This is a genomic window from Microbacterium sp. 18062, assembly GCF_902706225.1.
Classification (GTDB): Bacteria; Actinomycetota; Actinomycetes; order Actinomycetales; family Microbacteriaceae; genus Microbacterium.
In genome coordinates, this window is sequence record NZ_CACSKB010000019.1 from 1 (window position 1) to 57,262 (window position 57,262).

49 protein-coding genes and 1 riboswitch (1 of these 50 cut by a window edge) are annotated in these 57,262 nt (G+C 73.4%); of the genes, 18 read left to right on the forward strand and 31 right to left on the reverse strand.

Annotated elements, in window-relative coordinates:
- Positions 1-302: 302 nt before the first annotated feature.
- The 6 genes from GVL03_RS08840 to GVL03_RS08865 form a co-directional block, all read right to left on the reverse strand.
- Positions 303-926 carry a response regulator transcription factor gene (locus GVL03_RS08840; RefSeq protein WP_159500630.1) on the reverse strand — a complete coding sequence of 208 codons (624 nt, stop codon included), beginning with the start codon at positions 924-926 and terminating at the stop codon, positions 303-305.
- Complete coding sequence (locus tag GVL03_RS08845) at positions 923-2,110, reverse strand: sensor histidine kinase (protein ID WP_159500631.1); 1,188 nt, start codon at positions 2,108-2,110, stop codon at positions 923-925. Before GVL03_RS08845 ends, GVL03_RS08840 begins: the two co-directional genes overlap by 4 nt.
- Entirely contained in the window at positions 2,111-2,965 is an 855-nt protein-coding gene (locus GVL03_RS08850; RefSeq protein ID WP_159500632.1) for an ABC transporter permease, read from the reverse strand.
- The gene (locus GVL03_RS08855) at positions 2,962-3,903 is read right to left on the reverse strand and encodes an ABC transporter ATP-binding protein (RefSeq protein ID WP_159500633.1); all 942 of its coding nucleotides are present in this window, start codon (positions 3,901-3,903) and stop codon (positions 2,962-2,964) included. Before GVL03_RS08855 ends, GVL03_RS08850 begins: the two co-directional genes overlap by 4 nt.
- A gap of 216 nt (positions 3,904-4,119) precedes the next feature.
- The gene (gene rlmN / locus GVL03_RS08860) at positions 4,120-5,406 is read right to left on the reverse strand and encodes a 23S rRNA (adenine(2503)-C(2))-methyltransferase RlmN (protein WP_159500634.1); all 1,287 of its coding nucleotides are present in this window, start codon (positions 5,404-5,406) and stop codon (positions 4,120-4,122) included.
- 38 nt (positions 5,407-5,444) lie between these two features.
- Positions 5,445-6,920 carry a DUF4407 domain-containing protein gene (locus GVL03_RS08865; RefSeq protein ID WP_159500635.1) on the reverse strand — a complete coding sequence of 492 codons (1,476 nt, stop codon included), beginning with the start codon at positions 6,918-6,920 and terminating at the stop codon, positions 5,445-5,447.
- A gap of 152 nt (positions 6,921-7,072) precedes the next feature.
- Between GVL03_RS08865 and GVL03_RS08870 the strand changes: the two genes are divergently transcribed.
- From GVL03_RS08870 to GVL03_RS08890, 5 genes are all read left to right on the forward strand, one after another.
- A complete protein-coding gene (locus GVL03_RS08870) occupies positions 7,073-7,999 on the forward strand; it encodes a PRD domain-containing protein (protein WP_159500636.1) in 927 nt (308 codons plus the stop codon).
- Positions 8,000-8,182: 183 nt separating this feature from the next.
- A complete protein-coding gene (locus GVL03_RS08875; RefSeq protein WP_159500637.1) occupies positions 8,183-10,048 on the forward strand; it encodes a beta-glucoside-specific PTS transporter subunit IIABC in 1,866 nt (621 codons plus the stop codon).
- Positions 10,049-10,124: 76 nt separating this feature from the next.
- On the forward strand, positions 10,125-11,546 hold the full coding sequence (locus GVL03_RS08880) for a glycoside hydrolase family 1 protein (RefSeq protein WP_200847118.1): 1,422 nt from the start codon (positions 10,125-10,127) through the stop codon (positions 11,544-11,546).
- Between the two features lie 75 nt (positions 11,547-11,621).
- A complete protein-coding gene (locus GVL03_RS08885) occupies positions 11,622-12,461 on the forward strand; it encodes a Cof-type HAD-IIB family hydrolase (RefSeq protein ID WP_159500638.1) in 840 nt (279 codons plus the stop codon).
- Positions 12,462-12,648: 187 nt separating this feature from the next.
- Positions 12,649-13,116, forward strand: coding sequence for a GNAT family N-acetyltransferase (locus GVL03_RS08890; RefSeq protein WP_159500639.1), 468 nt, complete (start codon positions 12,649-12,651; stop codon positions 13,114-13,116).
- A gap of 57 nt (positions 13,117-13,173) precedes the next feature.
- Here the strand turns inward: GVL03_RS08890 and GVL03_RS08895 are convergent, their stop codons facing one another.
- From GVL03_RS08895 to GVL03_RS08920, 6 genes are all read right to left on the reverse strand, one after another.
- Entirely contained in the window at positions 13,174-14,025 is an 852-nt protein-coding gene (locus GVL03_RS08895; RefSeq protein ID WP_159500640.1) for an NAD(P)-dependent oxidoreductase, read from the reverse strand.
- A gap of 54 nt (positions 14,026-14,079) precedes the next feature.
- The gene (locus GVL03_RS08900; RefSeq protein ID WP_159500641.1) at positions 14,080-14,859 is read right to left on the reverse strand and encodes an enoyl-CoA hydratase/isomerase family protein; all 780 of its coding nucleotides are present in this window, start codon (positions 14,857-14,859) and stop codon (positions 14,080-14,082) included.
- A complete protein-coding gene (locus GVL03_RS08905) occupies positions 14,856-15,620 on the reverse strand; it encodes an SDR family NAD(P)-dependent oxidoreductase (protein ID WP_159500642.1) in 765 nt (254 codons plus the stop codon). The genes GVL03_RS08900 and GVL03_RS08905 overlap by 4 nt, the downstream gene beginning before the upstream one ends.
- Before the next feature lie 214 nt (positions 15,621-15,834).
- On the reverse strand, positions 15,835-16,623 hold the full coding sequence (locus GVL03_RS08910) for an energy-coupling factor transporter transmembrane protein EcfT (RefSeq protein WP_159500643.1): 789 nt from the start codon (positions 16,621-16,623) through the stop codon (positions 15,835-15,837).
- On the reverse strand, positions 16,620-18,071 hold the full coding sequence (locus GVL03_RS08915) for an ABC transporter ATP-binding protein (RefSeq protein WP_235038083.1): 1,452 nt from the start codon (positions 18,069-18,071) through the stop codon (positions 16,620-16,622). The genes GVL03_RS08910 and GVL03_RS08915 overlap by 4 nt, the downstream gene beginning before the upstream one ends.
- Positions 18,072-18,378: 307 nt before the next feature.
- Complete coding sequence (locus tag GVL03_RS08920; protein ID WP_159500644.1) at positions 18,379-19,011, reverse strand: ECF transporter S component; 633 nt, start codon at positions 19,009-19,011, stop codon at positions 18,379-18,381.
- Positions 19,004-19,114, reverse strand: a riboswitch (TPP riboswitch). It overlaps the preceding gene by 8 nt.
- Before the next feature lie 37 nt (positions 19,115-19,151).
- On the opposite strand from GVL03_RS08920, the gene GVL03_RS08925 reads away from it, so the two are divergent.
- The gene (locus GVL03_RS08925) at positions 19,152-21,050 is read left to right on the forward strand and encodes a D-alanyl-D-alanine carboxypeptidase (protein ID WP_235038084.1); all 1,899 of its coding nucleotides are present in this window, start codon (positions 19,152-19,154) and stop codon (positions 21,048-21,050) included.
- A gap of 199 nt (positions 21,051-21,249) precedes the next feature.
- On the opposite strand, the gene GVL03_RS08930 is transcribed toward GVL03_RS08925, so the two are convergent.
- From GVL03_RS08930 to GVL03_RS08955, 6 genes are all read right to left on the reverse strand, one after another.
- The gene (locus GVL03_RS08930; protein WP_159500645.1) at positions 21,250-21,627 is read right to left on the reverse strand and encodes a PPOX class F420-dependent oxidoreductase; all 378 of its coding nucleotides are present in this window, start codon (positions 21,625-21,627) and stop codon (positions 21,250-21,252) included.
- 50 nt (positions 21,628-21,677) lie between these two features.
- Positions 21,678-23,264, reverse strand: a complete 1,587-nt coding sequence (locus GVL03_RS08935) for an SLC13 family permease (RefSeq protein ID WP_159500646.1) — start codon at positions 23,262-23,264, stop codon at positions 21,678-21,680.
- Positions 23,265-23,397: 133 nt separating this feature from the next.
- Positions 23,398-24,330 (reverse strand): J domain-containing protein, encoded by a 933-nt coding sequence (locus GVL03_RS08940; RefSeq protein WP_159500647.1) that lies wholly within the window; start codon positions 24,328-24,330, stop codon positions 23,398-23,400.
- Between the two features lie 219 nt (positions 24,331-24,549).
- Complete coding sequence (locus tag GVL03_RS08945) at positions 24,550-25,071, reverse strand: hypothetical protein (protein ID WP_159500648.1); 522 nt, start codon at positions 25,069-25,071, stop codon at positions 24,550-24,552.
- Positions 25,068-25,910 (reverse strand): LssY C-terminal domain-containing protein, encoded by an 843-nt coding sequence (locus GVL03_RS08950; RefSeq protein ID WP_159500649.1) that lies wholly within the window; start codon positions 25,908-25,910, stop codon positions 25,068-25,070. Before GVL03_RS08950 ends, GVL03_RS08945 begins: the two co-directional genes overlap by 4 nt.
- Positions 25,911-25,913: 3 nt before the next feature.
- Positions 25,914-27,041 carry an enoyl-CoA hydratase/isomerase family protein gene (locus GVL03_RS08955; RefSeq protein WP_200847119.1) on the reverse strand — a complete coding sequence of 376 codons (1,128 nt, stop codon included), beginning with the start codon at positions 27,039-27,041 and terminating at the stop codon, positions 25,914-25,916.
- 129 nt (positions 27,042-27,170) lie between these two features.
- On the opposite strand from GVL03_RS08955, the gene GVL03_RS08960 reads away from it, so the two are divergent.
- Together GVL03_RS08960 and GVL03_RS08965 are read left to right on the forward strand one after the other, a co-directional pair.
- A complete protein-coding gene (locus GVL03_RS08960; protein ID WP_159500650.1) occupies positions 27,171-28,610 on the forward strand; it encodes an ATP-binding cassette domain-containing protein in 1,440 nt (479 codons plus the stop codon).
- Complete coding sequence (locus GVL03_RS08965) at positions 28,607-29,425, forward strand: ABC transporter permease (protein ID WP_159500651.1); 819 nt, start codon at positions 28,607-28,609, stop codon at positions 29,423-29,425. Before GVL03_RS08960 ends, GVL03_RS08965 begins: the two co-directional genes overlap by 4 nt.
- Before the next feature lie 183 nt (positions 29,426-29,608).
- Here the strand turns inward: GVL03_RS08965 and GVL03_RS08970 are convergent, their stop codons facing one another.
- On the reverse strand, positions 29,609-29,998 hold the full coding sequence (locus GVL03_RS08970; protein ID WP_159500652.1) for a hypothetical protein: 390 nt from the start codon (positions 29,996-29,998) through the stop codon (positions 29,609-29,611).
- A 124-nt stretch (positions 29,999-30,122) separates the two neighbouring features.
- On the opposite strand from GVL03_RS08970, the gene cofG reads away from it, so the two are divergent.
- From cofG to GVL03_RS08990, 4 genes are all read left to right on the forward strand, one after another.
- Positions 30,123-32,687 (forward strand): 7,8-didemethyl-8-hydroxy-5-deazariboflavin synthase CofG, encoded by a 2,565-nt coding sequence (gene cofG, locus GVL03_RS08975; RefSeq protein ID WP_306770324.1) that lies wholly within the window; start codon positions 30,123-30,125, stop codon positions 32,685-32,687.
- Positions 32,684-34,261 carry an NAD(P)/FAD-dependent oxidoreductase gene (locus tag GVL03_RS08980; protein WP_235038085.1) on the forward strand — a complete coding sequence of 526 codons (1,578 nt, stop codon included), beginning with the start codon at positions 32,684-32,686 and terminating at the stop codon, positions 34,259-34,261. Before cofG ends, GVL03_RS08980 begins: the two co-directional genes overlap by 4 nt.
- A complete protein-coding gene (gene fgd, locus GVL03_RS08985) occupies positions 34,258-35,295 on the forward strand; it encodes a glucose-6-phosphate dehydrogenase (coenzyme-F420) (RefSeq protein WP_159500653.1) in 1,038 nt (345 codons plus the stop codon). Before GVL03_RS08980 ends, fgd begins: the two co-directional genes overlap by 4 nt.
- An 86-nt stretch (positions 35,296-35,381) precedes the next feature.
- Entirely contained in the window at positions 35,382-36,146 is a 765-nt protein-coding gene (locus GVL03_RS08990) for an NTP transferase domain-containing protein (RefSeq protein WP_159500654.1), read from the forward strand.
- Positions 36,147-36,343: 197 nt separating this feature from the next.
- Here the strand turns inward: GVL03_RS08990 and GVL03_RS08995 are convergent, their stop codons facing one another.
- The 8 genes from GVL03_RS08995 to hemQ form a co-directional block, all read right to left on the reverse strand.
- A complete protein-coding gene (locus tag GVL03_RS08995) occupies positions 36,344-37,081 on the reverse strand; it encodes a TSUP family transporter (RefSeq protein ID WP_373683832.1) in 738 nt (245 codons plus the stop codon).
- A gap of 1 nt (position 37,082) precedes the next feature.
- On the reverse strand, positions 37,083-38,045 hold the full coding sequence (gene cofD / locus GVL03_RS09000) for a 2-phospho-L-lactate transferase (RefSeq protein WP_159500655.1): 963 nt from the start codon (positions 38,043-38,045) through the stop codon (positions 37,083-37,085).
- Between the two features lie 154 nt (positions 38,046-38,199).
- A complete protein-coding gene (locus GVL03_RS09005; RefSeq protein ID WP_159500656.1) occupies positions 38,200-41,412 on the reverse strand; it encodes a DEAD/DEAH box helicase in 3,213 nt (1,070 codons plus the stop codon).
- Between the two features lie 255 nt (positions 41,413-41,667).
- The gene (gene hemL / locus GVL03_RS09010; RefSeq protein ID WP_159500657.1) at positions 41,668-42,993 is read right to left on the reverse strand and encodes a glutamate-1-semialdehyde 2,1-aminomutase; all 1,326 of its coding nucleotides are present in this window, start codon (positions 42,991-42,993) and stop codon (positions 41,668-41,670) included.
- A 248-nt stretch (positions 42,994-43,241) separates the two neighbouring features.
- Entirely contained in the window at positions 43,242-44,213 is a 972-nt protein-coding gene (gene hemB / locus GVL03_RS09015) for a porphobilinogen synthase (RefSeq protein ID WP_159500658.1), read from the reverse strand.
- Positions 44,210-45,028: a uroporphyrinogen-III synthase gene (locus GVL03_RS09020; RefSeq protein WP_235038086.1), complete on the reverse strand. Its 819-nt coding sequence runs from the start codon at positions 45,026-45,028 to the stop codon at positions 44,210-44,212. The genes hemB and GVL03_RS09020 overlap by 4 nt, the downstream gene beginning before the upstream one ends.
- Positions 45,025-46,008 carry a hydroxymethylbilane synthase gene (gene hemC / locus GVL03_RS09025; RefSeq protein WP_159500659.1) on the reverse strand — a complete coding sequence of 328 codons (984 nt, stop codon included), beginning with the start codon at positions 46,006-46,008 and terminating at the stop codon, positions 45,025-45,027. Before hemC ends, GVL03_RS09020 begins: the two co-directional genes overlap by 4 nt.
- Positions 46,005-46,682 carry a hydrogen peroxide-dependent heme synthase gene (hemQ, locus tag GVL03_RS09030; RefSeq protein ID WP_159500660.1) on the reverse strand — a complete coding sequence of 226 codons (678 nt, stop codon included), beginning with the start codon at positions 46,680-46,682 and terminating at the stop codon, positions 46,005-46,007. The genes hemC and hemQ overlap by 4 nt, the downstream gene beginning before the upstream one ends.
- Before the next feature lie 209 nt (positions 46,683-46,891).
- Here hemQ and GVL03_RS09035 point away from each other — a divergent pair, with 209 nt between their 5' ends.
- From GVL03_RS09035 to GVL03_RS09060, 6 genes are read left to right on the forward strand one after another with little or no spacing between them, the layout of a single operon-like run.
- Positions 46,892-48,073, forward strand: coding sequence for a glycosyltransferase family protein (locus GVL03_RS09035; protein ID WP_159500661.1), 1,182 nt, complete (start codon positions 46,892-46,894; stop codon positions 48,071-48,073).
- On the forward strand, positions 48,063-49,343 hold the full coding sequence (locus GVL03_RS09040) for a glycosyltransferase (protein ID WP_159500662.1): 1,281 nt from the start codon (positions 48,063-48,065) through the stop codon (positions 49,341-49,343). Before GVL03_RS09035 ends, GVL03_RS09040 begins: the two co-directional genes overlap by 11 nt.
- Positions 49,343-50,482, forward strand: a complete 1,140-nt coding sequence (locus GVL03_RS09045) for a glycosyltransferase family 4 protein (RefSeq protein ID WP_159500663.1) — start codon at positions 49,343-49,345, stop codon at positions 50,480-50,482. Before GVL03_RS09040 ends, GVL03_RS09045 begins: the two co-directional genes overlap by 1 nt.
- Complete coding sequence (locus GVL03_RS09050; protein WP_159500664.1) at positions 50,479-52,305, forward strand: ABC transporter ATP-binding protein; 1,827 nt, start codon at positions 50,479-50,481, stop codon at positions 52,303-52,305. The genes GVL03_RS09045 and GVL03_RS09050 overlap by 4 nt, the downstream gene beginning before the upstream one ends.
- Positions 52,302-53,504 carry a phosphotransferase family protein gene (locus GVL03_RS09055; RefSeq protein WP_159500665.1) on the forward strand — a complete coding sequence of 401 codons (1,203 nt, stop codon included), beginning with the start codon at positions 52,302-52,304 and terminating at the stop codon, positions 53,502-53,504. Before GVL03_RS09050 ends, GVL03_RS09055 begins: the two co-directional genes overlap by 4 nt.
- On the forward strand, positions 53,501-54,607 hold the full coding sequence (locus tag GVL03_RS09060) for a phosphotransferase family protein (protein WP_159500666.1): 1,107 nt from the start codon (positions 53,501-53,503) through the stop codon (positions 54,605-54,607). The genes GVL03_RS09055 and GVL03_RS09060 overlap by 4 nt, the downstream gene beginning before the upstream one ends.
- A gap of 142 nt (positions 54,608-54,749) precedes the next feature.
- Here the strand turns inward: GVL03_RS09060 and GVL03_RS09065 are convergent, their stop codons facing one another.
- From GVL03_RS09065 to GVL03_RS09080, 4 genes are all read right to left on the reverse strand, one after another.
- Positions 54,750-55,022, reverse strand: coding sequence for a hypothetical protein (locus GVL03_RS09065; RefSeq protein ID WP_159500667.1), 273 nt, complete (start codon positions 55,020-55,022; stop codon positions 54,750-54,752).
- Complete coding sequence (locus tag GVL03_RS09070; RefSeq protein WP_159500668.1) at positions 55,019-55,420, reverse strand: phage holin family protein; 402 nt, start codon at positions 55,418-55,420, stop codon at positions 55,019-55,021. The genes GVL03_RS09065 and GVL03_RS09070 overlap by 4 nt, the downstream gene beginning before the upstream one ends.
- A 3-nt stretch (positions 55,421-55,423) precedes the next feature.
- Positions 55,424-55,849, reverse strand: a complete 426-nt coding sequence (locus GVL03_RS09075) for a hypothetical protein (RefSeq protein WP_159500669.1) — start codon at positions 55,847-55,849, stop codon at positions 55,424-55,426.
- Positions 55,850-55,940: 91 nt separating this feature from the next.
- Positions 55,941-57,262: the 3' portion of an NAD(P)/FAD-dependent oxidoreductase gene (locus tag GVL03_RS09080; RefSeq protein WP_235038087.1), read on the reverse strand. The gene runs 280 nt beyond the window's last position; the window shows 1,322 of its 1,602 coding nt (coding positions 281-1,602); the start codon falls outside the window, past its right edge — the gene reads right to left on this strand; the stop codon is at positions 55,941-55,943.

Below are 57,262 nucleotides of genomic sequence, written 5' to 3' on the forward strand. Positions count from 1 at the left end.
CATCCGTGTCTCACTTATGCAGCCAGAACCCGCCCCACACCTGCACAAGCGAGACACGGATGATGAACAACCGAGACATGCACTCGCACAGCACGGCCCGGCTCCACGCGAACCGGCACAGAACGCCCCGGACGCCACGACACCCCCGGACGCCACGGCCAGCACAGCCAGCACGGCCGCTTCACAGGCCGATCCCCCGCCTCACCGCCGAGCGACCCCCGCTCACAGCAGACCGCCCCCGCCTCACCACAGGCCGCCCCGCTCACCACAGGCCGCCCCGCTCACCGCAAGCCGACCCCGGCTCACAGCAGACCGAGCTCCATCGCCCGGGTCACGGCACGGGTGCGGTCGCGCACGTCGAGCTTCGTGAACGCGTGCAGGAGGTGGGTCTTCACGGTCGCCTCGCCGAGGAAGAGCCGTTCGCCGATCGCGCGGTTGCTGAGCCCCTCGGCCACCAGCCGCAGCACCTCGGTCTCGCGCACCGTGAGCAGCGGCGCGGGAGGGGAGGGCGTCGCGGCCTGCCGGACAAGCACCCGAGCGACGCTCGGCGCCAGCGAGACCTCGCCCGCGGCGACGGCGCGGATGCCGGTGAGCAGCTCCTCCTCGGGCACCGCCTTCAGCAGGTAGCCGCTGGCCCCGGCCCCGATCGCCCGGAGGATCGCGTCATCCGTCTCGTAGGTGGTCAGCACGACGACCCGCACGTCCGGGTGCTCCCGCAGGATGCGCGCCGTCGCCTCGTCGCCGTCCATCTCCGGCATCCGCAGGTCCATCAGCACGACGTCCGGCGCCTCGGACGCGGCGAGCGCCACCGCCTCGGCACCGGTCGCCGCCGTGCCGACCACATCCATGTCGGATGCGTCCGACACCAGCGCGACGAGCCCCGCCCGCACGATCGGGTGGTCGTCGACGATGAGCACCCGGATCATGCGACGCCCCCGCGCGGCACGCGGGCGCGCAGCTCCACCGCGCCTTCGGTGCCGTCGAGCTCGAGCGAGCCGCCCACGAGCCCGAGCCGCGCGCGCAGGCCCGAGAGCCCGTAGCCGTCCGCATCCGCATCGGGGTCGAAGCCGCGGCCGTCGTTGCGGATCCGCAGCACCGCGCCGTCGGCGTCATCGGTCAGGCTCACCGTCACGCGTTCCGCGTCGGCGTGCTTGCGGATGTTGCCGAAGCCCTCCTGCGCGCACCGGAGGAGCACCACCTCGCTCTCGCGGTCGAGCGGCTCGCGCAGCGAGACCTCGACGTCGATCGCGACGCCCGCCTCGCGCCGGAACCGTCCGGCGAGGGTCTCGAGGGCGGAGGCGAGGCCCCCGCCGGCGAGCTCGATCGGCGCGCTCCCGGCGACGAGCACCCGGGTCTCGCTGAGCGCGGTGCGCACGGACTCCTCGACGAGCTCCAGGGCGCCGTCGGCCACGCGCCCGTCGGCGAGCTCGCGACGCGCCCGCTGCACGAGCAGCACGGCGGCCGTCAGCGACTGCGCGAGGGTGTCGTGGAGCTCGCGCGAGAGCCGTTCGCGCTCGGAGGTGACGCCCGCGTCGCGGTGCAGCATCGCCAGCTCGTGCTGCGCCGCGGTGAGCTCGCCCAGGAGGCGGTTGCGCTCGATCCCGTAGACGTAGACGCTGCGGAGCCAGAGCCCCATCGCCAGGCTGAAGCCGAAGGAGATCCCCTGGGTCAGCAGCGCGGTCATCAGCCACCCCGGCTCGTCACCGGTGCTGATCGCGAAGCCGCCGAAGACCGCGGCCGCCAGCGCGAACGCCGCCGGGATCGCGACGCGCGGCGCGGGCAGCACGGTCCACACGAGCGGGAACGCCCAGAACTGGAAGACCGCGTTGCTCGGCACGAGCGCGGTGAGCGCGGCCGCCGCCGCGATCGTCGCGGCGGCGAGGATCCAGGCGTCCGACGACCCGCCCGTCGCCTTCCGCCCCATCAGGAGGAAGAGGATCGCGTAGGCCGCCGAGATCGCGAGCGTCAGCCCGACCGGCAGCCACGGTCCGCCTTCTCCCCGGACCGCGTTCGCCGCCGCGATCGCGCAGAACGTCAGGACAGCCGCGAGCGAGACCCCCCACCATCTCCCGCTCGCGGCCGCCGGCTCGGTGTCCGTCGGTCGCGTCACTCAGCCATCCTTGCGGATCCAGCGGAATGTCACACGGGCGAGGACGAGTCCGAAGACCAGCCAGATGCCGGTCACGAGGAGGGTGAGGCCGTGCTCCCAGGTGCCGCTGGGCGTCATCGCCGCGAAGGAGTCCGGCAGGAACACCGACTGCATCCCCTGCACCAGCCAGCGCAGCGGAAAGACGCCCGCGACGGTCTGCAGCCACCCCGGCAGCGCCGAGAACGGGATGAAGACCCCCGAGATGAACTGCAGCACCAGCACGATCGGGAGGACGACCGCCGTGGCGCTGCGCCCCGACCGCGGCAGCGAGCTCAGCCCGATGCCGAGGATCGCGCACGTCGTGACGCCGGCGAGGAACACCCAGCCGAACGTCAGCCACTTCTCGGGCTCGGCGGGAAGCGCGACCCCGAACGCGAGCGCGGCGACGACGAGCAGCAGCGCCGCCTGCAGCAGGCCCGTGACCAGCACCATCCCGAGCTTGCCGATGAAGTACGCGACCGGTCCGAGCGGCGTGCCGCCGAGCCGCTTCAACGTGCCGTCGCTGCGCTCCGTCGCGATGTCGACCGCCAGGTTCTGCACCCCCGACAGGAGGAGGCCGGCGGCCAGCATGCCCGGCAGATAGTACGCGGCGGCGCCGATCTCGTCGCCGGGCGAGCCGAAGGTCTGCGCACTGAACGCGACGGAGAAGATCAGCAGGAACACGAGCGGGAACAGGAACGTGAAGAACACGGAGTCGCCCTGGCGGAAGTATCCGCGCACCTCGTAGCCGATGCGGGCGAAGCCGAGACGGAGCGTGTGCCCGATCCCGAACGAGGCGGCGGATGCGGCGGCGCGCGGCGCGGCGGCGGTGGTCATGCGGTGACTCCCGGAACGGAGGGGGCGGATGCGGCGCCCACGGCGGATGCGGCGCCCACGGTCGATGCCGGGACGGAGCGGACGGCGTCCTTCTCCTCGGCCGCGAGGAACGAGAGGTAGATGTCCTCGAGGCTGGGGCGCACGACCTCCAGGTGCTCGGGTTCGGCGTCTGCGGCGGAGACCAGGCGGGCGACGAAGTCGCCCGGACGGTCGGTGCGCTCCTCGCGGACGACGCCGTCCTCGCGCCAGCGCACGATCGGCACGCGCGCGTCGGCCCCGCCGATCTCGTCGATGGGGCCGAGGGCGGCGAGCCGCCCGGCCACGACGATCGCAGCGCGGTCGGAGAGCGCGGACGCCTCGTCGAGGTAGTGGGTGGTGAGGATGATCGTGGTGCCCTCGGACTGCAGCCCGCGGATGAGATCCCAGAACTGCCGCCGCGCCTCGGGGTCGAAACCGGTAGTGGGCTCGTCGAGGAACAGCAGGTCGGGGCTGCCGATGATGCCGAGGGCGACGTCGACGCGGCGGCGCTGGCCGCCGGAGAGCTTGCGCACGCCCGTCTTCGCCTTGGCGGTGAGCCCGACGGCCTCGATGACCTCGTCCACGTTCCGCGGGTTCGGGTAGAACCCGGCGAAGTGCGCGAGCATCTCCCGCACCGTCGCGACGGGCGCCTCCCCCGTGTTCTGCAGGACGATGCCGAGCCGGGACTTCCACTCGAGCCCCCCGTGGTGCGGATCCACGCCGAGCACGTCGGCCGTGCCGCCGGTGCGGTTGCGGTACCCCTCGAGGATCTCGATCGTCGTGCTCTTGCCGGCGCCGTTCGGGCCGAGCAGCGCGAACGTCTCGCCGCGACGGATCTCGAAGCTCACGCCGCGGAGCGCCTCGAACCCGCCGTGATAGGTCTTTCGCAGGTCCTCGACCCGCACGACTGCATCCGTCATGCTCCGATCCTGTCGCCGGCGCCCTGCCCCGCGCGACCGCCGTACAGTGGTTCCGCCATCCCCCGTTCGGTGGATGCGCGCCCCGCGTCCGCGTGCGGCGCGCGAGGGGAGGACGGGCGTCAGCGGCGGCGGGCGAAGGCGACGCGAACCACGACCGTGATGATCGCGTACCCGACGAGCGCCGGCATCCGTCCCCCTCCGGTGCGCGCAGGCGCCTCAGCTGTGTCGGTCCGCCCCGACACGGGTGTCGGCGGCGTCCGCCTCGTCCTCGGCGGTCGCGACCAGCTGCCCGCAGGCGCCATCGATCTCCTTGCCGCGGGTGTCACGGAGGGTGGTCGGGATGCCGGCGTCGTTCAGGCGACGCACGAACTCCCGCTGCACCGACACCTCGGACGAGGTCCAGATCGACCCGGGGGTCGGGTTCAGCGGGATGGGGTTCACATGCACCCATCCGCGGCCGCGCGCGTTGAGCTTCTCGGCGAGCAGGTCCGCGCGCCAGCCGTGGTCGTTCATGTCCTTGATGAGCGCGTACTCGATCGACACGCGGCGCCCGGTCTTCTCGAAGTAGTCGCGGGCGGCGTCGAGCGCCTCGTCGACCTTCCACCGCGAGTTCACCGGGATGAGCTCGTCGCGGAGGTGGTCGTCGGGGGCGTGCAACGACAGCGCGAACGTCACCGGGACGCCCTCGTTCGCGAGCTTCGTGATGGCGGGCACCAGCCCGACGGTCGAGACCGTGATGCCGCGGGCGCTCATGCCGAGCCCGTGCTTCTTGTCGACCATCACCCGTACCGCCTGCATCACGCGGGCGTAGTTCGCCAGCGGCTCCCCCATCCCCATGAACACGATGTTCGTGACCCGCTCGCCATCGTGCTCGGCGGGGCCGAGCCCGCCCTCGCGGATGACCCTGTTCGCACGCACGATCTGCTCGACGATCTCGGCCGCCGACATGTTGCGGGTGAGCCCCGCCTGTCCCGTGGCGCAGAACGGGCAGTTCATGCCGCATCCGGCCTGCGACGAGACGCACAGCGTGATGCGGCCCGGGTAGCGCATGAGAACCGACTCGACGAGGGCGCCGTCGTGCAGCTTCCAGAGGAACTTGATCGTGTCGCCGCGGTCAGTCTTGAGGGTGCGCACCTCGGTGAGCAGGGGCGGCAGCATCCCCGCCACGAGCTCCTCGCGCCCGGATGCGGGAAGGTCCGTCATCTGCGCGGGATCGGAGGTGTAGTGCGTGAAGTAGTGGGTCTCGAGCTGAGCGGCGCGGAAGCCGGGGAGCCCGAGCTCCTTCGTCTTCTCGACGCGCTGCTCGGGGGTGAGGTCGGCCAGGTGCACGGGGGGCTTGCCGCGCTTGGGGCTCGCGAACTGCAGCGCGGGTCGCCCCTCGGCGTCCTTCTTCTGCGACCAGCCCTCCGCCCGAGGGCGCACCTGGCGGATCTCGGTGGCCGCGGGCGCTGTGCGCGGGCTCACCTGGCGGGGCTGGGCGGCGCGCACGGGCTGGTCGGTCATGCCTTCCAGAGTACGGGAGCCGGGCTGGGAGGAAGCGGTCAGGCGGAGCCCTCGGTGGTCACGATCGCCGCGCGCTCCCGCCAGGTGCGAGCCGTCACCCGATCGAGCGCGACCTGGCGGCGAAGCGCCTCGGCCTTCTCGTAGAGCGACGGATCGCCGAAGCTGGTGAGCACCTTCACGAGCACGGGCAGCAGCTCGATCATGAAGAACAGCGCCGCGATCAGCCAGTGCGCCCACGCGAGGGTGGGCTCGCGCTGCGACAGCCGTTCGAGCGCGCTGATCTGGCTGAGCAGCCCCACCGCCTGGGCGTTGCCGCCGGCCACCGACGCGACGCGCTCGTTGTAGGCGGCCAGCGCCGCCTCGTACTGGGTGCGCGCGGCGGGCAGCTGGTCCTCGGCCAGCTGCTTGTTCTGCTCCGCGGAGATCGCGGCGGCGTCCGTGCCCGCCGAGTTGGCGGCGGTGAGCGCCGCCTGCGCCTCCTGCAACTGGGTCGCGAGGGCGTCGTAGGCGGCCTGGGCCTGCGTCAGCTGCGCCTGGGCGGCGTCGGAGCTGGTACCCGATCCCTGCACACCGGTGCACCCCTCGACCGTGCCGGCCCCCTCGCCGGTCAGCTCGCACTGGTAGAGCGCGCGCGCCTGGTCGATGACGGCCTGCTGGTCGGCGAGCTGAGTCGTCAGCTGGTCGACCGTCTGCTGCGCGGCGACGGACGCGGCCGAGGTCGACGAGGTGCCCGCCACGATGCCCGTGGAGGCCTGGTTCTCCAGCTCGCTCACCCGCGCGGCGGCCTCGTCGAGCGCCTGCTTCTCCGGGCCGCTGGTCACCGCATCCTGATCGGACTGCGCCTGCACGACATTGGTCGAGGTGACCTCGCGCGCGATGTCGTTCTGGAATATCTGGAGCACGAGCGGCTCGGCCACGACGATCCCGATCAGCGCCGCCATGATGACGCGGGGAACCGCCAGGCCCAGCAGCTTCCAGAGGTTCCGCGTCGAGCGCATGGTCGAGGTGAGGAAGCGGTCGAGGTTGAAGATGATCAGCGCCCACACGATCGCGAGCGGCACGGCCAGCCACACCGCGATGCGCACACCGGTCATGAGGGCGAAGAGCATCGACAGCGCCGAGACGAGGGCCGTCCCCGCGAGCACGAAGAACATCTGCACGAACCGCGGCGTCTCCCCCGGCACGTCGTCGAGCACGCCGCCGTCGGCACCCCCGAGGACGGCGAGCCTGCGCGACACCGGGACGCGTCGGCGAGGGAGGGCGTTTCGTCGCCTCCCGCGCCCCGGGGCGGCGACGTCGGAACCGCCCGCGTCGGACGCGGGGGCCTCGACCGGCTCGCCGGGCACGGCCGGGGCGGTGGGCGGGGACGGCTCGGCCGGCTCCGGGACCCCACCCTCCTGATGCGACGTCTCGCGCAGGTCGCTCAGGTACTGCGGAGACTCCTCGCCCGACGCGGTGAACTCGATTCGGCCGTCGGAGCCGAAGCGGCCGGGGCGGTGGGCGGAGAAGGACATCCGGCCAGGGTACGAGCGCCCGCCTATGCGCCAGGTGGATGCGCCGTCCCGGCCTCCGCGAGAAACCACATGCGTCCCGAGACATCACGTTGCACGTGGTGTGCGGCGGCGGATCTGGTTTCTCGCGGGGATCCACCTCGTAGACTTCCGGCATGGTCGCCGATCGCCCGAGCGCAGATCCCGGCCATGTCGTGGTGCACAAGGTGCTGAACAACAACGTCGTGATCACGATCGACGAGCAGGGGCGCGAACGCGTGCTCATGGGACGCGGCCTCGGGTTCCAGCTGAAGCCCGACGACCCGATCGAGCCGGAGAAGGTCGAGAAGACCTTCGTGCTCCGGGACGGCGCGGACGGCGAGCGCGAGCGGCAGATGCTCACCGACATCCCCTACCCCGTCATCGAGGCGGTCGGCCGCGCGGTCGACGACGCCGAGCGGATGCTGGGACGCGCGCTCGGGAGGCGCCTGGCGGTGCCGGTCATCGACCACATCCACTTCGTGCTCGAACGCCTCGACGAGGGCGTGCGCGTCCCGGCGACGAACATGCCGGAGCTACGGGTGCTGCATCCGCACGAGTTCGCCGCGGCGGAGCACATGGCGGCGTCCATCGGCGCGTCGCTCGATCGCGAGCTGCCGCCCGAGGAGGCGGTGTTCCTCACGATGCACCTGCTCAACGCGACGCGCGACGAGCCCAACGGCACCGCCGCGCTGCTCTTCCGCCGGGTGCAGCACGTCGCCGCGACCGTAGAGTCCGGCCTCGGGGTCACCCTCGACACGAGCAGCCCCGACTACGCCCGCTTCGTCCTGCACGTGCAGTTCCTCCTCCAACGCCTCGTCTCCAAGTCGATGCTGCGCAGCGCCGACACGTCGTTCTTCGAGTTCGCCAGGCACAGCTACCCGCGCTCCTACGGGATCGCGGAACGGGTCAAGGCCTACGTGAGCGCGGCGACGGGGTCGGATCTGACCGACGAGGAGCTGCTGTACCTGATCGTCCACGTGGAACGTCTGGCCACGCAGCTCGCGGCGCCGTCGCCCGACGACGCGGGCCATGGCGAAGAGGCTCCGGAGGTGCTACCGTAACGTCCGCAGGGCGAGGCAGCTCTGCGGACGCGACGGATTGTTACTGCGGCAGCAGGCAAAACCTGAACTCACATCGCCGATGAGGCGATGAACGAGTTCAGGTTTTTTTGTTGCCCGGTAACGGCCCGTCCGGCGTCCTGAACCCGAGTGCCGCACCGCAGCGGCGGAAAGTGAGAGTCCGCGATGGACTACTCGAAGACAGCGGCCGGCGTCCTCAAAGGCGTCGGCGGCGAGGAGAACGTGCAGTCCCTCGTGCACTGCGCCACCCGGCTGCGCTTCGTCCTGAAGGACGAGGGCAAGGCGGACGCCGCCGCCATCAAGGCCACACCCGGGGTGATCACGACCGCTCAGGCGGGAGGCCAGTACCAGGTCGTCATCGGCAACGAGGTGCCCGAGGTCTTCGCCGAGATCGGCAAGATCTCGAAGCTGGGGGCGGGCGCCGGGGGCTCCGACCCCAGGGCGGCAGACGACGCTCCGAAGAGCAACCTCTTCAACCGGTTCATCTCGATGATCTCGGGCATCTTCAGCCCGCTCCTGTGGGCGCTGGCCGGCACCGGCCTGCTCAAGGCGTTCCTGATGGCGGCCGCCACGTTCGGCTGGATCGACACCGAGACCACGACCTACGTCATCCTGTACGCGCTGTCGGACGCGTTCATCTATTTCATCCCGATCGCCCTCGCCATCACGGCCGCGAAGTACTTCGACGCCAACCAGTTCACCTCGCTCGCGGTCGCCGCCGCTCTGGTCTACCCCGGCATCGTCGGACTCAACGGCGCCGAGGACGTCACGTTCTTCGGCATCCCGGTCGTGATGGTCAGCTACGTCTCCAGCGTCATCCCGATCATCATCGCGGTGTGGCTGCAGAGTCACGCCGAGCGCTTCCTCTATGCGAAGCTGCACTCCTCGGTCCGGCGGTTCGTGACCCCGATGGTCATCGTGCTAGTCCTGGTCCCGCTGGTCCTGCTGGTCATCGGCCCGATCTCGACATGGATCAGCTCGGGGCTCGCCTCCGGGATCAACTGGATCTTCACGACCGTGCCGTGGCTCGGCGGGGCGATCATGGGCGGCCTCTGGCAGGTGTTCGTGATCTTCGGCCTGCACTGGGGCTTCGTCCCGATCTTCACGCTCGAGTACCAGACGAGCGGTTTCATCCTGCTCATCGCCCCGCTGTTCGCCGCCGTGCTCGCCCAGGCCGCCGCCGTCGCGGGCGTCTGGGTGCGCACACGCAACAAGACGCTCAAGTCGCTCGCCGCTCCCGCGACGCTCTCCGGCTTCCTGGCCGGCATCACCGAACCGGCGATCTACGGTGTCACCCTGCCCCTGAAGCGCCCGTTCGCCTTCGGCATCGTCGGCGGCGTGCTCGGCGGCGCGATCATCTCCGCCGGCGGCGTCGCGTCCAACAACCCCGGCGCGCTGCCTTCGCTGCTGTCGCTTCCCTCCCTCATCGGTCACGGGAACATCATCATGATGATCATCGGCGTCGCGGTGGCCATCATCGTGTCGTTCCTGCTGACCGTCATCGTCGGCTTCAAGGACCCGGTAGAGGATGAGGCGGCCGCCGTCGAGACCGGCGACGTGCAGCTTCTCAGTCCGCTCGACGGCACCGCGGTCCCGCTCTCGCAGGTCGCCGACGCCGCCTTCGCCGACGGCTCGCTCGGCCAGGGCGTCGCGATCGTGCCCAAGGGCGACACCCTCTTCGCCCCCTTCGACGGCGTCGTGGCGGCCGTGTTCCCGACCGGCCACGCGATCGGGCTGCGTCACGCATCCGGCGCGGAGGTGCTCATCCATCTCGGGCTCAACACCGTGAAGCTGGCCGGAGAGCACTTCGAGATCAAGGTCGCACAGGGCCAGACCGTCTCCGCCGGCGACGTGCTGGTGACGTTCGACCGCGCGGCGATCGAACAGGCCGGCTACGACCTGACCACACCGGTGATCGTGACCAGCTCCGACCTGTACCCGACCGCGGGGAACATCGCGAGCGGTCCGATCGCACACGGCGACCAGCTGTTCCTGGCGATCGAGGCCGCGACGGCCGTCACCGCCAAGTGACGCGCGGCGGGGCCGCGGCCGCGACGGCCGCGCCCCCGCGTGAGTTCCGCACCGATAAAGACGAGAGAAGAGAGACATGACAATTCCGACGACGCCGTTCCCCGAGGGCTTCCTGTGGGGCGGAGCAACGGCGGCGAACCAGGTCGAAGGAGCCTACGCCGAGGGCGGCAAGGGGCTCTCCGTGCAGGATGTGATGCCCCGCGGCCTCGTCGGCGCGCGCACCGAGAAGCCGACTCCCGACAACCTCAAGCTCGAGGCCATCGACTTCTACCACCGCTACGCCGAGGACATCGCCCTGTTCGCGCAGATGGGCTTCTCGGTCTATCGCTTCTCGATCGCGTGGAGCCGCATCTTCCCGAACGGCGACGATGCGGAGCCCAACGAGGAGGGCCTCGCATTCTACGACCGCGTGCTCGACGAGCTGGAGAGGCACGGCATCGAGCCGCTCGTCACGATCTCGCACTACGAGACCCCGCTGCACCTGGCAGAGACCTACGACGGCTGGGTCAGCCGCGAGCTGATCGGCTTCTACGAGCGGTACGCGCGCACGCTGTTCGAACGCTACGGCGCCCGGGTGAAGTACTGGCTCACCTTCAACGAGATCAACTCGCTCGTGCACGCCCCGTTCATGAGCGGCGGCATCGGCACGCCGAAAGAGCAGCTGAACGAGGGCGACCTCTACCAGGCGATGCACCACGAGCTGGTCGCGAGCGCCCGGGCCACCAGGATCGCGCGGGAGGTCGCCCCGGGGGCACAGATCGGCTGCATGGTGCTCTCCATGCCGATGTATCCGCTCTCTCCCTCCCCCGCCGACGCGCTGGCGGTCCTGGCAGCGGACCACGCGAACCTCGTCTACGGCGATGTGCACACGCGCGGGGAGTACCCCGGCTACTTCCTGCGCACACTGCGCGAGAAGGGCATCGAGCTCGACATCACCGACGAGGACCGCGAGGATCTGACCCACACGGTCGACTTCGTCTCGTTCAGCTACTACATGAGCGCCGCCGAGACCGCCGACCCCGAGCTTCGGGCCGCCGGCGAGGGGAACATCATGGGAGGCGTGCCCAACCCCACCCTCGAAGCGAGTGAGTGGGGCTGGCAGATCGACCCGACGGGCCTGCGCATCGTGCTGAACCAGTTCTGGGACCGCTGGCAGAAGCCGCTGTTCATCGTCGAGAACGGTCTGGGCGCGAAGGACGAGCTGGTCGAGGTCGACGGACGCAAGACCGTCATCGACGACTACCGCATCCGGTACCTCAACGACCACCTCGTGCAGGTGGGCGAGGCCGTCGAGGACGGCGTCGAGGTGCTCGGCTACACCTCGTGGGGCTGCATCGACATCGTCAGCGCGAGCACGGCACAGCTCAGCAAGCGATACGGTTTCATCTACGTCGACCGGAACGACGACGGCTCGGGCTCGCTCGCGCGCTACCCGAAGAAGTCGTTCGACTGGTACGCCGAGGTCATCCGCACCAACGGAGCGAGCCTGACGCGCTGACGACGTCCCCCTGTCAACGATCCGGTCGTCTCCGGGCGGTCCGCCGCCCCGGAGACGACCCGTCTGGAGTTCTGCGTGACATCCCCCCGTATCGCCTTCCTCGACGTCGACGGCACACTGATCGATCACTCCCAGCGTCTGGCTCCCTCGGCCGTCGAGGCCGTGCAGGGTGCCCGCGCGGCGGGGCACCTGGTCTACCTGTGCACGGGACGCTCCCGCCGGGAGGTCCCCGCGACGGTCGCCGGCATCGGATTCGACGGGGTCGTGTCCGCCGGGGGCGGGTTCGCCGAGATCGGCGACCATCTGTTGGCCGCGCACACCATGCCCGCCGGGGCTCTCGCGGAGCTCGTGCGGTTCTTCGACGCCGAGGACGTCGAGTACAACCTGCAGGCGTACGACGACGTCTACCCGAGTGTCGGGCTGCTCGAGCGGGTGCGTCCGATGTTCGAGGGCGACGTGCTGCGCGCACGGGACGCCGCCGCATCCGCCGACATGAAGCGGCTCGAACAGCGCATGGCGTACCGCGGGCCCGCTCCGGCCGACGGCATCGCGAAGGCGACGTTCTTCGGCACGCACCAGAGCACGTTCGCCCGCGTGCGCGCCGGCCTCGGCGAGCGCTTCACCGTGATCACCGGCACCATCCCCTACCTCGGCGAGGCGGGGGGCGAGGTGAGCCTGCCCGGCGTCAACAAGGGAGCCGCGATCGCCGAGGTCGTCGCGCACCTGGGTCTTCGCCTCGACGACGCGATCGGCATCGGCGACAGCTACAACGACCTCGAGATGCTGCAGGTCTGCGGCGTCGGCATCGCGATGGGCAACGCCGACGACACCGTCAAGTCGTACGCGGACGAGGTCACCACGAGCGTGCTCGACGATGGCGTGTGGAACGCCTTCCGCACACACGGCCTGATCTGAGGCAGGGGCCCGCGGGGACGGTCGGAGTCGGGATCGAGCCGGAGTCACGGCCCGCCACACGCGCGCAACTCCTTCGATTCGCACGGTCCGAGCGCATCCGCGCCCGAAACGCGCCGTTCCGGCGGAGTCGTGCACGGCCGGCCGTCAAGCCCGGCGCTTCGGGCGCGGCGGCGGCTAGCGTGGCGGTGTGAGTGACGTCCGCATCCGCCCCATCGGTCCCGACGACGCCGGCGAGGTGCTGACGCTGCAGCGCGCGGCGTTCGTGCAGGAGGCGCAGGTCTACGGCTCGGCCGACATGCCCGCCCTCACCCAGACGCTCGAGGCCGTCGTGGCCGAGCTGGCCGAGAACGACGGATGCGTCGCCCACATCGGCGCGCGCATGGTCGGTGCCGTGCGCGCCCGGCACGACGGCGCCCTCCTGCTGATCGGCCGCATCGCCATCGCCCCCGACGTGCAGGGCGAGGGCGTGGGGAGTGCTCTGCTGGCCGCGGTCGAGCAGCGCGGACGCGGCCTCGGATGCACCGAGGCCGAGCTGTTCACCGGATCGCTCAGCGAGGCGAACCTGCGCCTCTACGAACGCGAGGGCTACGCCGAGACGCAGCGGGTCGCGACCGGCGACGGCATCGACGAGGTGTACCTGCGCAAGCAGCTGTGACTCCGCGCGGGTCGGGAGGTCGTGGCCCGCAGTGCCGCGCCCCGGCCAGCGCCACCGTCAGTCGAGGAAGATGTCGGGGAAGAGCGCGGCGTCGGGCGTCCCCGGCACCGCCGCGTAGCCGCTGAAGTCGGTCACGCCGGCCTGCTCGAGCACGTCCTCCACCACGAGCGTCTGCCCGGTGTGCTCCCGCGCCGGCCGCCGCAGCACCTCGTACGCCGCGTCGGCGTAGATCTCGGGCGTGCGGCTGGCGCGCATCATCCGCTCGCCGCCGAGCGAGAACCGCACGGCGGCCGTCGCGATCGTGGTGCGCGGCCAGAGCGTGTTCGCGGCGATGCCGTCAGCGGCGAGCTCGGCCGCCAGGCCCAGGGTCACGATCGTCATGCCGTACTTCGCGAGCGTGTAGCCGGTGTGCGCGCCCAGCCACCTCGGCGACAGGTTGAGCGGCGGCGAGAGCGAGAGGATGTGGGGGTTCGCCGCATCCTTCAGCGCCGGCACCGCGGAGCGCGAGAGCAGGAACGTGCCCCGCACGTTGACGTCCTGCATGAGGTCGTACTTCTTGGTCGCGAGCTCGGTCGAGCGCGACAGGTCGATGACCGACGCGTTGTTGACGACGATGTCGATGCCGCCGAACTCGCCCCGGGTCTTCAGCACGGCCTCGGCGATGTCGTCGTCGCCTCGCACATCGCCGACGATCGGCAGCGCCCGCCCGCCCGCCGCCTCGATCGCGGCCGCGGCGGTGTGCACGGTGCCCTCGAGCTTCGGATGCGGCGAGTCGGTCTTCGCGAGCAGCGCGATGTTCGCGCCGTCCCGGGCCGCGCGCAGGGCGATCGCGAGCCCGATGCCGCGGCTGCCGCCGGACATCAGGATGGTCTTGCCGGCGAGGGTGTTCTCCGTGCCGTCTTCACTCATGGTGGCTCCGTTCGCTCGCACGTTCCGCTCGGGGATTCGGGACATGGACGACCGTCACGCCGGCCGGCCGGGTCTGCGGGCGGATGCGGCGGCGAACGCCGCGACCCGCGCCCGGGAGTCGGGGGTGTCGAACGCGGCACCGATCGTGCGCGCCTCCTCGTCCAGGTTCGCGACGAACGGGCGACCGGCGCCGGTGCGGACGAGCCGCTTGGCCTGCCCGAACGCGCCGGCCGCGTTCTCGAGCCAGAACCGGGCGATCTCGTCGGCGCGCGCGGCCGGGTCGGATGCCACCTCGGCGATCAGGCCCCAGTCCAGGGCCTCGGCGGCGGTCAGCGTGCGGTCCTGCAGCAGCAGCTGCAGCGCACGGCGCTGCCCGATCGCGGCCGGCAGCAGCGTCGAGACGCCGAGGTCGGGGGTCAGCCCGATGTCCGCATAGCGGCTGACGAACTTCGCGCCCTCCGCCGCCACGACGTAGTCGGCGGTGAGCATGAGCCCGAGCCCGCCGCCGGCGACCGCGCCCTGGACCGCGGCGACGATCGGCTTGTCGGACTCCACGAACGCGCGGATGCCCTCGTGGATGACGTGTGCCGCATCCGTCACGGCCGAGCCGCCCGCCCCCGAGGTCGCCATCGCGATGACGTCGCCGCCGGCGCAGAACGCGGGGCCCTCGGCGTCGAGGATCACGGCCCCGACCGTGGGGTCGCCGGTCACCTGACGGGCGACGTCGCGCCAGCGCTCGCCCATCGCGAAGTCCATCGCGTTCAGGCGCTCGGGCCGGTGGAAGGTGACGCGGGCGAGACCGTCTTCGACGCGCAGCAGGATCGAGTCGCTCATCGCGGCGCCATCCGGATCGCGCCGTCGAGGCGGATCGTCTCGCCGTTGAGGTACCCGTTGCGCACGATCTCGAGCACGAGCGACGCGTACTCGTCGGGTCTGCCGAGGCGCGGCGGATACGGGACCTGCTCGCCGAGGGAGTCCTGCGCGGCCTGCGGCAGCCCCTTCAGCATCGGCGTCTCCATGATGCCGGGCGCGATCGTCGAGACCCGGATGCCGTACCGCGCCAGCTCGCGGGCGATCGGCAGCGTCATCGCGTGGACAGCGCCCTTCGACGCCGCGTAGGCGGGCTGGCCGATCTGTCCGTCGAACGCGGCGACCGATGCGGTGTTCACGATGACGCCGCGGTCGCCGCTGGCCGGATCGGGATCGGATGCGGCGATGACCGCGGCCGCCTGCCCGATGACGTTGTAGGTGCCGACGAGGTTGATGCGCACGAGCCTCTCGAAGTCGGCGACCGGCGTGGGCCTGCCCTCCCGGTCCAGCACCTTCGCGGGCGGAGCGATGCCCGCGCAGCTCACGACCACCCGCAGGGGCCCCGCGACCGCGGCCTGCGCGACGGCGGCGGCGACCTGCGCGGGGTCGGTCACGTCGGCGGGTGCGAACGAGCCGCCGAGCTCGGCCGCGCGGTCCGCGCCGGACGACGTGGGGAGGTCGAGGATCGTGACCACGGCACCGGCATCCGCGAGGCGTCGCGCGGTGGCGAGGCCGAGTCCGCTCGCCCCGCCGGTGACCAGGGCGGAGGCACCAGAGATGTCCATGCGTTCTCCTTCGAATGACGGCATCGGGTGCCAGCCTACGCGACACTCGGTTTCAACCCGACCTGTCTCCAGGCTACCCGGACGTCGTCGCCCGCCGCGAGGGCGGGTCGGGGCACTCCGTGGGGTGGCGAAAGCCCGGTCGCGCCCCCTTCGTCTCGACGCTCCGCTCCTCGCTCAGGGACCGAGGGCGGGACGCTCTCGGGCGGACCTCGTATCAGGAGGGGCCGAGGATGAAGTTCCACGATCCGGTGAGAACCGACGCCGCGACGGCGATCCCGGCGATACCGGCACCGATCAGCAGCAGCCCCCGCTCACGCCCGCCGAAGCGGGAGTCGCGCGCCCACGTGCGGCGCGCCGACGCCCCGAACCCGCGCGCCTCCATCGCGGTGGCCAGCTTCGTCCCCCGGCGGATCGAGAGCACGAGCAGGGCGAACGCCATCCCGAGGAAGCGCCGGATGCGGCCGCGGTCGGCGACCCCGCGCGCACGGCGGGCGAGCTCGAGCGCCCGCCAGTCGTCGAGGAAGAGTCCCACCATCCGCAGGCCCGCGAGGGCGCCCATCACGAAGCGGGCGGGAAGCCTCAGGATCTGCCCGAGCCCGTCGGCGAGGTCGGTCGGATCGACCGTGACGAACATCACGACCGAGGGGAGGGCGATCGCGAGCACGCGGAAGAACGTCGCCGCCGCGAGCTCGAGCGACCCCTCGCTCACCCGGATCACGAACCACTCGAAGAGCATCCCGCCGCTCGCCTGCCCGTAGAGCGCGATCGTCACGGCCGTCAGCGGGGCCGCCAGCCACACCGGCCACGTGCGCACCCAGAACTCGCGCCATCCGAGGCCCACGAACGGCATCAGCAGCAGCTCCAGCACGAGCGCGGTCGCCGCCGAGACGACGTCGAGCGTGAGCACGAGCGGCACGGCGATGAGCGCGGACGCGGCGAGCTTCGCGACCGGGTTGATCCGGGCGAACGCGCCCTCGCGCGCGCGCCCGTCGAACAGCGTCACGCCCGCTCCCCCAGCGAGAAGCGGCGGGCGTGGAGAGCGCGCACGACCTCCTCGTCGTGGGTGATGGCCACGAGCGCCGACCCCTCGTCGCGCAGGCGGGCGAACAGCGCGACCAGCTCGGTCCAGGTGCGGGCGTCCTGCCCGAACGTGGGCTCGTCGAGCACGAGCACCCGCGGGCGCGTGGCGAGGGCGGCGGCGACCGTGACCCGGCGCTTCTCGCCGCCCGAGAGCGTGTAGGGGTTCGCGTCGGCCAGCGCATCGAGCCGGAGCCGCGCGAGCAGCTCGTCGACGCGGACGGTGCGCTCCGCATCCGGGAGCCCGAGCGCACGCGGTCCGACCTCCAGCTCGCCGCGCACGGTCGTCGCCAGCAGCTGGTGCTCGGGCTCCTGGAACACGGTCCCGATGCGGGTGAGCAGCTCGCGCGAGCGCCAGTCGATCGGATGCGGCCCCGCGCCCTCCGCGAGCACGTCCGCGGCGCGGATCTCACCGCCCGTGACCGGCAGGAGCCCGGCCACCGTCAGCCCGAGAGTGGACTTGCCCGCGCCGTTGGGAGCGGTGATCGCGGTCGCCGATCCCGCGGGGATCTCCAGGTCGATGCCGCTCGCGACGGCGACGCCCTTCACCCGGCCGACCGACAGGTCGGTCGCCGACAGCAGCGACGGCCCCGGCGACGCGAGCGGCGGCGGCGGATGCCGCGGCGGCCGGCCGGGAACCCACGCCCCGAGTCGCGCGAGCTCCTCGCCGCGCGCGGCGAACACGGCATCCGGGGGTCCGTCGGCGACGACCCCGCCCTCGCCGAGCACGATCACCCGGGTCACGACGTCGAGCCACACGTCGATGCGATGCTCGACCACGACGAACGTCGCACCCGTGTCGTCGAGCACGCGGCGCACCGCGTCGCGCACATCGAGGACCCCCGCGGGGTCGAGGTTGGCCGTCGGCTCGTCGAGCAGCACGACGCCCGGACGCATCGCGAGCACCCCGGCGAGCGCAAGCCGCTGCTTCTGCCCGCCGGAGAGCGCCTTCGTCTGCCGCTCCAGCGGCACCCGCAGATCGACGGCCGCGAGGGCATCGCGCACCCGCGACCAGATCTCGTCGCGGGGCACGCCGAGGTTCTCGCACCCGAACGCGACGTCGTCGCCCACCCGGGCGAGGATCACCTGCGCGTCGGGGTCCTGCAGCACGAGGCCGGCGCGCCCGCGCGCGGCCGCCGCATCCACGCCGTCGACGAGCAGGCGCCCGTCGCTCTCGCCCTCGTCGGCGCCGCCGAGCACGCCCGCGATGCCCGAGAGCAGCGTGGACTTGCCCGCGCCGGACGCCCCGAGCAGCAGGACCCGCTCACCGGGGTCGATGCGGAAGGCCGCCCCCCGCACCGCCCACCGGTGACGCGACGCGTGACGCCAGCCCCAGTCGCGCGCCTCGACGGACGCCGGATGCAGCTGCGCCACGCGTCAGCTTCTCAGGGCCCCCGCGGGGCCCTCCGTGAGATGGCGGAAGCCCGATCGCCGCCCTTCGTCTCGGAGCCGTGCTCCTCGCTCAGGAACCGCGAGCGCAGCGAGACGCGTGGAACGAGCACCGCGACCCTCCGTCTCGGAGCGTCGCTCCTCGCTCAGGGACCGAAGAGCGGAGGCTTCCGGGTCAGCTTCTCCGTGCCCCCGCGGGCCCCTCCGTGAGGTGAGGAGAGTGCCGTTCGCCTGTCGCTTCCGATCGCCGAGACCGGCGGAAAGCGACATGCGAAGGGCGGGGACCTTCGCATCAGACACGCCCGCGCGCCTCCCGCCCGATGGCGAAGCGGTCGAGCGCACCGGTGGCGGCGAGCCCGCGCGCCAGCAGCCACGACAGGATCCCGGCGAGCACCACGCCCGAGACGACCGTGCTGATGAGGTACACGACCACGAAGAGCGTGTCGGCCCCGGCGAACCAGAGCACGAGGTTGTTGATGCCGCCGGCGAGAGCCGCGCCCGCGCCCGCGAGGGCGGCGACCGGCAGCGTGAAGCGACGGTAGAAGAAGAGGAGGAAGATCAGCTCGGCGCCCAGACCCTGCACGAATCCGGCCTCGAGCGTGAGAAACCCGCCCCACTGGTTGCCGACGAGCGCCGACACGACGGCGGCCAGCACCTCGGTGTAGATCGCGGCGCCGGGCTTGCGGATGATGAGCGCCCCGAGCACGCCGGCGAACAGCCACGGGCCGTCGAGCAGGCCCTGCAGACCCGGCAGCAGCGGATCCAGGAGCGCCTTGGGTCCCAGGTATCCGATGTTCCAGAGCAGGAAGATCAGGCCGCTCGCGACGCCGATCACGCTGGCGACGACGATGTCGACGACCCGCCAGCGCAGGCTCACCCGGGTTCGAGCGGGGGTGGATGTGGATGTGGACGTGGACGTGTGCATCGAGACTCCTTCCTGCGCCGGCATGATCCGGATCAGGTTCGACGGTCGAAGCGTGGATTCGCTTCCTCTCAGCCCGGCACACCGGACTCCCGTGGTTGACGGTGCCGAGTATAGACCCCCGGGCGCGCTACCGTAGGCGGGTGACTGTGCAAGGCCCGCCACCGCCCACGCGGCGCGCGCTGCGCCGGGCCGCCGCGGAGGCCCCGCCCACCGCGGGCTCAGACGCCTCCGCCGATCCGCGCGACGACGACCCGGCCGCGACGCCCGTGCGCATCGCGGCGGCCGCGCGGGAGGACGACGACGCGACGGCCGATCCGAGGGCGGACGCGGCGCCGGGCCCCGGGACGGATGCGGCGCCGGATGCGGGTGCGGACGCATTCGCCGGGGCGGGCGCACTCCCCGAGGCGGACGCGGCCACCGGGTCGGACACGGGCCCGGACGACGGGTCGCCGTCGGCGGAGGACGCCGCGCCCGAGCCGCCTGACGAGGCCTCCCGCGATGCCGCGCACGTCCCGGAGGCCGCGGAGCCCGACCCCACCGAGTCCGCGCCCGCGGAGTCCCCGGCCGGCGTCGGGATCGCCGCGCCCACGTCGACGGGCGAGGCCGCGGCGCTCGCCCCCGAGACCGCAGCGGTCGAGCCCGGGGCACCGTCGTCGGAGGCACGGTCGTCGGCGGCGTCCGTCCCCGTCGTCGTGCCTCCGGCATCCCCCGCTCTGTCGTGGGTGGACGAGCGCGCCGTCGCAGGCGGCAGTCGGCCCGTGCGGGAGATCGAGGCGGCCGCCCCCGCGTTCGTCCCGGTCACGGCGGACCTCCTCGCGCGCGCCCCGCGGCGCACGCCGCTGCGTCCGGGTGTGCTGGTGCCGATCGGGGTCATCCTCGCGGTCGTCGTCGCGTACTGCGCGACCACCCTGCTGTGGCCGCTGCACGCGGTCGCGCCGACCGTCACGCAGATCGCGGTCGAGCCGGTCGCCGCGCCCGCCGCCGTGGGGGCGTGGCCGGCCGAGGGCAGCGCGGCCGTATCGGTCGCCGAGGTCTCGACGCCGATCGCCTCGTCCGCGGACGCACTCTCGATCGCCAGCATCACCAAGGTCGTCACGGCGCTTCTCGTGCTCGACGAGATGCCCCTGGCACTCGGAGAGCAGGGGCGAGAGTACCGGTTCTCCTCGAGCGACGGCACCGCCTACTGGCAGTACCTCAGCCGGGGCGAGTCCGCGCTCGACGTGCCGGTGGGCGGCTCGCTCACCGAGTACCAGCTGCTGCAGGGCATGCTGATCGGCTCGGCGAACAACTACGCCGACCGGCTCGCCAGCACGATCTGGCCCACCGACGAGGTCTTCGCCCGGGCGGCGAACGACTGGCTCGCCCAGCACGGCGTGCCGGGCATCACGATCGCGGACCCCACCGGCATCGACGCGGGCAACATCGCCTCGCCCGAGGCGCTCCTCCTGCTGGCCGAACGCGCGCTCGCAGACCCGGTGATCGCGGAGATCGTCCGCACCCCGGCGGTCGAGCTGCCGGGCGCGGGCATCGTCGAGAACTCGAATCCCCTGCTCGCCGATCCCGGCGTCGTCGGCATCAAGACGGGCACGCTCGACGCGTACAACCTGCTCGCCGCGAAGGACGTCACGGTCGGCGACACGACCGTGCGCGTCTACGCCGCGACGCTCGGACAGCCCGACTCCGAGACCCGCGCCGCCGCGACCCGCGCCCTGTTCGCACAGGTCGAGCAGGAGTTGCAGCTGCGACCGTCCGTCGTGTCGGGCACGGTCGCCGGCCAGGTCGAGACGCAGTGGGGCGAGCCCGTGCCGATCATCGCGGCAGCGGACGCGGAGGTGCTGCTCTGGAACGGCGCCGTCGCCTCGCTGACCTCGACGTTCGATCTCGGCGACCACCGCGACGGGGGCGACGTGGTCGGGTCGCTGGCGGCGACCGGCCCGCGTGATACGGCGACGGTCGACCTCGTGCTCGCCGGCGACGTGGACGAGCCGAGCCCGCTCTGGCGCCTGACCCATCCCCTGCAGCTCTTCGGCCTGGTCTGACCCCGTCTGTGCGCGACCGGTCCGGGACCGCGAGACTGCACCGGAGCGCCGAGACAGCGGGGTTCACCCGCTGTCTCGGCGCCAGCGTGCAGTCTCGCGGGTCTCCGTCATCGGGCGGCGCGGGCGGAACGCGGGCCCGGCGCGGCGGCGGCGCGCGGGCGGAACACGGGCCCGGGGCGGGGGTGCGAGCGGCGCGGGCTCAGGCGCGGAAGGCGGGCGAGCCGAGCACTCGCTCGACCTCGATCTCGAGCACGACGCGCTCGGGATTGACGCTCGGGGCGCGGTAACGGGCGGTGTAGAGCTCGACCGCGAGGGCGACCGCATCCGGGTCCTCGACGATGCGCGCCGGGCCCTCGAAACTGATCCAGCGTCCGCCGTCGACCGTGTTGACGCTCGCGCGGCCGGTGCGCTCGACGTTGCGGAACTTCTGCGAGCCGCGGGTGCCGATCACCCGCACCACCCCGTCGCGGTAGGTGATCCCGACCGGCACCGAGTGGATGCGATCGTCCCGACCCGTCGTCGACAGCGTCGCCAGGTGGTACTCGGACAGGAACTCGCGCGCGGCATCGGTGATCACCCCTCCAGCCTGCCATCCCGCTCCCCCGGGAACGAAGCCGGTGCCCGCCCTCAGAACGGCCAGACGAGCGGCACGTAGAGCACCGCGACCGCGAGGTAGACCACCACGAGCGGCAGCCCGAGACGCCAGTAGTCGCCGAAGCGGTAGCCGCCCGGCTGCATCACCATGAGGTTCACGGGCGTCGCGATCGGGGTGAGGAACGCCGCCGCGCCGGCGATCGTGAGGGCCATCATGAACGGCTGGATGCTGACACCCAGCGACGCCGCGACCGACACCGCGATCGGCGCCACCACGAGCACGGTCGCCACGTTCGAGATGAACTGACCGAGCACGAGCGTGACCGTGCAGATGACCAGCAGCGCGATGTGCGGCGAGGCGGTGCCGGTGATCCCCAGCACGCCGTCGGCGACGACGTCCGCCGCCCCCGTCGAGACGAACGCGCTCGAGAGAGGGATCATCCCGGCGATCAGCACGACGGTGGTCCAGCCGATCGACCGGTAGACCTGCGGCCCCGTGAGCACGCGGCTCACCACGAGCGCCCCGGCCGCGAGCAGCCCCGCGACGGCCGGCGGCACGAGCCCGGTCGCGAGCAGCACCACCATGAGGCCGAGGATCACGAGCGCGCGCTTCGCCCCGCGCCCCAGCGGCACCGCTCGGCGCAGCACCTGCGGCGAGGTGACGGCGATCACATCGGGCGAGCGGACGTAGCGCTCCAGCGCCGGCCACGGCCCCTGCACGAGCACGGCGTCGCCCGCGCGGAGCACGGTCATCGCACCGGCACGCGCCGCATCCGGCTCTCCGTCCTCGCCACGACGGATGCCGAGGATGACGAGGCTCTCGGTCTGGGTCGTCATGCCGGCGCAGACCTCCTGCCCGATGAGCGTCGACCGCGGGGCGACCAGCACCTCGGCGACCCCCTGCTCCGCCGTGATGAGCGCGTCGGTATCGAGCGAGACGTCGTAGTCGCGCCGGAACGCCCGCGCCGTCGCACGCATGTCGGGGGCGGCGTCGCCGAGCTGGGACGGCGTGCGATCGGGCAGCAGGCGAGGGCCGAGCACCGCCACGATCAGCACCGTCAGGGCGACGAGCGGCACCCCCGCCAACGCGAACTCGAAGAACCCGAAGGCGCGGCCGCCGGCGGCCGCCGCGGCGTCCGAGACGACGGGGTTCACCGGGGTGCCGGCAAGAGTGAGCAGCGACCCGGCGCTCGCCGCGAACGCCAGCGGGATCAGAAGGCGCGACGGCACGAGATGCGCGCGCACCGCGATCACCACGACGACCGGCAGGAGCGCGGCGACGGCGCCGTTGATGCTGATGAACGCCGCGAGCACGGCCACGCACACCGCCACGATCGCGATGAGACGGCTCGGTCGCGTGCCCGCGAGGGGCACGATGCGCTGGGCGAGCCACGCCGTGACGCCGGTCGCGTCGAGCGACTCGGCGACCACGAAGAGCGTCGCGATGAACACCACGGTGGGGTCGGCGAAACCGGCGAGCGCCTCGGGCAGGGTCAGCACGCCCGTCGCCCACAGCGCCAGCGCGACCCCGATCGCCACGATCCCGAGCGGAACACGGCCGGACAGGAACGCGACGATCGCGAGGCCGAGGATGATGAAGGTCGCGGTGATCGGATCCACGCGGCCACGCTACCCCGGGCGCCGAAGCGTGCGCCGCGAGACAGCACATCCCCCGCGGGACACCGCGCATCCCGGGGTCTCCCGCTCCGGAAGCGGTTTCTCGCGGGCGCTCGCCGCCGCTCGCCGCCGCGACTCAGACGAAGTGGACCGTCTGGTCGAGCCGCGTCCGGATGTCGAACACCTCGTTGCCGCCGACGTCGCGCGCTCCGGTGACGCCGCGGCGCAGCACCGTGGCGAGCGCCGAGCGCCCCGCCACGACGACGGGGACCCCGCGCACCTTGCCGAGCTCGGTGATCTGCTGCACCACGTCGTCGTCGGGAAGCACCACGATCGCGCCGCTGAAGCGCACGCCGGCCGCGCGCGCGACCGTCCGCATCCGCCCCAGCAGATCGCTCACGGGCGCACCCGAGACGGCCGGTCCGACGATCTCGCCCCGGCGGAGGCCGACCGGGCCGCCGAAGTCCTCGGACAGCACGCCGTACAGACCGCTCGGGCCGAGCACGATGTGGTCGAGCTTGTCGTCGGGCCCGCCCCCGCGCCCCGCGGCCGCGACGTCGTGCCACACGCTGAACCCCACGCCGAGGTCCGCGACCGTGCGGGCGGTCGCCTCCTCGGCGAGCGCGTCCGCGAGGAGACGCCGGATCTCCCGCGGAGCCGAGCGGACCAGCTGCGGGTCGTACGGATCCTCGATCGGGGTGCCCCGTCCCACCCACTCGCGCATGAGATCGAGGTAGCGTTCGCGGCGCCATCCGCCGGGATGCCCGGCCGACCGCGCGCGCGGCCGGGTGTCGGCCCGCGCGCGCGGGGCGCTCCATCCGGCGGAGATGTCGTCGTCCGGCGCATCCGGCACGGAACCGCGAGTCCGGTCGTAGGCCGCGCGGGCCTCGGGACTGCCGACGAGCTCCCACGCGCGCTGCACCTGCACGAACGACGCGGCGTCGCCGCCCGCGTCGGGATGGGTCTGGCGCAGGCGCACGCGGAACGCCTTCCGCAGCTCGTCGTCGCTCACGTCCGGCGCGACTCCGAGCACCTCGTACGCCGACGCGGACAACGGACTGTCGAACACGCCGCCTCCTTCACGCGCCCCAGGGCGCCCTCCAGGCTATCCCGCGCAGCCTATGCGCCGGCTCGGGGCGCTCGGGCGCGGGCGCCGCGCAGAGAGACCCACCGGTCGTCGGATCGGTGGGGCCGATGTGCGCTCACGTGGCCGATGATGCGCCACGCGGCGAATTTGTCCGACGACTCGCGACGGATCCCCTCAGCGGCGGGCGGGGCGTCGTGCCCCTCAGCGGCGCTCGAACCGACGCGCGTAGGCGGCGGCGCTGCGGCTCGAGAGTGCCAGGAGCACGAGGATGTCGAACGACAGGGTGAGCAGGGTGGTGGAGACGTGGATCTCCTGCCCCTGCGCCCACCACGCCGCGAACGACGACGCGATCGAGATCGTGGAGAGGACCATCACGATCACGCGCGGCCAGTTGCGCCCGAGCAGGATGAACACCGCCAGCACCAGATCGGCCAGCAGCATGGCACCGACGACGAGCCACAGGACGCCAAGCCCCCAGGATCGCTCGTCCTCGCTGAGGTCGAGCCCGCCGATCGCGAGGTCGAACTCGCCCGAGACGCGCTTCCAGTCGAACGTGACGGCCATCATCCACACGATGCCCGCGACCACGCGCAGCATCACGAGCACGCCCCCGGCGACCGTCGTCATCGGACGCCTCATGCCGGGGTCGCCGGCGACCGGGCGCGCCAGCCGCGCCGGCGACTCGAACGCGGCGCGCTTCCGCGGGCGAGATCCGGCGCTCACGCGCTCACTCCCCGGACGTCGATGATGGGCAGGTCGCCGTCGGTGCGGATGGTGTCCCCTCCGCCGTTGCGGGCGTGGTAGCCGGTGGAGAAGTCCGCGATGACGTCTACGACGATGCGCGGGTCGGCCGCGGTGACGGTCGCGACGATGTGGTCGCGCTCGATGTCGGTGTCGGCATCGATGCGGTGGGTGATCTGCAGCGTGAACAGCGACAGCCCGACCGCGGTGTCGAACGTGCCCGCTGCGAGCCACTCGACGCGGCGTCCGCCGGGCAGCAGCCAGTCGTCGGGGCACCGCCAGAACCGCACGTGGTGCCGCTGGGCGGGGTTTCCGTCGACCTCCTGCTGGTAGGCGAAGTCCTGCATCCGCCCGAACAGGAAGAGCGGGCTGACCGGCGCCTCGTCGTAGCTGCGGCGGCTGAGGGTCGAGGTCACGATGCGCCACGAGGTCGAGAACGTGACCGGGTCGGCCTTCGTCCACCCCGCGGCGCGCATGACCGCCTCGATCTGATCGCCCGAGCCCATCAGGGCGAGGTTGACCGGGTCGCCGAGCAGCCCGTCGCTCGTGCGGGTGCGTCCGATGAAGTAGTCCGGCACGTACACGGTGGTGAGGATGCGGTGGAGTCGCGGCAGGACCAGATAGGCCAGCAGCAGCCAGAACAGGATGGCGAACGGAAGGCCCCACCATCCGACGCGGAACGTCTCGGTGAAGCTGAGGTACGCGAGCCACACGGCCGCGAGGCCGGCGAACACGAAGAAGAACCAGTCGAGGGCGATGCCGAGCGAGTAGGCGCGGCGGCGACGAGGCGGCGCCGGCGTTCCGGTGTGGGCCTTCGGCATCGGTCAGTCCCAGAGCGGAGGGTTCGGGCGGAAGGTGAGCGCCTCGTGGACGGTGTTCGGGGGCACCTCGCCGAGGCTCGCGGGCTGCCAGCGCGGCGATCGGTCCTTGTCGACCAGCTGCGCGCGGATCCCTTCGAGCAGGTCGGGCTGGGTCTGGGCGAACCACAGCACGAGCCCGTACTCCTGCGCGAGCACAGAGCGCAGATCCGACAGCTCGCGTGCGCGGCGCACGGCGGCGAGGGCGACGGTCAGCGCGGTCGGCGACAGCGTCACGAGGAGGTCGGCGGCGTCGGCCGCATCCGGTTCCGGCCGGACGCGGAGTCGGTCGATGATCCCGGAGACGGTGGGGGCTGCGAACGCGTCGTCGATCCACGGGCGGGCGCGTCCGAGGGCGGATGGCGGGGGCGTCTCGTGGAACAGCAGCACCAGCTCGGCGGGACCTATGGGCCCACGCGCCCCGAGGCTCCGCGGTTCGCGTCCGCGATCTGTGGAGAGGGCGTGGGGAGGATCGGCGCGGCTCTCGAGCGCGTCGAGGAGGCCGTCGAGACGGTCGGAGGGCACGAGGTGATCGGCGAAGCCGGCGTAGATCGCGTCGGCGCCGTCCATCGTTCCGCCGGTGAGCGCCAGGTACTCGCCGACGCGGCCCGGCGCACGGCCGAGCAGCCACGTGCCGCCCACGTCGGGGGTGAAGCCGATGCGGGTCTCGGGCATCGCGAGCGCCGAGCGCTCGGTGACGACGCGGAAGGCGGCATGCCCGGCCAGCCCCACACCGCCGCCCATCGTGATGCCGTCGGCGAAGACCACGAACGGCTTCGGGTACTCCGCGATCCGCGCGTTCAGCGCGTACTCCTCGCGGAAGAACCGCGCCGCGGCGGGCGCGTCGCCCGACAGCACCTGTTCCCGCAGCGCCCGCACGTCGCCGCCCGCGCAGAACCCGCGCTCGCCCGCTCCGTCGAGCAGCACGACCTCGATGCCGGGGTCGTGCTGCCACGCGTCGAGCGCCGCGCTCAGGGTGCGGATCATGCCGATGTCGAGCGCGTTGAGCGCGCGCGGCCGGTCGAGGGTCAGTCGCCCGACGCCTCGAGACGCACGGACGAGCACGTCGGCGGACGGCTCCGGCAGATCGGTCACGATCGCAACGCTACCGCGCTCTCCGCGGCCGGCCCCAGCCTCGGTCCGCGTCGCCGCGCGACGCACGATCGTGAGGATTCCCCTGGTTTCCGGCAGGATAGAGCGAAAGACCACGACGGAGGTTCCCCCATGCCAGAAGGTCAGGTGCTGGAGTTCTCCGACGTCACCAAACGATTCCGTGGCGTCGATGCCGTCGCCGGGCTCACCGCGCGGGTCGATCCGGGCGTCGTCACGGGCTTTCTCGGGCCGAACGGCGCGGGCAAGACGACGTCGCTGCGCATCCTGCTCGGGCTCGTCGCGCCGACCTCGGGGCGCACCCGCATCGGCGGGGCCTCGTACGCCGAGCTCCCGCATCCGCTGCAGACGGTGGGGGCGGCGCTCGAGGCCTCCAGCTTCCACCCCGGCCGCAGCGCCGCGCACCATCTCGCCGTGTACGCGCAGGCGGCGGGCCTCCCCGGGCGCCGGATCGACGAGGTGCTCGGGCTCGTCGGCCTTGCGGACGTCGCCGGCCGCAAGGTCGGCGGCTACTCGCTCGGCATGCGGCAGCGGCTGGGCCTGGCGACGGCTCTGCTCGGCGACCCTGGCGTGCTCGTGCTCGACGAGCCGGCCAATGGTCTCGACCCCGAGGGCATCAAGTGGATGCGGACGCTCCTGCGCGCCTTCGCCGCCGAGGGGCGCACGGTGCTCGTGTCGTCGCACCTGCTCGCCGAGATCCAGCAGACCGCCGATCAGCTCCTCATCCTCGCGCACGGCCAGCTCGTGTTCGAGGGCGGGATCGAGGACCTCGCCGACCCGTCGGAGTACGCGACGGTCGTCGACGCACCCGACCGCGCGGCCCTCGCCGCGGCCGTCGCCGCGGCGGGCTACGACTCGGAGGTGCTGCGCACGGGCCTGACCGTCCGCGGCGCCGAGCCGGTCGAGATCGGGGCGATCGCGGCGTCCGCCGGCATCGCCCTGTCGTCGCTGCAGCGGCGCGGACCCGCCCTGGAGGAGATCTTCCTCGCCCTCGTCGACGGCACCCGCGTGCACGGCCAGGTCGCGACGGATGCGGCGGCGCCCTCGCCCGACGACGCGGCACCGCAGACGCCCGCGCTCGCCGACGAGGCGTCCGAGGTCGACGGGGCGCCGGTCGACGAGGTGCCGGTCGACGAGGTGCCGGTCGACGAGGTGCCGGTCGACGAGCCGGCGGTGGACGAGCCGTCGGGCCCCGCCGACACGACCCCCGGCGCGGATGCCGACGAGCCGGTCACGGCCCCCGACACCACCGAGGCGACTCCCGCAGCCCACGGGGATCTGCCCGCCGCCGACGGGGACCCGCTCGCCGCGGAGAGCCTCGAGGACGATGGGACCGCCCCCTCGCCGCGCATCGACGCCTCGGGCGAGGGAGGGCTCCTCACCGAGGGGGTCCCCGCATCCGATCCCGACGAGACCGATGCGACGCGCGGCGAGACCGTCGACGCGCAGACCGTGGCGGAGTCGGCGGATGCGGCATCCGCCGACGAGGAGACCACCGACGGGGCGCATCCGTTCCCCGACCACGACCACCGCGACGGAGGTGATGCACGATGAGCATCGTCCACGCGACCCGCTCGGAGCTCACGAAGCAGTTCTCCACCTCGATGTGGTGGATCCTCGCGATCGTGCTCGCCGCGTACGTCGGCCTCACCGCGACCGGCCTCGCCTTCACCATCGGCGCCGTCGCCACCGGCGCCATCGGCGGCGACACGCAGGGCCTGCCGGTCGGCGACGGCGCGGCGTCGCTGCTCTACAGCCTCGCCTCGTCCGTCGGCTACGTGTTCCCCCTGCTCATCGGCACGCTGCTGGTGACGGGCGAGTTCCGCCACAAGACACTCACCCCGACGTTCCTCGCGACGCCCCGCCGCGGCCGGGTGCTCTGGGCGAAGCTGCTCGCCGGCGCTCTTCTCGGCCTGCTCTACGCGGCGGTCGCGGTCCTCGTCTCGGTCGGACCGTCCGCGGCCGTCCTCGCCGGGTTCGGGCTCGAGACGGGCCTCGCCTCGGCCGACACGTGGGCGCTGCTCGGCCGCATCGTGATCGCGTTCGTGCTGTGGGTGTTCGTCGGCGTCGGCGTCGGGCTCGTGGTGCGCAACCAGGTCGCCGCGGTCGTCATCGTTCTGGCCTTCACGCAGTTCGTCGAGCCGCTGCTGCGCTTCGGCGGGGCGTTCGTCGCCCAGCTGGCGGACGTCGCCCACTATCTTCCCGGCGCGGCGAGCGATGCGCTCGTCGGGGCGAGCATCTTCACGATGACGACGGCTCCCGCAGAGGGAGGCCTGGAATGGTGGGCCGGCGGCGTGGTCCTCCTCGCCTACGCCCTCGTGCTGGTGCTGCTCGGGCACATCGTCAGCTGGCGCCGCGACGTCAGCTGACCCCGGCTCACCCCGCCGAACGTCTGTCCGACCGCGGACTCGTTCCGCCCGAAACGTGTGCGCAACTCATGACATCCGGTGGCAAGGCTCGGGGCGACCGCGGAACTCCGGGTGTGCTCACGGTGTCCGCCGCGAATGTCATGAGTGATGTACGAGCCGGCTCTTCCGCGCCCCGGTGCCGCATCAGCCCGCGATGTCGACGACGTCGGCGGGCTCGTCGCCCGCGTCGAGGCGCAGCGCCTGGGCGAGCTCGACGCCGTGCCGGGTGGTGAGCACGATCCGCTGGAACTCGTCGTGACCGTCGAGGTCGATGACGACGCCCGGCCGGTTGCGGCGGATCAGCACGAGGTCCTTGCCCCCGGCGTACCGCCACGTGCCCATCGCGAGGGTCGCGGGCACCGAGGTTCCGGGCGCCCGCACGCCGCGCAGCCAGGTCCACGCGTCGTCCGTGAGCTGCACGCGCGTGATCTTCGACCGTTCCAGGATCACATTCCGCTTGCGGAATGCGATCGCCTTCTCCGCCGCCGACAGCACGATCTCCAGCTGAGCAGAGTCGAGCATGAGCGTCACCATGGGTCAAGTCTGCCAGCGCATGGACGCATCCGGTGGCTCATTTGCTTACGGACCGGCAACGATCGAGCGAGGCCGATGCGCCCGCCGTGACCCGCGCGACACATCTCGGTGGAACACTGGTGAGGTGCCCTCGAGTCCGCCCGGCGCCCTGGCCGCGCCCGCCGTCGACGTGATCGCGTCGCGCGTCCGCGCCGCCCTCGGGCGCGCGAGGTCCGGCGAGGCACTGAGCCTCGACGATGCCCATGCCCTCGTCTCCGCCACCGGTGCCGACCGGGACGAGCTGTTCGCCGCCGCATCCGCTCTGCGCGACGAGGGGCTCGCCGCGGCCGGGCGGACGGGCATCCTCACCTACTCGCGCAAGGTGTTCATCCCGCTGACGACGCTGTGCCGCGACCGCTGTCACTACTGCATCTTCGTCGACACGCCCGGCCAGCTGCTGAAGAAGAACAAGCCGGCGTTCATGTCAGCCGAGCAGGTGCTGGCCGTCGCCCGGCAGGGCGCGGCGCTGGGGTGCAAGGAGGCCCTGCTCACCCTCGGCGACCGCCCCGAGGAGCGCTGGCCGGAGGCGCGCGCCTGGCTCGACGAGCACGGCTTCGCCTCGACGCTCCACTACGTCGCGCACGTCGCCCGCCTCGTCACCGCCGAGACCGGGCTGCTCGCCCACGCCAACCCCGGGGTGATGAGCGCCGACGAGCTGCGGATGCTCCGCCCCGTCTCGCCCTCGATGGGCATGATGCTCGAGACCACCTCGCGCGAGCTCTACGAGACGCCGGGGCGCCCCCATTTCGGCTCGCCCGACAAGGATCCGCAGCTGCGTCTGCGGGTCATCGAGGACGCGGGGGTCGCGCGCGTGCCGTTCACGACCGGCATCCTGGTCGGCATCGGCGAGACGCTGCGCGATCGCGCCGAGTCGCTGATCGCGCTGCGGGACGCGCAGGCGCGGCACGGCCACATCCAGGAGGTCATCGTGCAGAACTTCCGCGCGAAGCCGCGCACCGCGATGCAGGACGCCCCGGACGCGGAGCTGCTCGAGTACGCGACGACGGTCGCTGCGGCGCGCGTGGTGATGGGCCCCCGGATGCGCATCCAGGTGCCGCCGAACCTGTCGGATGCGGCGGAGTTCGAGCTGCTCCTGCGCGCCGGCGCCGACGACTGGGGAGGCGTCTCGCCGCTGACCGCCGATCACGTGAACCCGGAGCGCCCCTGGCCGCACGTGGACGATCTCGCCGCGCGCACCGCGGAGCTCGGCTTCACGCTGCGCGAGCGCCTGACGGCGCACCCCGAGTACGTGCGCGACGCCGCGACGTGGATCGACAAGGCGCTCCACGCGCCGGTCGCCGCCCTCGCCGACCCCGCGTCGGGCCTCGCCGCCGCTGCGCGTCCCCACTCGGCCGCGCCGGCGGAGACCCCGGGCGCGCGGGCGGACGTCCCCCGCTCAGGACATCTGCGGCCGGAAGCCCCGAGAACGCCCATCTCGGCCGCTTCGCGCGCAGATGTCATGAGTTCCGCACAGCCCGCCTCCGGCGGCGGCTCCGTCTCCGGCTCCGGAGACTCCCGCCCCGGCGGCGACCCCGGCCCCGGCGGCAGGGGCCGAGGGGCCGGCAGCACCCGCCCGGCCGCCGCACGCCTCGCCGAGCGGGCGGCGGCAGATCCGCTCGACCTCGACGATGCCGAATGGGTCGCGCTGCTCGGGAGCACCGGCCCCGCCCTCGACGCGCTCGCGGCGACCGCCGACGACGTGCGCCGCTACACGGTCGGCGAGGCGATCAGCATCGTCGTCAACCGCAACCTCACCTCATCCGGATTCCGTCGCGGCGGCCCGACGCGCCCCGACGAGTTCGATCTGGCGGATGCGGCGGCGATCGCCCGGGACGCCTGGGAGCTGGGCGCCACCGAGATCTGCGTTCAGGGGCTCGTGCCCGCGACCGAGGACCCCGCCGCCTACCTCGACATCGTCCGGACGATCCGCGCGGCGGCCGGCAGCATCCACCTCCACGCGTACCGGCCGCAGGACGTGCGCGACCTCGCCGACCGCACGGGGCTCGGCCTCGACGGCGCCCTGGCCGCGCTGCGCGAGGCGGGCGTCGACACGGTTCCGGGCACGGGGGTCAAGGTGCTCTCGGAGCGGGTGCGCGCGCTCATCGCCCCGGGCGACCTCGAGATCGACCGATGGGTCGACGGCATCGCCGCGGCCCATCGTGCCGGGTTCCGGTCCACGAGCGTGCTGTTCTACGGGCATGTCGAGACCGCCGCCGAGCGCATCGCCCACGTGCGGGCGCTGCGCGGCATCCAGGCCGAGACCCGGGGGTTCGCGGAGTTCGTGCCGATCCCCCTGCCTCCCGCGTCCGGAGGCGGCGTTCCGCTCGTGGCCGGCAGGTCTCCCCTGGACGAGCACCGCGCGATGGTCGCCGTCTCGCGGCTGATGCTCTCCGGCAGCATCCCGCACATCCAGATCCCGTGGACCCGCCACGGTCTCGAGACGAGCGCGGCGCTGCTGCGCGCCGGCGGCGACGACCTCGGCGGCACGCTGCTCGACGGCCGGGTGCGCCCGGCGGCGGGCGTCGAGCAGGGTCTTGAACTGCCCCTCCCGGATGCGGCGCGTCTGGCCCGCACGCTCTTCCGGCCGCTGCGCCAGCGCACGACGGACTACGGCGAGCCGGCCACGGACCGCAGGGCGGTGCACGGGTGAGCGTCGACGTCGCGATCGTCGGCGCCGGCTTCGCGGGCCTCGCGATGGCGGGCGCCCTGCGCCGCGCGGGCCGCGACTCGTTCACGATCCTCGAGCTCGGTCGCTCGGTCGGCGGCACCTGGCGCGACAACACGTACCCGGGCGTCTCCTGCGACGTGCCGTCACATCTGTACGGGCTGGCGCAGCATCCGTGGCCGGACTGGTCGGGGGTGTACGCACGGGGCGACGAGATCCACCGCTACCTGCAGCACGTGGCGGATGCCGAGGGGCTCCGCGAACGCCTGCGGCTCGACACGGCGCTGCTGTCGGCGCGGTGGGTCGACGACGGCTGGACGCTCGAGACCGGCGGCGCGCACGCCGGCACGACGCGCGCGAGCCGGCTCGTGCTCGCCTGCGGCCGTCTGACCGAGCCGCGCATCCCCGACGTCCCCGGCCTCGAGACGTTCGGGGGGCCGATCTTCCACTCCGCGCGCTGGGACCACACCGTGCCGCTCGCCGGCACCCGCGTCGCGGTGGTCGGCACCGGCGCGTCCGCCGCGCAGCTGGTGCCCGAGCTCGTGCGTCGCGGAGCCGAGGTGGTGCTGTTCCAGCGCACCCCCGCGTGGATCGTGCCGCGCGGCGCGCGCGACTACACCGCCGACGAGCGGCGCCGCTTCGCCGGCCGCCCCGACGAGCTGGCCGCCCTCCGCGCGCGGCTGTACGACGAGGGCGAGGCGCGGTTCGCGTCGCGATCGGGCGACGCGGATGCGGCGGCCGCCGCCGTGGCCGAGGCGCGGGCCCACCTCGCCCGGCAGATCGAGGACCCGGCGCTGCGCGCGGCCCTGACCCCGGGCTACGCGTTCGGCTGCAAGCGCGTGCTGCTCTCCGACGACTTCTACCCCGCGGTGGCGTCACCCGCCGTCACGCTCGAGGCATCCGCGCTCGCCCGCATCGACGGGGGCGCCCTCGTGGCGGCATCCGGTGCACGGCACGACGCAGACCTGCTCGTGCTCGCGACCGGCTTCACCGCGTCGCAGCAGCCTTACGCCGACCTCGTGACCGGCGAGCGCGGCGTGACCCTCGGCGAGCACTGGGCGAGCGGCATGACCTCGTTCGCCTCGACCGTCGTGGCGGGCTTTCCCGACCTCTTCGTGCTCAACGGGCCGAACGCGTCGCTCGGGCACAACTCGTCGGTGCTCATGGCCGAGGCGCAGGCCGAGTACGTCGTGCGGAGCCTCGACGTCGCCGAGGCCCGCGCCGCGGCGGGCTCGGCGGACGAGTCCTGTGCCGCAGACGAGACGGGCGCCGAAGATCGCGACGGCGCGTGCCACGGCGCCCGCGCGAGATCGGTGCTGCGGCTCGACCCCGCCGCCGAGCGGGCCTACACGGAGCGGATCGACGCGGCCGCCGCATCCACCCCGTGGATCCGCGGCGGCTGCGACAACTGGTACGTCGACGAGCGGTCCGGGCGCCTCACGCTGCTCTGGCCGGGCACGGTCGGCGCGTTCCGGGCCATGCTGGACGAAAGCGACGGGTCGGAGTTCCTGCCCGCCGGAGCGACCCGCGATCCGTCGCGGGTGAGAGGAGAGACATGACCCTCCGCCATTCCCCGGGCACCGCGGTTCCGCTGCGCCTGGGATACAAGGCGTCCGCCGAGCAGTTCCCTCCCGACCAGCTCGCCGACCTCGCGGTGCTCGCCGAGGAGATGGGCTTCGACTCGGTGTTCATCTCCGACCACTTCCAGCCGTGGATGCACGAGGGCGGCCACGCCCCCGCCGCCCTCCCCTGGCTCGGCGCGGTCGGCGCCCGCACGTCCCGCGTGCTGCTGGGCACCTCGGTGCTCACCCCGACGTTCCGGTACCATCCGGCCGTCGTCGCGCAGGCGTTCGCGACGCTCGGTGTGATGTTCCCCGGCCGGGTGATCCTCGGTGTGGGCACCGGAGAGGCGCTGAACGAGGTGACGCTCGGACTCGACTGGCCGGACCCCCCGGAGCGCTTCCAGCGCCTCAAAGAGGCCATCACCCTGATCGAGAGGCTGTGGGCGGGCGAGCGCGTCACCTACGAGGGCACCTTCTGGCAGGTGACGGATGCCACGGTCTACGACCGGCCGACCACGCCCGTGCCGATCTACATCGGGGCCGCGGGCCCCGCCGCGACCAGGCTCGCCGGGCGGGTCGCGGACGGCTTCATCACGACCAGCGGCAAGGACCCGAGGCTCTACACCGACACCCTGCTGCCGGCCCTCCACGAGGGACTGGAGAAGGCCGGGCGGACAGACGACGACATCGACACCCTCATCGAGGTGAAGGTCTCGTACCACCCCGACCACGACACCGCGCTCGAGAAGACGCGTTTCTGGGCACCGCTCGCGCTCACGCCCGAGGAGAAGACCGGCATCCACGACCCGATCGAGATGCAGCGGCGGGCGGCTGAGCTGCCGATCGAGCGCGCCGCATCCCGGTTCATCGTGTCGACCGACCCCGACGAGCACGTGGAGAGGATCGCCCGGTACGTCGAGCTCGGCTTCCGGCACCTCGTCTTCCACGACCCCGGCGCCGATCAGGAGGAGTTCCTGCGCATGTACGGCGCCGAGATCCTGCCGCGCCTGCACGCCCGGCTCGGGGAGTGAGCGCGGCTCCTGCCGGTCGCGGCGGTGCCCGATACGGCAGCTCCGGCACGACGGGCTCTGGCACGACAGCGTCCGGCGAGGCGGTGATGTCCCGGGCTCGCGATGACGCGCAGACCGGGCGCGCAACTCCTCCAGTACGGCACTCGTACGGTGCCACGCCGCACGCAAGGCCCGCGTCGGAGGAGTCGCGCCCGGCCGGCTGGGTCGTCATCGTTCCGCTGAAGGCTGCGGCGGTCGGCAAGTCGCGCCTGCGCGAGAGCGGCCGGCCCGGCGACGTCCGCCAGGACGCTCCGCACGGCGACGACGACGAGCAGCTGGTGCGCGCCATCGGTCTCGACACGGTCCAGGCGGCGAGCGCGGCCACATCCGTCACCCGCGTGATCGTCGTGACGGCGGATGCGGCGACAGCTGCCGCGGCATCGACCCTGGCGGGCGTCGTCGTGGTGCCGGAGCCCGAGCCCCGGGGACTGAACGCGGCGATCGCGCTCGGCGCCGCGGCCGCGGGCGATGTGCCGCGGGCGGCGCTGCTCGGCGACCTGCCCGCGCTGCGCCCGGAGGACCTCGATGCGGCACTGGCGTCCGCCGCATCCGTCGAGCGCGCCGTCGTGGCGGATGCGGACGGCACCGGTTCCACCCTCGTGACCGCGCGGACGGGTGTCGCGTGGGCGACGGCGTTCGGCGCGGACTCCTTCGCCCGGCACCTCGCGCTCGGCTGCGTCGCGCTGGATGTGCCCGCCGGCTCGCGGCTGCGCCGCGACGTCGACATCGCCGATCAGCTCGCGGCCGCCGCATCCCTGGGTCTCGGCCCCCGCACGTCCGCCCTGCTCGGCACGCTCCGCCAGGGACCCTGAGAAGCTGACCCGACCCGGCCGTGCGTAACTCATGACATCTGAGGCGGGCACCATGAGCCGGCCGGGGAATCCCGCGGTTGCGCTCGAACGTCGCCACCGGATGTCATGGGTTCTGCACACGATCCGGGCGGAACGAGCCCGCCATCCCGCGGAGAGCCCCGCCGCAGCGCTGAGAAGCCGGCCCGACCCGACCCCGCTCAGACCAGCAGGTACACCGCGCCGACCACGGTGAACCCGATCACCAGGCGCTCGAACAGGCGCTGGTCCAAGCGCCCCGCCAGCCAGCGGCCCGCCAGCGCGCCGAGCACGACCAGCGGCACGAGCACGAGGTCCAGCAGCAGTCCGGGCGGGGTGATGAGGCCGAGCCCAATCGAGAACGGCAGCTTGCTGAGGTTCACGAGGGCGAAGAACCAGGCGGCGGTGCCGAGGAACCTCTTCACCTCGAAGCGGGCGGCGATGAAGTACATCGACATCACCGGTCCCGCGGCGTTGGCGACCATGGTCGTGAACCCGGCAAGTGCCCCGTAGGTCGCCGTGCTCGCCGGATGCATGCGCTCGGCGATGACCGCTGCGGCGCGGCGACGCAGGAGCGTGACGGCGATGACGACGAGCAGGATGATGCCGATGACGCGCTTGACCCACGCGTCGTCGGCGAGGGCGAGGAAGACGGCGCCCAGCACGAGCCCCACGACGACCGCCGGAGCGAGGCGCAGCAGCGCGCGGAGGTCCGCGTGCCGGCGGTAGGCGGTGACGGCGAAGACGTCGGCGACCAGCAGCAGGAGCAGCAGCGCGCCGGTCGACTGCCGCGCCGGCAGCACGGCGGCGAAGATCGCCACCGCGACCGTCGTGGCCCCCGGGATCGCCGTCTTCGAGAGACCCACGATCATCGCGGCCACGGCGAGGAGCACCCACCCGGATGCCGCGAGCTCGGGCACGTCAGAGCGCCAGGGCCGTCTCGGCGATCGCCGCCGACGCGTCCACGTCGGTCATCCACAGCGGCGCCACGACCGCACGGATGCCGAGCGCGTCGACGGATGCGGCGGCCGCGGCGTCCTCCTCGGCTACCAGCCAGGCGTCCAGCACGCCGCCGTCGGCGCGGGCGCCGTAGTGGGCGGCGACCGCGCCGGCGCTCGTGTCGACACCGATCGCGGTGAGGCAGACATCCGCCATGCCGCGGACGACTCGGCCGCCGATGACGGGCGAGACGCCGACCACCTGCGCCGGCGTCGTGCTCAGCGCCTCGCGGATGCCGGGAACCGCGAGGATCGGCCCGATCGACACGACGGGATTCGACGGGGCGATCAGCACGATGTCCGCATTCGCGATCGCCTCACCGACGCCCGGGGCGGGGACGGCGGCCTCGATCCCGGGACTCTCGAACGCGACGGGCGCGAGGCCGGCGCGGTGACGGGTCCACCACTCCTGGAAGTGCAGGCGCGAGCCATCGGCCATCACCACGTGCGTGTCGACCTCGGTGTCGGTCATCGGCAGCATCCGGATGCCGAGGTGCCAGCGCCGCGAGAGGCGTTCCACGACATGGGTGACCGTGAGTCCGTCGCGCAGCCATCCGGTGCGGGCGAGGTGGGTGCCGAGGTCGAGGTCGCCGAGGGTGAACCACGGCCAGCCCGCGCCCCAGGCCTGCAGCTCCTCGTTGACGCGCTCCGTGTCGCCCGCGCGGCCCCAGCCGCGCTGCGTGTCGTTGACCCCCGCGAGCGCGTAGAGCACCGAGTCGACGTCGGGCTGCAGCCGTACGCCGCTGAGCCACAGGTCATCGCCCGTGTTGACGATGACCGTCGCCTGCGGTGCGCCTGCCCGCGCGAGGGCCTCGCGCACACCGAGGGTGAACTTGGCCCCGCCGACACCGCCGGCGAGCACGACGACGCGGGGCACTGAGGTCATCCCGTCAGCCTATGCCCCGCCGCATCCGAGCCGTTCCGACGGGTTCTCCGCAGCCGGTGACGATGCTTCGGACACTGGCCGCGGTGTCGTACCGATCCACCCCGCTGACCGGCGCGCCGTCGGGACCATGGGTTCCAACCGCCCGCCGCCGGCCTCAGTCCACGAGCGAGCGGATGTCCTCGGCGCTCAGCGCACCCGTTCCGAGCTCCTGCTCGCCGCCGTCGAGCACCCGCTCGAACAGCTGCGCCTTGGACTCCTTCAGCGCGATCACCTTCTGCTCGATCGTGTCGCGGGCGACCAGCCGGTAGACGATCACCGGGCGGGTCTGCCCGATGCGGTGCGCCCGGTCGATCGCCTGCTCCTCGACGGCGGGGTTCCACCACGGGTCGAGCAGCACGACGTAGTCGGCCTCGACGAGGTTCAGGCCGAAGCCGCCCGCCTTCAGCGAGATGAAGAACGTGGACGCCTCACCCTGCCGGAACCCGTCGATCACCCGCTGCCGGCCGGTCGTCGAGCCATCCAGATAGACGTGCGCGATGCCGGCTGCATCCGCCCGGGCGCGCGCTGCGGCGAGGAACCGCGTGAACTGGCTGAGCACCAGCACGCGGTGGCCCTCGGCGGTCGCCTCGGCGAGGAGATCGATCAGGGCGTCGAGCTTCGCCGACGGCGCCTCGCCCTCGTCGACCAGAGCCGGGTCGAGCGCGAGCTGGCGCAGCAGCGTCAGCGAGCGGAAGATCTGGAACCGGTTCGCCTGCACGTCGTCGACCAGTCCCAGCAGCTTCTGCCGCTCGCGCTGGAAGCGCCGCTCGTAGAGATGGCGATGCGCCGGATGCAGGTCGACCTCGAGGATCTTCTCCTGTTTGGGCGGCAGATCGGCCGCGACGACCTCCTTGGTGCGCCGGAGCAGGAACGGGCGCAGGCGCCGCCGCAGCACGCCGAGTCGTTCGGCGTCGCCCTGCTTCTCGATCGGGGTGCGGTAGAACTCGGTGAACTGCGTCTTCGAGCCGAGCAGGCCCGGCGCGACGAGGGAGGCCAGTGCCCACAGCTCCAGCAGGTTGTTCTCCATCGGCGTGCCGGTGATCGCCAGCGTGAACGGAGCGCCCAGCATCCGAGCGGCGCGATAGCCCTGGGAGGTGTGGTTCTTGATCTGCTGGGCCTCGTCGAGGATCAGCCCCGACCATTCGAGACCGCGATAGTCCTCCTGCTCGATGCGGAACAGCGCATAGCTGGTGACGACGACGTGCGCGCCGGCCACGGCCTCGGCGAGGGCGACGCCGCGCCGGGACTCGGCCGTGGTCACCGTGACCACCCGCAGCCCCGGGGCGAATCGAGCGCACTCGCTCGCCCAGTTGCCCACCACGCTCGTCGGCGCGACGATGAGGAACGGAGCCATGGCGGGGTCCTCGCTGCGCGCCTGCTCCATCATCGCGATGGCCTGCACCGTCTTGCCGAGCCCCATGTCGTCGGCCAGGATGCCGCCGAGCCCGTTCACCCGGAGGAAGTGCAACCACGCCAGCCCCTCGTGCTGGTACTCGCGGAGGGTCGCGTCGAGCCCCGAAGGCGGCGGAACGGGCTGCAGCACCGCGGCGTCCGACAGGCTCCGCACCCGCAGCCACCACTCGGCCTCCTGAGCCGCCACGATGCCGAGCTCGACCAGCTCCTCCCACAGATCCAGGCTGTAGCGGCTGACCCGCAGCCTGTCGACCGGCCGATCGCTCAGCATCCGGGCCTCGTCGACGATCGCGCGCAGCCGCCCCAGCTCGGGCGCGTCGAGCGGGAAGTACACGCCGCTCGGCAGCACGAAGATGGGATCCTGGAGGGTGAGCGCGGTGAACAGGGCGGAGAAGTCGACCTCTTCGCCGCCGACCGTCACCGTGACGTGCAGGTCGAACCAGTCGGTGCCGTCGTCGGCGCCGGTGCGGAGCGCGACGACCGGCGCCTCGCCTGCGGCCCGGTAGTCGGTGAGCTCGCCCGCGTCGACGACCCGGAGTCCCTCGATCTCGCGCAGGCGCGGCAGCACCTCGGCGACGAACAGCACCGCCTGCGCGCCGCGGAGGGCGGTGCCGGGCCCGATTCCGGCGGCATCCGCCGGCGAACCGGCCGGAAGCAGCGTCGCACCGGCGTCGCCGAGGACATCTCGCACGGCACGCAGGAGGGCGGCCTCGCGCGCCCGATCGGCTCGTCCGAGCACGGCGCTGCGGTCCCAGCGCCACGACAGCAGGGCCTCTTGCGCACTGTGCGCGACGCGCAGTTCGAGCACGCTCGTCGGCCGCTCGGGCACGGCGAACGTGCCGTCGGCGGACTCGACGGGAACGACCGCCTGCAGCCGGGGCAGATAGTCGCGCACGAACGGCTCGATGTCGTCGCTGCCGACGGTGACCGCGCCCTTGCGGGAGAGCAGCTTGCGGGCGGCGGCGGGCACCGGCTCCGAGAGCGGCAGCAGCGTGATCCGCTCGGCGGGGCCGTCGCGATCGTCGACGTACGCGACGGCCACCGCCGGATCGCCCACGAGCCACCGCGGCTGCTGCGCGATCTCGGCGGGGACGCCGGCGAAGGAGGCCGCCATCCGCAGCCCGGCCTTGCGCGCGCCGAGGTCGACCCGCGCCTGCACGGGCGTGTCGGAGAGCACGACCGGATGCTGCGCCCGCGCCGCCGAGACGAAGGGCACGCCCGCCTGCTCGATGAGGCGCAGCTGCGGCCACAGCGCGCTCGAGGGCACGTCGTCGAGCGGGAGCCACTCCTGCTCCCGCCCGTACCAGCCGTACAGCGACGACGCGCTCGAGAGCCGGTGCAGCGTCTCGAGCTGCGTGACCGCCTCCTCGGCGGCATCGAGTCGGTCGAGCCGCCCCCAGGACGCCTGCCCCTTGATCCACGCACCGCGTGCACCACGCACACCGGGTCGCGCCGTGAGCCGCAGCACCCGCCGCCGATCGCCGTTCCACGCGGTGGTCGAGGACTGCCGCACAGACAGGAACAGGCACAGCTCGGCCGCGCCGGAGCCGGGCTCGTCGAGCAGGAGGTCGTCGAGCGCGACCTGCCAGGCCGGCATCGGCTGCGGCGCCCGCTGCGGGGCGGCGAGCTCCTCGAACACGACGAGCAGTGCTGCGGCGGTGTGCGGGCAGGCGGGCGCACGGCCGCAGGAGCACCAGGTGTCGACCTCGCCCGCCGCGCGCGAGTCCAGCGACAGCGAGACCTCGTTCACCGCGTCGGAGGCCAGCACGTCGACCGAGACGACGAGGCGAGGACCGGTCTGCTGCGCATCGACGACGTCGACGCCGCCCGAGGTCACGATCCGCAGCGCCTCGTGCATCACGGCCGGAGGCGCGATCGCCGCCACCGCACTCCAGATCTGCGCGTCCACCACCATGCCCGCCTTCCCCGGTTCACCGGTCGCTGTCTCCTGGCACGCCGTCCGTCGTTCGCCGGCGAAGCTCAGCCGCTGCTCCGCCTCGGTCGCTCGACGCCCGCCCGCTTCGACCGTGCCTCTCTCCCGCCGAGCGAGATCCTCTCATCATGCTCCGACATCGCGGTCCGGCGAGCGCAGCCTCCCCACCGGCCGTCTCTCCGGATCGGCCTCCCGTGGCCGTGCGGACGCGTCATCGGGGCCCCGAACACCCAGCCGTCACGCCCGCTCGACGCGGGCCGCGGCGCGGGCGGCGCCGGGAAGCGCCTCCAGCACCCGGGCGAGCGCATCGTCGTCGTGCGCGGCCGTGAGGAACCACGCCTCGTACACGCTCGGCGGCAGCGAGACTCCGGCGTCGAGCATCGCGTGGAAGAACGCGGGGTAGCGCCAGGCCTCCTGCGTCGTCGCCTCGGCATAGGTGCGGGGCGCCTCCGGCAGGAACGCGACGCCGAACAGCGACCCCGCGCGCGGCACGCTGTGCGCGACGCCGGCGATCGCGAGCGATCCCGACAGCGCCGTCGCGAGAGCGGATGCGGCCGCATCGACCCGCGCGTAGACCTCGGGCGTCGCGAGCCGCAGCGTCGCGAGGCCGGCGGCGACCGACAGCGGGTTCCCGGACAGCGTCCCGGCCTGATAGACCGGGCCGAGCGGGGCCAGGGCGTCCATCACGTCGGCGCGGCCGCCGAGCGCCGCCAGCGGCATCCCGCCGCCGACGACCTTGCCGAACGTGACGATGTCGGGCGTGTAGAGCTCGCCCGCCTCCTGCTGCAGCCCCCAGAAGCCGGCGGGGTGCACGCGGAACCCGGTGAGCACCTCGTCGAGGATGAGCAGCGCCCCGTGGGCGTGCGCGATCTCGGCGAGGGCGGCATTGAAGCCCGGATCGGGCGGCACGACGCCCATGTTGGCGGCGGCGGCCTCGACGATGACGGCGGCGATGCGGTCGCCGTGCACCGCGAAGACCTCGTGCACCTGGTCGAGGTCGTTGTAGTCGACGACGAGGGTCTGCGCCGCGATCGGCGCGGGCACCCCCGCCGAGCCCGGCAGCGCGAGCGTCGCGACGCCCGAGCCCGCCGCGGCGAGCAGGCCGTCGGAGTGCCCGTGGTAGTGCCCTGCGAACTTCACCAGCAGGTCCCGGCCGGTGTGGCCGCGCGCGAGACGGATCGCGGTCATCGTCGCCTCGGTGCCGGTCGACACGAGCCGCACGCGCTCGACGGGTGCGGCGTCGCCGACCCGCACGCGCTCGGCGATCAGGGCGGCGAGCTCGATCTCGGCCTCCGTGGGGGCGCCGAACGAGAGGCCGCGGGATGCCGCGTCCTGCACGGCGGCGACGATCTCGGGGTGCGCGTGGCCGAGGAGCGCGGGGCCCCACGACGCGACGAGGTCGACGTAGCGGTTGCCGGCGGCATCCGTCACGTACGCCCCCTGCGCCGACGCCAGGAACCGCGGCGCGCCGCCGACCGACCCGTACGCGCGCACCGGCGAGTTCACCCCGCCCGGGATGACCTCGCGGGCCCGGTCGAACAGCTCATCGTTGCGGTCGCTCATGCAGAACACTCCCTCTTACGCTTGTCACGCTCTTACGCTTGTCACGCTCTTACGGCATCTTGCGCCCCGCCCGCGCCGCCACGTCCCGGCCGCGGGTTGTCGCAGAGGACCGCGAGACTGCACGTGGGCGCCGAGACAGCGGGGTACACCCACAGTCTCGGCGCCCCGGTGCGGTCTCGCGGACAAAACCGGCCCGAACCCGCCCGCCGGTCGCACCCCCGGCACGGCCGACCCGTGCCGCCGCGGGCTCACAGCCAGGCGGCGGCCTCGGCGGCCCAGTAGGTGAGCACCGCGTCGGCGCCGGCGCGACGGATGCCGACGAGCGACTCGAGGATCGCCCCCCGCCGGTCGATCCAGCCGTGGGCGGCCGCGGCCTCGACCATCGCGTACTCCCCCGACACCTGATACGCCCACACCGGCACGTCGACTGCCGCGCGCACGTCGGCGAGCACGTCGAGGTACGGCATCGCGGGCTTGACCATGACGATGTCCGCGCCCTCGTCCACATCCGCCACGGCCTCCCGCACGCCCTCGCGGGCGTTCGCGGGATCGAGCTGGTACGTGCGCCGGTCGCCTGTCAGCTGCGAGTCGACCGCCTCGCGGAACGGTCCGTAGAAGGCCCCCGCGTACTTCGCCGCGTATGCCAGCAGGATGGTGCCGGTGTGACCGGCGTCGTCGAGCGCGGCGCGCACGTGTGCGACCTGGCCGTCCATCATCCCGGACAGCCCCAGCAGGTGCGATCCCGCCTCGGCCTGCGCGATGGCCATCGCGCCGTAGCGCTCGAGCGTCGCATCGTTGTCGACGGATCCGCCAGCGCCCAGCACGCCGCAGTGCCCGTGGTCGGTGAACTCGTCGAGGCACAGATCGGTCTGCACCACGAGCGCATCGCCCACCTCGGCGACGACCGCGCGGGTCGCGACGTTGAGGATCCCCTCCGGGTCGTCGGCGCCCGAGCCGATCGCATCGCGCACCGCGGGCACGCCGAACAGCATGATGCCGCCGATCCCGGATGCGGCCACATCCGCCGCCGCCCGGCGCAGCGAGTCGAGCGAGTGCTGCACGACGCCGGGCATCGACCCGATCGGGACCCGCTCGGTCAGCCCCTCGCGCACGAAGGCGGGCAGGACGAGCTGCGCGGGCACGAGGTGCGTCTCGCGCACGAGGCGGCGCACCGCCGGCGACTGCCGGAGGCGTCGCGGGCGATGGGTCGGAAAGCTCACGGCTGGAACTCGTCGGCGGCGTGCGGCAGCGCGAACTGCGACACCGCCTCGATCAGGGCGTCCGCGGTCTGCCGGTCGGCGATCACGTCGACGTCGAGTCCGGTCTGTCGGGCGTCCTTCGCCGTGCGCGGACCGATCGCGGCGATCACCGTCTCGGGCGGGATGTTCGGGAACTGCAGATACACCTGCTCGGCGACGGAGCCGCTCGTGACCAGGATCGCGTTGATCCGTCCCGACGCGACGTCGTTCGCGATGCGCTCCGTGACCGGCACTCCCACCGTGCGGTAGGCGACGACGCTGCGCACCCGGTGCCCCGCGTCGATGAGGCTCCGGGTCAGCACCGGCTTCGCGATCTCGCTGCGCAGGGTCAGGATGTCGCGGGGCTCCGGCTCGAGCGCGATCATCTGCTCGGCCATGCCGGCGGCGGAGTTGTCGCGCTCGGGCACGAGGTCGACGCGATAGCCGGCGGCCTGGAGGGCCGCGGCCGTCGTCTCGCCGACGGCGGCCACCTTGGTGGTCGGGGGGATGACGGCCCGATAGGCGAACAGCACGTCGACCGTGGTCGCGCTCGTCATCGTGAGCCAGTCGAACCTGCCCGCCGCGAGATCCGCCAGCGCCTTCGCGAGGGTCTCCTCGTCGTTCGTCGGCGCGAAGTTGATGAGGGGGGCCACGACCGGGACGGCTCCCTTGGCGCGGAGGGCGGCCGCCACCCCGTCGCCCCAGGGACCGCCGCGCGGCACGAGCACGCGCCAGCCCGTGAGGGGCTTCTCGGCGTCGGGCCGCTTCGAGTCTTCGTGCATGGCTTCGGCTTTCATGGTGCAACCTCGGCTGCTCCATGGTCGAGCAGCTCACGAGCGACGCCGTCCCCCGTGCGTCTCGCTCGCGCGACGGGACCATCGTCGCCGGCAGCGTCCGCACCATTGCCGCTGCCCGGTTCCCCAGCATACCCGCCCCGCACGAGCACCGTCCGGTCGAGGCCGAGACGCCGGCTGCCGTCGGGAGCGTAGACGACGGCACGGATGCGGAGCGACTCGTCCTGCCACTGGGCGTACACCCCGACCGGGGCGTGGCATCCCGCGTCGAGTCCGGAGAGCACCGCGCGTTCGGCGGTGACCGCCACACGCGTCGCGAGGTCGTCGAGACGCGCGATCGCGTCGCGCAGTTCGGCGGGAGCGTCGTCGCGGGCCTCCACCGCGAGCGCCCCCTGCCCGGGCGCGGTCGGCCACTCGGCGAGGCCCAACGGCTCCGCGACCAGATCGGCGGGCACTCCGCCGATCCGGGCGAGGCCGGCGGCGGCGAGGATCACCGCGTCCAGCTCGCCCTCGCGCACCCGACCCATCCGGGAGTCGATGTTGCCGCGGAGGTCCCGCGTCTCGACGCGGGGGTTGCGCGTCGAGATCTGAGCGATCCGACGGGGAGAGCCCGTGCCGACGACCGCACCCGCGTGCAGCTCGTGCAGCGGCGTCCCGTCACGGGTGAGCACGATGTCCCGCGCGTCCTCGCGCTCGGGGATCGCGGCGATCACCAGGCCCGGGGCGGGGGCGGTGGGCAGGTCCTTCAGCGAGTGCACGAGCAGGTCGCACTCGCCCGCCAGCAGCGCCTCGCGCAGCCGGGTGGCGAAGACGCCCTGCCCGCCCAGCTGAGACAGCGACGCCCGCGAGACGTCGCCCTCCGACGTGATCGGCACGAGCTCGACCCGGCGGCCGGCGACGGCGGCGAGGGCATCCGCCGTCTGCTGCGACTGCGCGGTCGCGAGGGCGCTGCGGCGCGTGCCGAGCCGGATGGCGGAGCTCACGCCAGCACCTCGGGGATCGCGGAGGTCGGGATCCTGCGACCGGTGTAGAAGGGCACCTCCTCGCGGACGTGACGTCGCGCGTCGGTGTAGCGGAGCTCGCGCATCATGTCGACGAGGTCGGTCAGATCGTCGGCCTCCATCGGCAGCACCCACTCGTAGTCGCCGAGCGCGAACGAGGCGACCGTGTTGGCGACGACGCCGGTGAACGCGGCGCCCTTGCGGCCGTGGTCGGCAAGCATCCGGCGGCGCTCCTCCTCGGGCAGCAGGTACCACTCGTAGCTGCGCACGAACGGGTAGACGCACAGCCAGTCCTTGGCGTCGATGCCGCGCAGGAACCCGGGCACGTGCGCCCGGTTGAACTCGGCGTCGCGGTGCACGCCCATCGCGTTCCAGACCGGCAGGAGGGGGCGCAGCAGCTCGGTGCGGCGCAGGCGACGAAGGTCCCGCTGCAGCGCCTCGGGGTCGGTCCCGTGCAGCCACACCATCAGGTCGGCGTCGGCGCGCAGCCCGCTCACGTCGTAGAAGCCGCGGACGGCGACCCCGCCGGCCTCGACGTGGTCCACGATCGCCGCGAGCTCCGCGTCGTCGACCTCGACCACGGGGTTCTCCGGATCACGGCGGAGCACCGCCCAGAGCGTGTAGTGCGCGGATGCGGTCTCGGGAGCGGATGCCATGCCCCCCAGTCTCCACCGGTGGCGGGCAGGCGCCAAACAGATGCCCCCTCGGCGGCTCGGTCCCGCCGCCCGCGAGCCCCGCCGGCGGGCATAAGGGGCTTCTCATAGGAGCCTCACACGTCCCTTAGCCCGCTCGGTCACTCTGGAGCGACCGTCGCGGTGACCCACCGCGACGACACCGCCCCCGGGCACCATCCACGAGAGGGATCATGGTCATCCGCATCGCGCTCTACTCGCACGACTCCGTCGGCCTGGGACACGTCCGCCGGAACCTCGGCATCGCGCACGCCCTCACCCGTGTGCTGCCCGACCTGACCGGCGAGGAGGTGACCGGCCTGATCGTCAGCGGCCAGTCCGCCGCCGCCGGCTTCGCGATCCCCGCCGGCTGGGACTGGCTCATCCTCCCCGGGATCATGCCCGGCGAGGACGGCTACCGCTCCCGCCGGCTGAACTCCGGCATCGATCGGGTCACCGCCGTGCGCGGGGGCTCGGTGCACGCGGCGATGGCGGCGTTCGGCCCCGACCTCTTCATCGTGGACCGCCACCCCTTCGGCGTCGACCGCGAGCTCGAGTCGACCCTGCGCTGGCTGCGCGCCAGCAGCCCCCGCACGCGCACCGTCCTGGGACTGCGCGACGTCCTCGACCGCCCCCGCACCGCGCGGGCGGAGTGGAAGGCGATCGGCGGGGCGGCCAGCGTCCGCGCCCACTTCGACGCGATCTGGGCCTACGGCGATCCCGAGGTCCACGACCTCAGCGTCTCGGGCGAGCTGCCGCCGGGGCTGCGCCCGCTCGTGCAGCACACCGGGTACCTCTCCCACGGACGCCCCGGGCGGGGTCACGCGGTGACGGAGGAGCCGTTCGTGCTCACCACGGTCGGCGGGGGCTCGGACGGGTTCGAGGTCGCCTCGGCGGCGGCCCGCGCCGCTCTGCCGCCGGGGCGCGTCCACGTCGTGGTCGCCGGGCCGGAGATGTCCGACGAGCACCGCCGGGCGCTGCGGGACTCGGCCGGCGAACGCACCACGATCGTGCGCAGCGTGCCCGACGCGCTCGCCCTCTTCCGACGCGCCGAGGCGGTCGTGAGCATGGGCGGGTACAACACCGTGACCGAGCTGATGAGCACGCGCACCCCGGCGCTCATCGTGCCGAGGCGGCACCGCCGCAAGGAGCAGCGGATACGCGCCGAGATGCTCGCCGCGCGGGGAGCCGTCGAGAGGATGGACCCCGACGAGGCGACCCCCGAGGCGCTCGGCGACTGGTTCTCGCGGAACGCGGGCGCGACGGTGGACCGGGAGGGCATCGACCTGTGGGGACTGGACGCGGTCGGGCGGCTCGCGGCGGACCTCGTGCGCGAGGCCCGCGCCCAGCCGGAGGCGGTCCCCTATGCGATCTGAGGCGGCTTCCCGCATCGGCTACGTCCTGAAGGTGTATCCGCGGTTCTCCGAGACGTTCGTCGTGACGGAGCTGCTGGCCAGGGAGGCGGCGGGCGAGGACATCGTCGTCTTCTCGCTGCGCCCGCCCGCCGACCCGCGGTTCCATCCGGAGCTCGCCCGCGTCGCGGCACCGGTCCGGTACGTCGACCGGCCGGCGAAGCCCACGACGCTGTGGGAGGCGCTGCGCACGGCGGCGGGCTCGCCCCGGATCGCGGAGCGGCTCTCCCGGCACCTCGACGAGCTGCTCGCCGCCGACGTCGACGACGCGGTGCAGGCCGCGCTGCTGGCCGCGGCGGTCGAGCGGGAGGGCATCACGCATCTCCACGCGCACTTCGCCTCGATGGCGACGACCGTGGCCCGGCTCGCCGCGCTGCTCACCGGCATCCCGTACTCGTTCACGGCGCACGCGAAGGACCTCTTCCACGAGTCCGCCTCGCGGGCGGATCTCGCCCGCAAGTTCGCGGATGCGGCGTTCGCGGCGACCGTGAGCGACTACAACCTGCGCTTCCTGCGCGAGCAGCTGCCGCACGAGACGGCGCGCACGCATCGGATCTACAACGGGCTCGAGCTCGACAGGTTCCCGTTCCTCCCCCGGAGCGGCGCCGGCGACGTGCTGCGGGTGGCCGCGGTGGGCCGGCTGGTGGAGAAGAAGGGCTTCGCCGTGCTGATCGCCGCCGCCGCTCGTCTGCGGGACGAGGGCGTGCGGCTCACGGTCGACATCGCCGGCGGCGGTGAGCTGCACGAGGACCTCGCCGCGCGGATCGCGCGCGAGGACGCGGGCGACCTGGTGCGGCTGCTCGGCCCGCGCCCGCAGCACGAGGTCGCCGAGCTGCTGCGCACCGCCGACGTCTTCGTCGCCCCCTGCCTCGTCGCGGCCGACGGGAACGCGGACGGGCTGCCCACCGTGCTGCTGGAGGCGATGGCCACGGGGCTTCCGGTGATCTCGACGGACGTCACGGGCATCCCCGAGGTCGTCCGCGACGGCGACACCGGCGTGCTCTGCCGCCCCGGCGACGTCGACGCCCTCGTCGACGCGCTCCGTGCGTTCGCGCGGGGCGCGACGGACGGCGAGCGGATGGCGCGCCGCGCCCGCCGGCTCGTGGAGGAGCGCTTCGACTCGCGCAGGCAGGCCTCACGGCTCGCGGCGCTCACCGCGGACGCCGCGTCGTCCGCGCCGGCCGAGCGAGCCGGGTCCGCGAGCCGGTCCGCCGCCCTGGAGGAGGTCGCCTGATGCGGGTCGCGTATCTCTGCGCCGATCCCGGCATCCCGGTGTTCGGCACGAAGGGGGCCTCTGTGCACGTGCAGGAGATCGTGCGCGCATTCCTCGCCCGGGGCGACGGCGTGACCGTGTACTGCGTCCGACGGGGATCCGACGTGCCCGACGACCTGAGCGAGGTGCCGGTCGTCGAGATGCGGGTGCGCGCGGACACCCCGGCCGGCCGTGAGGAGCGGATCGCGCAGGTCTCCCGCGATCTCGCCGACCGCGCCGCCGCCGACGGCTGCGACCTCGTCTACGAGCGGTTCTCGCTGTTCAGCCGGGCGGGCGGAGCCGTCGCCCGCGCCACCGGAGCGCGCAGCATCCTGGAGGTGAACGCCCCGCTCGTCGAGGAGCAGCGCGAGCACCGCGTGCTGGTGGACGAGGCGGGCGCGGTCGCCGCGGCGCGCGATGCGCTGCGCGGCGCCGACGTCGTCGCATGCGTCTCGGAGCCCGTGGCGCGCTGGGCGCGCGGGAACGGGGCGGCGAACGTCGTCGTCGCCCCCAACGGCGTCGACACCGACCGCATCTGCCCGGCGGCACCGGCCTTCGGCGGCCCCTTGCGCGTCGGATTCGTCGGCACGCTCAAGCCGTGGCACGGCGTGGAGACGCTGATCGACGCGATGGGCCTCGTCGAGGAGCGTCACGGGGGCGGAGCGCGTCTCGTGATCGTCGGCGACGGGCCGGAGGCGGCGAGCCTGCGCCGGCGCGCGCTCGACAGGAGCGTCGAGGTCGAGTTCACCGGCGCCGTGGCGCCGTCCACGATCCCGTCGCGGCTGTCCGGGCTCGACGTGGGCGTGGCCCCGTACCCGGCCGCGGGCGACGACTACTTCTCGCCGCTCAAGGTCTTCGAGTACCTCGCCGCGGGCCTTCCGGTCGTGGCGTCCCGCGTGGGGCAGATCCCCGGGATCGTCGAGCACGGCGTCACGGGTCTCCTGGTCGCCCCGGGGTCGCCCGAGGCGCTCGCCGAGGCGCTCGCGTCGCTGCGCGATGCGCCGGTGGCGCTCCGCGCGATGGCCGCCGCAGCGCGCGAGGCGGCGGTGGCTCGGCACGACTGGTCGCGGGTGCTGGCCGGCATCCTCGCGGCCGCCCCGCGTCTGGAGGAGACCCGATGACCCCGCTCAGAAAACGACGTCGTTCCGAGCCCGGGCCGCTCGGGCGCACCCTCGCGATGGTCCGGCCGCTGCTGCGGCCTCACCGGCTGCTGCTCGCCGGCGGGCTCGCCGCGCTGCTGCTCGAGGTCGGCTTCCGGGTACTCGAGCCCTGGCCGCTGAAGATCGTCATCGACTCGCTCGCGGTGAGCCTGGGCGCCGGCGGCCAGGCGACGGCGGGCATCCCCCCGGCGACGGTGGGCCTGCTCGTCGCCTGCGGCGCGGTGCTGCTCGGCGTCGTCGTGCTGCGCGCCGTGACCAGCTTTCTCAGCACGGTCGCCTTCGCCCTGGTGGGCTCGCGCGTCGCGACCGAGCTGCGCGCGCGGGTATTCGCGCACCTGCAGGCGCTGTCCCTGCGGTATCACTCGGTGTCGACCGCCGGCGACACCGTGCAGCGTCTCATCGGCGACATCGGCAGGCTGCAGGAGGTCGCCGTGACGGCGGGCCTGCCGCTCGCCGGCAACGTCATCACCCTCGTCGTGCTCTCGGTCGTGATGGTCTGGCTCGACCCGCTCCTGACCCTCGTCGTGGCGGTCGCCGCGCTGGCGTACGTGCTGCTGTCGCGGCGCAGCACCCGCGCGATCACCGCGGCCTCCCGCACCACCCGCAAGGGCGAGGGCGCGCTGGCCGAGACGGCCACCGAGACGCTCGGCGCCATCCGCGTCGTGCAGGCGTACGGGCTCGAGGACGAGCTCAGCGGATCGTTCGCCCGGGGCAACCAGAAGGCGCTGCGCGAGGGCGTCAAGGCCCGGAGGCTGGCCGCAGCGCTCGAGCGCCGCACCGACGTGATCGTCGGCATCGCGACGGCCCTCGTGCTGGTCGGAGGCGGCTGGCGGGTGCTGCAGCAGCAGATGTCGCCGGGCGACCTGGTCGTGTTCGCGGCGTACCTGAAGATCGCGATGCGGCCCCTCAAGGACCTCGCCAAGTACACCGGGCGCATCGCCCGGGCGGCCGCATCCGGGGAGCGCGTCGCGGACCTGTTCGACGAGCGCGTCGAGATCCGCGACGCGCCGCACGCACGGCCCCTCGAAGTCGTCTGCGGCGGCATCTCGTTCGAGCACGTGTACTTCGCCGACGGGCACGGCAGACCGCTGTTCTCCGACCTCGACCTGCGGATCGGGCCCGGGCAGTCCGTGTGCCTGCTCGGCCCTTCCGGGGCGGGGAAGTCGACGCTCGCGGGGTTCCTCGTCCGCGCCGACGACCCCGCCTGGGGCGCCGTGCGGATCGACGGCACCGACCTGCGCGACGCGACGCTCTCGAGCGTCCGCGGCAACGTGTCGATCCTGCTGCAGGACACCGTGCTGTTCGCCACCACGGTGCGCGAGAACATCCGGTACGGGCGCCTGGACGCGAGCGACGAGGAGGTCGAGCAGGCGGCGCGGCGCGCGCTCGCGCACGACTTCGTCATGGAGCTGCCGAAGGGTTACGACACCGTGCTCGGCGGGCGCGGCAACACCCTCTCCGGCGGCCAGCGGCAGCGGGTGTCGATCGCCCGGGCGCTGCTGCGGGACGCGCCCATCGTGATCCTCGACGAGGCGACGACGGGCCTGGACCCCGAGTCGCGCGCCGCGGTCGCGGCGTCCCTGGCGCAGCTGACCCGGGGCCGGACGACGATCTCGATCACGCACGACGCGACGGCGGTCGTGGACGCCGACCGCCTGCTGTGGATGGAGTCGGGGCGCATCGTCGAGGACGGCTCGCCCGCCGAGCTGCTCGCCCGCGACGACTCGCGGGTGGCGGCGTGGTTCCGCGCCGGTCGCACGGCCGACACGGAGGCCCGCCCGTGAGCGTCGATCCCGCCGGCGCGCGCCGCCCGGGCGCGGAGTCGGCCGCCCGCGACGCCGCCCGTCGCGCGGACGCCGAGGCCGCGCGTGCTCTGGCCGCACGCGATCCGGGGCTGCCGGCCGTCGGGGTGCTGCTGGATCCCTACCGTCTCGCCGAGGCAGCCGGCGAGACGGTAGGGGTGACGCGGATGCGGTACAAGCCCGGGGCGAGCATCGCGCTGGCGGTGGACGACGGGGGCGAACGACGCTGGATCGCAGCGTACGCCGACCCCGTCAAGCTCCAGAAGACCCGGCGACGCGCCCAGCGCGCCGGCTACGACGTCGTCCCCGTGCGCGGCGTGGACGGGGGTCTCTCGGGTCCCGCGTACGCCGACCGCGAGTTGGTCTCGACGGTGCACCGGCTGCGGCGCACGCACCCGGAGCTCGTCGACGACGCGGTGATCCTGCGTCACAACCCGCACCGGCGACTCGTGCTGCGCGCGGGCCGGAAGGTCGTGAAGATCGCCGCCGAGGCCCCGACGGCGGGGCGGATCGCCGTGCTGAGCACCCTGGCCGCCGCGGGGGTACCCGTCCTCGTCCCGGATGCCCCGGCACCCGGCGTGACGACGACCTCGTGGTGGGGCGACGGCGACCTCGCCTCGGCGCCGAGCCCGGATGCCGCCGCGGCGGCGGGCGCCGCGCTCGCGGCGTTGCACCGGGTGGACGCGGTGCGCCCGCCGGCCGGCTCCGCGGCGGAGCCCCGCACGGCGATCCGCGCCCTCGCCGTGCTCTCGCCGGCCGCCGCGGAGCGCGCGGCGGCGCTCGCCCTGGCCCTCGCCGCGCTCCCGGCGGGCGGGCCCGCGGTGATGCTGCACGGCGACCTCACCGCCGACCAGGTGCTGGTCGGCGGTGAGGGCGTGCGGCTCATCGACTTCGACCGGCTGGGCTCGGGCCCGCCCGAGCGGGACCTCGGGTCGTTCGTGGCCGGCGAGCGCCTGCGCGCGCGCGCGGACGGGCGGTCGCCCGCGGACGCGGACCGGCTGTGCGCCCCGTTCCTCGACGCCTACCGGGCGGCGGGGGGATCCCCCGACGACGACGCGGTGCGCAGGTGGACGGCCGCGGCCGTGCTCCTGCGCGCGGCGGAGCCGTTCCGGCAGGCGCGGCCCGACTGGCGCACGGGGATCGAGGCGGCGCTGGATGTGGCCGAGGAGGCGCTGCGATGACGCCCGACGCCGAGGGTGCCGCCATCCCGCTCGTCGTCCACGACAGGGGCCGGGAGTGGACCGTCTCCCGCGCCTGGCCGACGGATGCCGCGCCGGGCGGCCGCGCCGCGGTGCTCGAGCTGCGCACGGCTCGGTCCGAGGACGTGCGGGCGGGGCGATGGGACGAGCGGGACGGGGCGCGGCCGGGTCCCTGGCGGGAGGACCCGCGTCTGCCGGCGCTCGCCGGGGTCGCCCGCGAGGGAACCGTCGTCTCCCATCGCGCGGGGCGACGCGCCGTCGTGCGCGCGGCGGACGGGAGCTCCTTCCTCAAGGTCGTGCGGCCCGGTCGCGCCCCGGCCGTCGTCGAGCGCCACGAGGACGCCGCATCCTTCGGCGAGGCCTTCCGGATGCCGCGCATGCGCAGGGACGCCGCGGACGAGGATGCCGGCGTCGTGCGGTTCGAGGCGCTTCCGGGGCGGACCCTGCACGCGCTCGGCACCGACCCCGGGACGGATGGGGCACGGTGGGCCCGGGTGTGGGACGAGTGGGCGGACGCGTGGTGCGACCTCGGCGGGCGGGGAGCGGGTGCGGGCGGACACACGACGGGTCCCATGGGCCGGCAGGCCGCCATCCGTGTGCACACCGCCGCGGACGAGGCGGACATCGTGCGCCGATGGGCCGGCCACGCCGCCCGCGAGCGGGGCTCCGCGGAGGCGATCCATGCGGCCTCGGCGCGGATCGCGCGCGCGCTCGGCGAGGGCCCCGCCGGGCGGCTCGTGCCGGCGCACCGCGATCTGCACGACAAGCAGATCCTCTACGCCCCCGGTGAGCCGCTGGGCCTGCTCGACCTCGACACGGCGAGCCTCGCCGAGCCGGCGCTCGATCTCGGCAACCTGCGCGCGCACGCGGCGCTGCGGGCGCAACAGGGGCTGTGGCCCGAGGGCTTCGCCGGTACCGTGGGGGCGCGGGTGGACGCGGTGGCCGATCGCGTCGGCGCCGCCCCCGAGCGGCTCGCCGCCTACGAGGACGCCGCCCGGTTCCGGCTGGCGTGCCTCTACCTGTTCCGTCCGCGCTGGCGGCCGCTCGCCGAACGTCTCCTCGCCGGGATCGTCGCCGGACGGTGATCCCGGCGAAACAGGACATCTCCCCAGGACAGGACGATGTCAGCCGAACCGTCCTGTCCTGGGGAGATCTCCTGTTCCGGCACGGTCGGCCCCGGTCACGTCCCGCCGCGACTGCCGGCCGGTGCGGGACGGTCAGCGCCGATCAGCGCACGTACAGGCGGATGGCGCCCCACACCGCGAGCCCCACGGCCGCTGCCGCCCCGACCACCGCTGCGGTCGCGGCGACCGGTTCGGTGCGGGCGAAGTGGCGGAGCCGGGTGACGCGCTTCTGGGTGGCGCGGCCCACGCGGCGCGGCAGGTTGCCCTTCTCCTCGATCGCAGCGAGCGTGGCCTTGAGCTCCGCGCGCGCCTTCTCGACCGGGTCGGTGATGCCGAGCGGGACGCCCGTGCGGGGGACGGGGATGGGTGCGCTCATTCGCCTGCCTCCTTGACGGTGCGTACGTCTTCCGCGATGGCGGCTGCCGGGTTGCCCTTGCCGATGCGCTTGAACCGGAGGAACCCGAGCAGCGCGAGGAGGATCGCCAGCAGCAGCATCGCGCCGAAGACGACGAGCGCCGACAGCCAGACCGGCCACCACGACGAGAGCCCGGCGATCACGAAGGCGCCGAGCGCCGGCACCGACCAGAACAGGATGAAGAGCGCGCCGACGACCCAGCCGGCGCCGATCCCGGCGTTCTTGGCCGCCTTGGACAGCCACGCCTTCGCGGCGTCGACCTCGGCGACGACGAGGTTGCGGACGAGTTCGGGGATCTCGCCGACGAGGGTCAGCAGGCTCTCGTCGGAGCGGTCCCGGAAGCCACGGGGGGTTGTCATCGCTTACTTCCCGTTCGAGGAACCGCCGGTGGAACGCTTCGCGCCGGAGCCGGATGCGGCGCCGCGCGCGCGCGCGGCGGTCTTCTTCACCGCGGCCTCGGCCGCATCCGCCGAGGTCTCCGCGGCATCCGCGACGTCGTCCGTGGCGTCCTTGCCCGCATCCAGGGCGGCGTCGAGCCGCTCACCGGGCGTTCCGTTCGTGGTGGCCGCCTTCGTCACCTTGACCGCGCCGTTCCAGAGGGCCGTCGGCAGTGCGAGCAGCGCGGACTTGCCGAGCTCCTGCACCTTCGCGACCTGCTTCTGCACGGGGTCGAGGTTCCAGACCTTCTCGGCCTGCTCCTTGATCTGCTCGTAGCGTTCGCGCCCGGCGCGCGTTCCGAGCACGTAGCCCGCGGCCAGTCCGATGACGAGTCCTACCTTGCCCCTCATGGGGTCTCCTCACAGTCGGGATGGATGGAGCTGATCTGCCATCACAGAGTAGTCCCGTATGCCGCTATCGGCATCCGCTTGACAAGAAGCGTCACACCTGAGACCCGGGCGTCCTCCAGAGCACCGCGCGGCGCACCCGATCGGCCTCCGCGGCGGCGTCCGGCACCACCTGCGCGAGGCCGGTCCCGGAGAGCCAGGCACCGACCGCGCCGAGACCCGGAACGGCGCGGATCGCGCCGCGCGCGGCGGCGACGGCGGCAGGTCGTCCGATGACCGATCCGGGCTGCGACTGCACGTACCTCTCGCGGTGCGCGCCCCGCAGCTGCGCGGGCTCGAGAGCGACGCCGAGCAGCGCGGACGCCTCGCGGAGCGCGAGCGCCCCCGCGGCCTCGTCGTCGAGCCCCGCGGTGGCGGGAGCCTCGTCCTGGGCGCCGAACGAGACGCGCACGACGTGCACGCCGTCGCCCGCGGCGCGCGCGACCCACTCCCATTTCGCCGTGGCGTGGGTGAGGGCCTTCGCGGCCGACGAGTGCGGCACCGTGAGCACCCCGTTCCCGCGCGGATGCGCATCGAGAGCGGATGCGGCGAGCACGAGCGTCACGATCTCGACGACCGGTGCGGGGGCGGGGTGCGGGTCGAGCGCGGGCACCACCGGCACGAGCAGCCCGCGCGCGGACGCCTCGGGCACCGCGACCACGACGACGTCCGCCGGCACCCCGTACCGCCCGGCCGGCTCGTGCGGCTCGGCGGGCTCCTGCGGAGCGGACTCCTCCTGCCGGGCGGGCTCCTGCAGCGCGGGCTCCTCGCCGGCGACCCGCACGGTCCAGCCGTCGTCCTCACCGTGCTCGACCGCGGTGACGGGGGAATCGGTGCGCACCTCGGCGCCGAGCTCCGCCAGTCTCGCGAGCAGCGCGTCGACGAGCCGGGTCATGCCGCCCTCGAGGCCCGCGACCGCGCCGCCCGGGGCGACGTCGCGTCCGTCGCGCAGCTGCGCGACGGCGCCGGTCAGCGACCCCGCTCGGGTGAGCGCGGCGTTCAGACCGGGCGCTGCGATGTCCACGTCGATGTCGTCGGGTCGTGCGGAGTACACGCCGCCGGTCACCGGGGCGACGAGCCGGTCGAGCACGGGGGCGCCCATGCGGCTGCGCACGAGGTGTCCGAGGCTGCGGTCGTGCCCGATGGTGAGCGGCGGGCGCAGGCGGTCGAGGTAGGCGCGCCACACGCCGCCCCAGCCGATGATGCGGCGCACGGCCGGGTCGAAGGGGTTGTCCGGGATGCCGAGCACGCCGCCCTTCGGCAGGGGCGCCGCGGCTCCCCCGGGAAGCCCCGCGACCCAGGCTCCGTGCGACGCCGGGGTGACGACCGCATCCGCGAGGCCGAGCTCGTCGACGAGCGCCCGCACGCCGCCGCCCC

Coding starts and splice junctions, on each gene's coding strand:
- GVL03_RS08880 (WP_200847118.1), top strand. CDS start 10,125: ATGACAATTCCGACGACGCCGTTCCCCGAGGGCTTCCTGTGGGGCGGA.
- GVL03_RS09020 (WP_235038086.1), bottom strand. CDS start 45,028: ATGAAAGCCGAAGCCATGCACGAAGACTCGAAGCGGCCCGACGCCGAG.
- rlmN (WP_159500634.1), bottom strand. CDS start 5,406: ATGACCGACCAGCCCGTGCGCGCCGCCCAGCCCCGCCAGGTGAGCCCG.
- GVL03_RS08950 (WP_159500649.1), bottom strand. CDS start 25,910: ATGCCGAAGGCCCACACCGGAACGCCGGCGCCGCCTCGTCGCCGCCGC.
- GVL03_RS08855 (WP_159500633.1), bottom strand. CDS start 3,903: ATGACGGATGCAGTCGTGCGGGTCGAGGACCTGCGAAAGACCTATCAC.
- GVL03_RS08895 (WP_159500640.1), bottom strand. CDS start 14,025: ATGAGTGAAGACGGCACGGAGAACACCCTCGCCGGCAAGACCATCCTG.
- GVL03_RS08850 (WP_159500632.1), bottom strand. CDS start 2,965: ATGACCACCGCCGCCGCGCCGCGCGCCGCCGCATCCGCCGCCTCGTTC.
- fgd (WP_159500653.1), top strand. CDS start 34,258: ATGACCCTCCGCCATTCCCCGGGCACCGCGGTTCCGCTGCGCCTGGGA.
- cofD (WP_159500655.1), bottom strand. CDS start 38,045: ATGACCTCAGTGCCCCGCGTCGTCGTGCTCGCCGGCGGTGTCGGCGGG.
- GVL03_RS09005 (WP_159500656.1), bottom strand. CDS start 41,412: ATGGTGGTGGACGCGCAGATCTGGAGTGCGGTGGCGGCGATCGCGCCT.
- GVL03_RS09045 (WP_159500663.1), top strand. CDS start 49,343: ATGCGGGTCGCGTATCTCTGCGCCGATCCCGGCATCCCGGTGTTCGGC.
- GVL03_RS08870 (WP_159500636.1), top strand. CDS start 7,073: ATGGTCGCCGATCGCCCGAGCGCAGATCCCGGCCATGTCGTGGTGCAC.
- GVL03_RS08990 (WP_159500654.1), top strand. CDS start 35,382: ATGTCCCGGGCTCGCGATGACGCGCAGACCGGGCGCGCAACTCCTCCA.
- GVL03_RS08905 (WP_159500642.1), bottom strand. CDS start 15,620: ATGGACATCTCTGGTGCCTCCGCCCTGGTCACCGGCGGGGCGAGCGGA.
- GVL03_RS08875 (WP_159500637.1), top strand. CDS start 8,183: ATGGACTACTCGAAGACAGCGGCCGGCGTCCTCAAAGGCGTCGGCGGC.
- hemQ (WP_159500660.1), bottom strand. CDS start 46,682: ATGGCATCCGCTCCCGAGACCGCATCCGCGCACTACACGCTCTGGGCG.
- GVL03_RS08865 (WP_159500635.1), bottom strand. CDS start 6,920: ATGTCCTTCTCCGCCCACCGCCCCGGCCGCTTCGGCTCCGACGGCCGA.
- GVL03_RS09060 (WP_159500666.1), top strand. CDS start 53,501: ATGACGCCCGACGCCGAGGGTGCCGCCATCCCGCTCGTCGTCCACGAC.
- GVL03_RS08965 (WP_159500651.1), top strand. CDS start 28,607: ATGAGCATCGTCCACGCGACCCGCTCGGAGCTCACGAAGCAGTTCTCC.
- GVL03_RS08970 (WP_159500652.1), bottom strand. CDS start 29,998: ATGGTGACGCTCATGCTCGACTCTGCTCAGCTGGAGATCGTGCTGTCG.
- GVL03_RS08840 (WP_159500630.1), bottom strand. CDS start 926: ATGATCCGGGTGCTCATCGTCGACGACCACCCGATCGTGCGGGCGGGG.
- GVL03_RS08900 (WP_159500641.1), bottom strand. CDS start 14,859: ATGAGCGACTCGATCCTGCTGCGCGTCGAAGACGGTCTCGCCCGCGTC.
- GVL03_RS09075 (WP_159500669.1), bottom strand. CDS start 55,849: ATGAGGGGCAAGGTAGGACTCGTCATCGGACTGGCCGCGGGCTACGTG.
- GVL03_RS09040 (WP_159500662.1), top strand. CDS start 48,063: ATGCGATCTGAGGCGGCTTCCCGCATCGGCTACGTCCTGAAGGTGTAT.
- GVL03_RS08920 (WP_159500644.1), bottom strand. CDS start 19,011: ATGCACACGTCCACGTCCACATCCACATCCACCCCCGCTCGAACCCGG.
- GVL03_RS09065 (WP_159500667.1), bottom strand. CDS start 55,022: ATGAGCGCACCCATCCCCGTCCCCCGCACGGGCGTCCCGCTCGGCATC.
- hemL (WP_159500657.1), bottom strand. CDS start 42,993: ATGAGCGACCGCAACGATGAGCTGTTCGACCGGGCCCGCGAGGTCATC.
- GVL03_RS09070 (WP_159500668.1), bottom strand. CDS start 55,420: ATGACAACCCCCCGTGGCTTCCGGGACCGCTCCGACGAGAGCCTGCTG.
- GVL03_RS09035 (WP_159500661.1), top strand. CDS start 46,892: ATGGTCATCCGCATCGCGCTCTACTCGCACGACTCCGTCGGCCTGGGA.
- GVL03_RS09050 (WP_159500664.1), top strand. CDS start 50,479: ATGACCCCGCTCAGAAAACGACGTCGTTCCGAGCCCGGGCCGCTCGGG.
- GVL03_RS08960 (WP_159500650.1), top strand. CDS start 27,171: ATGCCAGAAGGTCAGGTGCTGGAGTTCTCCGACGTCACCAAACGATTC.